General features: G+C 54.4%; 61 protein-coding genes, 3 tRNA genes and 1 pseudogene (1 of these 65 running past the window's edge). 32 read left to right on the top strand and 33 right to left on the bottom strand.

Going from position 1 to position 55,120, the window contains the following annotated elements; all coding sequences use genetic code 11:
* Positions 1 to 83 precede the first annotated feature (83 nt).
* Entirely contained in the window at positions 84 to 1,784 is a 1,701-nt protein-coding gene (gene dgcQ, locus SK47_RS13585) for a cellulose biosynthesis regulator diguanylate cyclase DgcQ (protein WP_045617695.1), read from the top strand.
* Here the strand turns inward: dgcQ and SK47_RS13580 are convergent.
* Both SK47_RS13580 and yodD read right to left on the bottom strand, forming a co-directional pair.
* Complete coding sequence (locus SK47_RS13580) at positions 1,769 to 2,569, bottom strand: mannosyl-3-phosphoglycerate phosphatase-related protein (protein ID WP_045337583.1); 801 nt, start codon at positions 2,567 to 2,569, stop codon at positions 1,769 to 1,771. The genes dgcQ and SK47_RS13580 overlap by 16 nt on opposite strands.
* A gap of 295 nt (positions 2,570 to 2,864) precedes the next feature.
* Positions 2,865 to 3,092, bottom strand: coding sequence for a YodD family peroxide/acid resistance protein (yodD, locus tag SK47_RS13575; RefSeq protein ID WP_017383339.1), 228 nt, complete (start codon positions 3,090 to 3,092; stop codon positions 2,865 to 2,867).
* 128 nt (positions 3,093 to 3,220) lie between these two features.
* On the opposite strand from yodD, the gene dsrB reads away from it, so the two are divergent.
* The gene (dsrB, locus tag SK47_RS13570; protein WP_003859583.1) at positions 3,221 to 3,409 is read left to right on the top strand and encodes a protein DsrB; all 189 of its coding nucleotides are present in this window, start codon (positions 3,221 to 3,223) and stop codon (positions 3,407 to 3,409) included.
* Between the two features lie 99 nt (positions 3,410 to 3,508).
* Here dsrB and rcsA read toward each other — a convergent pair whose 3' ends face one another.
* The 14 genes and pseudogenes from rcsA to fliF form a co-directional block, all read right to left on the bottom strand.
* The gene (gene rcsA, locus SK47_RS13565) at positions 3,509 to 4,132 is read right to left on the bottom strand and encodes a transcriptional regulator RcsA (RefSeq protein WP_048244485.1); all 624 of its coding nucleotides are present in this window, start codon (positions 4,130 to 4,132) and stop codon (positions 3,509 to 3,511) included.
* Between the two features lie 290 nt (positions 4,133 to 4,422).
* Positions 4,423 to 5,215, bottom strand: a pseudogene (gene fliR / locus SK47_RS13560) (flagellar biosynthetic protein FliR); the annotation flags it as partial.
* A 6-nt stretch (positions 5,216 to 5,221) separates the two neighbouring features.
* Positions 5,222 to 5,491, bottom strand: a complete 270-nt coding sequence (fliQ, locus tag SK47_RS13555; protein ID WP_003859587.1) for a flagellar biosynthesis protein FliQ — start codon at positions 5,489 to 5,491, stop codon at positions 5,222 to 5,224.
* A gap of 10 nt (positions 5,492 to 5,501) precedes the next feature.
* The gene (gene fliP, locus SK47_RS13550) at positions 5,502 to 6,239 is read right to left on the bottom strand and encodes a flagellar type III secretion system pore protein FliP (RefSeq protein WP_003859589.1); all 738 of its coding nucleotides are present in this window, start codon (positions 6,237 to 6,239) and stop codon (positions 5,502 to 5,504) included.
* The gene (fliO, locus tag SK47_RS13545; protein ID WP_003859591.1) at positions 6,239 to 6,613 is read right to left on the bottom strand and encodes a flagellar biosynthetic protein FliO; all 375 of its coding nucleotides are present in this window, start codon (positions 6,611 to 6,613) and stop codon (positions 6,239 to 6,241) included. The genes fliP and fliO overlap by 1 nt, the downstream gene beginning before the upstream one ends.
* 2 nt (positions 6,614 to 6,615) lie before the next feature.
* Positions 6,616 to 7,029, bottom strand: coding sequence for a flagellar motor switch protein FliN (gene fliN, locus SK47_RS13540; RefSeq protein ID WP_003859592.1), 414 nt, complete (start codon positions 7,027 to 7,029; stop codon positions 6,616 to 6,618).
* Positions 7,026 to 8,030 carry a flagellar motor switch protein FliM gene (gene fliM / locus SK47_RS13535; RefSeq protein WP_003859594.1) on the bottom strand — a complete coding sequence of 335 codons (1,005 nt, stop codon included), beginning with the start codon at positions 8,028 to 8,030 and terminating at the stop codon, positions 7,026 to 7,028. The genes fliN and fliM overlap by 4 nt, the downstream gene beginning before the upstream one ends.
* 4 nt (positions 8,031 to 8,034) lie before the next feature.
* Complete coding sequence (gene fliL, locus SK47_RS13530; protein ID WP_003859598.1) at positions 8,035 to 8,505, bottom strand: flagellar basal body-associated protein FliL; 471 nt, start codon at positions 8,503 to 8,505, stop codon at positions 8,035 to 8,037.
* 106 nt (positions 8,506 to 8,611) lie between these two features.
* Positions 8,612 to 9,826: a flagellar hook length control protein FliK gene (fliK, locus tag SK47_RS13525; RefSeq protein WP_032609585.1), complete on the bottom strand. Its 1,215-nt coding sequence runs from the start codon at positions 9,824 to 9,826 to the stop codon at positions 8,612 to 8,614.
* The gene (gene fliJ / locus SK47_RS13520; RefSeq protein WP_006811155.1) at positions 9,823 to 10,266 is read right to left on the bottom strand and encodes a flagellar export protein FliJ; all 444 of its coding nucleotides are present in this window, start codon (positions 10,264 to 10,266) and stop codon (positions 9,823 to 9,825) included. Before fliJ ends, fliK begins: the two co-directional genes overlap by 4 nt.
* A gap of 21 nt (positions 10,267 to 10,287) precedes the next feature.
* Positions 10,288 to 11,658, bottom strand: coding sequence for a flagellar protein export ATPase FliI (gene fliI / locus SK47_RS13515; protein ID WP_045330340.1), 1,371 nt, complete (start codon positions 11,656 to 11,658; stop codon positions 10,288 to 10,290).
* The gene (gene fliH, locus SK47_RS13510; protein WP_045330338.1) at positions 11,658 to 12,365 is read right to left on the bottom strand and encodes a flagellar assembly protein FliH; all 708 of its coding nucleotides are present in this window, start codon (positions 12,363 to 12,365) and stop codon (positions 11,658 to 11,660) included. The genes fliI and fliH overlap by 1 nt, the downstream gene beginning before the upstream one ends.
* Positions 12,358 to 13,356: a flagellar motor switch protein FliG gene (gene fliG / locus SK47_RS13505; RefSeq protein ID WP_003859608.1), complete on the bottom strand. Its 999-nt coding sequence runs from the start codon at positions 13,354 to 13,356 to the stop codon at positions 12,358 to 12,360. The genes fliH and fliG overlap by 8 nt, the downstream gene beginning before the upstream one ends.
* Entirely contained in the window at positions 13,349 to 15,031 is a 1,683-nt protein-coding gene (gene fliF / locus SK47_RS13500; protein ID WP_048244484.1) for a flagellar basal-body MS-ring/collar protein FliF, read from the bottom strand. The genes fliG and fliF overlap by 8 nt, the downstream gene beginning before the upstream one ends.
* Before the next feature lie 228 nt (positions 15,032 to 15,259).
* On the opposite strand from fliF, the gene fliE reads away from it, so the two are divergent.
* The gene (gene fliE, locus SK47_RS13495; protein ID WP_048244482.1) at positions 15,260 to 15,574 is read left to right on the top strand and encodes a flagellar hook-basal body complex protein FliE; all 315 of its coding nucleotides are present in this window, start codon (positions 15,260 to 15,262) and stop codon (positions 15,572 to 15,574) included.
* Positions 15,575 to 15,648: 74 nt separating this feature from the next.
* Positions 15,649 to 16,062 (top strand): lipoprotein YedD, encoded by a 414-nt coding sequence (gene yedD, locus SK47_RS13490; protein WP_022648547.1) that lies wholly within the window; start codon positions 15,649 to 15,651, stop codon positions 16,060 to 16,062.
* 445 nt (positions 16,063 to 16,507) lie between these two features.
* On the opposite strand, the gene amyA is transcribed toward yedD, so the two are convergent.
* The 4 genes from amyA to fliD all read right to left on the bottom strand — a co-directional run bounded on the left by amyA (position 16,508) and on the right by fliD (position 20,318).
* Positions 16,508 to 17,995, bottom strand: a complete 1,488-nt coding sequence (amyA, locus tag SK47_RS13485) for an alpha-amylase (protein WP_048244480.1) — start codon at positions 17,993 to 17,995, stop codon at positions 16,508 to 16,510.
* 98 nt (positions 17,996 to 18,093) lie between these two features.
* The gene (gene fliT, locus SK47_RS13480) at positions 18,094 to 18,465 is read right to left on the bottom strand and encodes a flagella biosynthesis regulatory protein FliT (protein WP_003859615.1); all 372 of its coding nucleotides are present in this window, start codon (positions 18,463 to 18,465) and stop codon (positions 18,094 to 18,096) included.
* Complete coding sequence (gene fliS / locus SK47_RS13475) at positions 18,465 to 18,875, bottom strand: flagellar export chaperone FliS (RefSeq protein ID WP_048244478.1); 411 nt, start codon at positions 18,873 to 18,875, stop codon at positions 18,465 to 18,467. The genes fliT and fliS overlap by 1 nt, the downstream gene beginning before the upstream one ends.
* A 30-nt stretch (positions 18,876 to 18,905) precedes the next feature.
* The gene (gene fliD / locus SK47_RS13470) at positions 18,906 to 20,318 is read right to left on the bottom strand and encodes a flagellar filament capping protein FliD (RefSeq protein WP_048244476.1); all 1,413 of its coding nucleotides are present in this window, start codon (positions 20,316 to 20,318) and stop codon (positions 18,906 to 18,908) included.
* 269 nt (positions 20,319 to 20,587) lie between these two features.
* Here fliD and SK47_RS13465 point away from each other — a divergent pair, with 269 nt between their 5' ends.
* The 8 genes from SK47_RS13465 to sdiA all read left to right on the top strand — a co-directional run bounded on the left by SK47_RS13465 (position 20,588) and on the right by sdiA (position 27,533).
* Positions 20,588 to 21,682: a FliC/FljB family flagellin gene (locus tag SK47_RS13465; protein WP_048244475.1), complete on the top strand. Its 1,095-nt coding sequence runs from the start codon at positions 20,588 to 20,590 to the stop codon at positions 21,680 to 21,682.
* Positions 21,683 to 21,845: 163 nt separating this feature from the next.
* Entirely contained in the window at positions 21,846 to 22,565 is a 720-nt protein-coding gene (locus tag SK47_RS13460; RefSeq protein ID WP_003859623.1) for an RNA polymerase sigma factor FliA, read from the top strand.
* Between the two features lie 54 nt (positions 22,566 to 22,619).
* A complete protein-coding gene (gene fliZ, locus SK47_RS13455; RefSeq protein WP_015570235.1) occupies positions 22,620 to 23,171 on the top strand; it encodes a flagella biosynthesis regulatory protein FliZ in 552 nt (183 codons plus the stop codon).
* Positions 23,172 to 23,257: 86 nt separating this feature from the next.
* Positions 23,258 to 24,058: a cystine ABC transporter substrate-binding protein gene (gene tcyJ, locus SK47_RS13450; RefSeq protein ID WP_032665904.1), complete on the top strand. Its 801-nt coding sequence runs from the start codon at positions 23,258 to 23,260 to the stop codon at positions 24,056 to 24,058.
* A gap of 103 nt (positions 24,059 to 24,161) precedes the next feature.
* Complete coding sequence (gene dcyD, locus SK47_RS13445; RefSeq protein ID WP_003859630.1) at positions 24,162 to 25,148, top strand: D-cysteine desulfhydrase; 987 nt, start codon at positions 24,162 to 24,164, stop codon at positions 25,146 to 25,148.
* A gap of 21 nt (positions 25,149 to 25,169) precedes the next feature.
* Positions 25,170 to 25,838, top strand: coding sequence for a cystine ABC transporter permease (gene tcyL / locus SK47_RS13440; protein WP_048244473.1), 669 nt, complete (start codon positions 25,170 to 25,172; stop codon positions 25,836 to 25,838).
* Complete coding sequence (gene tcyN, locus SK47_RS13435; RefSeq protein ID WP_003859634.1) at positions 25,835 to 26,587, top strand: L-cystine ABC transporter ATP-binding protein TcyN; 753 nt, start codon at positions 25,835 to 25,837, stop codon at positions 26,585 to 26,587. The genes tcyL and tcyN overlap by 4 nt, the downstream gene beginning before the upstream one ends.
* Positions 26,588 to 26,810: 223 nt before the next feature.
* Positions 26,811 to 27,533: a transcriptional regulator SdiA gene (gene sdiA, locus SK47_RS13430; protein ID WP_003859639.1), complete on the top strand. Its 723-nt coding sequence runs from the start codon at positions 26,811 to 26,813 to the stop codon at positions 27,531 to 27,533.
* A gap of 64 nt (positions 27,534 to 27,597) precedes the next feature.
* Here the strand turns inward: sdiA and SK47_RS13425 are convergent, their stop codons facing one another.
* The gene (locus SK47_RS13425; RefSeq protein ID WP_003859644.1) at positions 27,598 to 27,822 is read right to left on the bottom strand and encodes a DUF2594 family protein; all 225 of its coding nucleotides are present in this window, start codon (positions 27,820 to 27,822) and stop codon (positions 27,598 to 27,600) included.
* Positions 27,823 to 28,286: 464 nt separating this feature from the next.
* On the opposite strand from SK47_RS13425, the gene uvrY reads away from it, so the two are divergent.
* The 9 genes from uvrY to SK47_RS13385 all read left to right on the top strand — a co-directional run bounded on the left by uvrY (position 28,287) and on the right by SK47_RS13385 (position 33,565).
* On the top strand, positions 28,287 to 28,943 hold the full coding sequence (gene uvrY / locus SK47_RS13420; protein WP_003859647.1) for a UvrY/SirA/GacA family response regulator transcription factor: 657 nt from the start codon (positions 28,287 to 28,289) through the stop codon (positions 28,941 to 28,943).
* Positions 28,940 to 30,772 (top strand): excinuclease ABC subunit UvrC, encoded by a 1,833-nt coding sequence (gene uvrC / locus SK47_RS13415; RefSeq protein WP_045337574.1) that lies wholly within the window; start codon positions 28,940 to 28,942, stop codon positions 30,770 to 30,772. The genes uvrY and uvrC overlap by 4 nt, the downstream gene beginning before the upstream one ends.
* Before the next feature lie 56 nt (positions 30,773 to 30,828).
* Positions 30,829 to 31,377, top strand: a complete 549-nt coding sequence (gene pgsA / locus SK47_RS13410; RefSeq protein ID WP_003859652.1) for a CDP-diacylglycerol--glycerol-3-phosphate 3-phosphatidyltransferase — start codon at positions 30,829 to 30,831, stop codon at positions 31,375 to 31,377.
* 163 nt (positions 31,378 to 31,540) lie between these two features.
* A tRNA-Gly gene (locus SK47_RS13405) sits at positions 31,541 to 31,616 on the top strand.
* A 51-nt stretch (positions 31,617 to 31,667) separates the two neighbouring features.
* Positions 31,668 to 31,741 (top strand) — tRNA-Cys (locus SK47_RS13400).
* 11 nt (positions 31,742 to 31,752) lie between these two features.
* Positions 31,753 to 31,839, top strand: a tRNA-Leu gene (locus SK47_RS13395).
* A gap of 291 nt (positions 31,840 to 32,130) precedes the next feature.
* Positions 32,131 to 32,283: a hypothetical protein gene (locus tag SK47_RS23970; RefSeq protein WP_156172560.1), complete on the top strand. Its 153-nt coding sequence runs from the start codon at positions 32,131 to 32,133 to the stop codon at positions 32,281 to 32,283.
* Positions 32,284 to 32,285: 2 nt separating this feature from the next.
* The gene (locus tag SK47_RS13390; RefSeq protein WP_003859653.1) at positions 32,286 to 32,609 is read left to right on the top strand and encodes a hypothetical protein; all 324 of its coding nucleotides are present in this window, start codon (positions 32,286 to 32,288) and stop codon (positions 32,607 to 32,609) included.
* A 29-nt stretch (positions 32,610 to 32,638) separates the two neighbouring features.
* Entirely contained in the window at positions 32,639 to 33,565 is a 927-nt protein-coding gene (locus SK47_RS13385) for a LysR substrate-binding domain-containing protein (protein WP_022651459.1), read from the top strand.
* Between the two features lie 5 nt (positions 33,566 to 33,570).
* Here SK47_RS13385 and SK47_RS13380 read toward each other — a convergent pair whose 3' ends face one another.
* The 6 genes from SK47_RS13380 to SK47_RS13355 form a co-directional block, all read right to left on the bottom strand.
* Positions 33,571 to 34,041, bottom strand: a complete 471-nt coding sequence (locus tag SK47_RS13380) for a hypothetical protein (RefSeq protein WP_032659207.1) — start codon at positions 34,039 to 34,041, stop codon at positions 33,571 to 33,573.
* A 163-nt stretch (positions 34,042 to 34,204) separates the two neighbouring features.
* Entirely contained in the window at positions 34,205 to 34,921 is a 717-nt protein-coding gene (locus SK47_RS13375) for an ABC transporter ATP-binding protein (protein WP_003859661.1), read from the bottom strand.
* Complete coding sequence (locus SK47_RS13370) at positions 34,918 to 35,793, bottom strand: ATP-binding cassette domain-containing protein (RefSeq protein WP_003859662.1); 876 nt, start codon at positions 35,791 to 35,793, stop codon at positions 34,918 to 34,920. Before SK47_RS13370 ends, SK47_RS13375 begins: the two co-directional genes overlap by 4 nt.
* Positions 35,790 to 37,064 (bottom strand): high-affinity branched-chain amino acid ABC transporter permease LivM, encoded by a 1,275-nt coding sequence (gene livM / locus SK47_RS13365; protein ID WP_003859664.1) that lies wholly within the window; start codon positions 37,062 to 37,064, stop codon positions 35,790 to 35,792. The genes SK47_RS13370 and livM overlap by 4 nt, the downstream gene beginning before the upstream one ends.
* An 11-nt stretch (positions 37,065 to 37,075) precedes the next feature.
* Entirely contained in the window at positions 37,076 to 37,990 is a 915-nt protein-coding gene (locus SK47_RS13360) for an ABC transporter permease subunit (RefSeq protein WP_003859667.1), read from the bottom strand.
* A gap of 67 nt (positions 37,991 to 38,057) precedes the next feature.
* Positions 38,058 to 39,179 (bottom strand): branched-chain amino acid ABC transporter substrate-binding protein, encoded by a 1,122-nt coding sequence (locus tag SK47_RS13355; RefSeq protein WP_048244471.1) that lies wholly within the window; start codon positions 39,177 to 39,179, stop codon positions 38,058 to 38,060.
* A gap of 411 nt (positions 39,180 to 39,590) precedes the next feature.
* Between SK47_RS13355 and SK47_RS13350 the strand changes: the two genes are divergently transcribed.
* Positions 39,591 to 40,259, top strand: a complete 669-nt coding sequence (locus SK47_RS13350) for a YecA/YgfB family protein (RefSeq protein ID WP_048244469.1) — start codon at positions 39,591 to 39,593, stop codon at positions 40,257 to 40,259.
* Positions 40,260 to 40,575: 316 nt separating this feature from the next.
* Here the strand turns inward: SK47_RS13350 and tyrP are convergent, their stop codons facing one another.
* Positions 40,576 to 41,787 (bottom strand): tyrosine transporter TyrP, encoded by a 1,212-nt coding sequence (gene tyrP / locus SK47_RS13345; RefSeq protein WP_045329921.1) that lies wholly within the window; start codon positions 41,785 to 41,787, stop codon positions 40,576 to 40,578.
* A gap of 191 nt (positions 41,788 to 41,978) precedes the next feature.
* On the opposite strand from tyrP, the gene SK47_RS13340 reads away from it, so the two are divergent.
* Complete coding sequence (locus tag SK47_RS13340) at positions 41,979 to 42,215, top strand: YecH family metal-binding protein (protein ID WP_003859673.1); 237 nt, start codon at positions 41,979 to 41,981, stop codon at positions 42,213 to 42,215.
* Positions 42,216 to 42,251: 36 nt separating this feature from the next.
* On the opposite strand, the gene ftnA is transcribed toward SK47_RS13340, so the two are convergent.
* Positions 42,252 to 42,749 (bottom strand): non-heme ferritin, encoded by a 498-nt coding sequence (gene ftnA, locus SK47_RS13335; RefSeq protein ID WP_048244467.1) that lies wholly within the window; start codon positions 42,747 to 42,749, stop codon positions 42,252 to 42,254.
* Between the two features lie 200 nt (positions 42,750 to 42,949).
* A complete protein-coding gene (yecR, locus tag SK47_RS13330) occupies positions 42,950 to 43,288 on the bottom strand; it encodes a YecR family lipoprotein (protein WP_045329919.1) in 339 nt (112 codons plus the stop codon).
* A 245-nt stretch (positions 43,289 to 43,533) separates the two neighbouring features.
* Between yecR and SK47_RS13325 the strand changes: the two genes are divergently transcribed.
* A complete protein-coding gene (locus SK47_RS13325; protein WP_003859680.1) occupies positions 43,534 to 44,172 on the top strand; it encodes an RpiB/LacA/LacB family sugar-phosphate isomerase in 639 nt (212 codons plus the stop codon).
* A gap of 43 nt (positions 44,173 to 44,215) precedes the next feature.
* Here the strand turns inward: SK47_RS13325 and SK47_RS13320 are convergent, their stop codons facing one another.
* A complete protein-coding gene (locus SK47_RS13320) occupies positions 44,216 to 45,634 on the bottom strand; it encodes an MFS transporter (RefSeq protein ID WP_003859681.1) in 1,419 nt (472 codons plus the stop codon).
* A 214-nt stretch (positions 45,635 to 45,848) separates the two neighbouring features.
* Between SK47_RS13320 and azuC the strand changes: the two genes are divergently transcribed.
* Together azuC and SK47_RS13315 are read left to right on the top strand one after the other, a co-directional pair.
* Positions 45,849 to 45,932, top strand: coding sequence for a stress response protein AzuC (gene azuC / locus SK47_RS23965; protein ID WP_003859682.1), 84 nt, complete (start codon positions 45,849 to 45,851; stop codon positions 45,930 to 45,932).
* Between the two features lie 106 nt (positions 45,933 to 46,038).
* Entirely contained in the window at positions 46,039 to 46,290 is a 252-nt protein-coding gene (locus SK47_RS13315; RefSeq protein ID WP_003859683.1) for a DUF2766 family protein, read from the top strand.
* Positions 46,291 to 46,370: 80 nt separating this feature from the next.
* Here SK47_RS13315 and SK47_RS13310 read toward each other — a convergent pair whose 3' ends face one another.
* A complete protein-coding gene (locus tag SK47_RS13310; RefSeq protein ID WP_045896088.1) occupies positions 46,371 to 47,714 on the bottom strand; it encodes an anaerobic C4-dicarboxylate transporter in 1,344 nt (447 codons plus the stop codon).
* 141 nt (positions 47,715 to 47,855) lie between these two features.
* Entirely contained in the window at positions 47,856 to 48,359 is a 504-nt protein-coding gene (locus SK47_RS13305; protein WP_003859685.1) for a non-heme ferritin-like protein, read from the bottom strand.
* A 502-nt stretch (positions 48,360 to 48,861) separates the two neighbouring features.
* Here SK47_RS13305 and SK47_RS13300 point away from each other — a divergent pair.
* The 6 genes from SK47_RS13300 to otsA form a co-directional block, all read left to right on the top strand.
* Entirely contained in the window at positions 48,862 to 49,419 is a 558-nt protein-coding gene (locus SK47_RS13300) for a DJ-1/PfpI family protein (protein ID WP_048244465.1), read from the top strand.
* Positions 49,420 to 49,735: 316 nt separating this feature from the next.
* Entirely contained in the window at positions 49,736 to 50,725 is a 990-nt protein-coding gene (araF, locus tag SK47_RS13295) for an arabinose ABC transporter substrate-binding protein AraF (protein WP_003859687.1), read from the top strand.
* Between the two features lie 71 nt (positions 50,726 to 50,796).
* Positions 50,797 to 52,311 carry an L-arabinose ABC transporter ATP-binding protein AraG gene (araG, locus tag SK47_RS13290; protein WP_003859688.1) on the top strand — a complete coding sequence of 505 codons (1,515 nt, stop codon included), beginning with the start codon at positions 50,797 to 50,799 and terminating at the stop codon, positions 52,309 to 52,311.
* Positions 52,312 to 52,325: 14 nt separating this feature from the next.
* Positions 52,326 to 53,306 (top strand): arabinose ABC transporter permease AraH, encoded by a 981-nt coding sequence (araH, locus tag SK47_RS13285; protein WP_003859689.1) that lies wholly within the window; start codon positions 52,326 to 52,328, stop codon positions 53,304 to 53,306.
* Between the two features lie 153 nt (positions 53,307 to 53,459).
* On the top strand, positions 53,460 to 54,263 hold the full coding sequence (gene otsB, locus SK47_RS13280; RefSeq protein WP_048244464.1) for a trehalose-phosphatase: 804 nt from the start codon (positions 53,460 to 53,462) through the stop codon (positions 54,261 to 54,263).
* Positions 54,238 to 55,120 carry the 5' portion of an alpha,alpha-trehalose-phosphate synthase gene (gene otsA / locus SK47_RS13275; protein WP_003859691.1) on the top strand. It continues 542 nt past the right edge of the window, so only the first 883 of its 1,425 coding nucleotides appear in the window; its start codon is at positions 54,238 to 54,240; the stop codon falls past the right edge of the window. The genes otsB and otsA overlap by 26 nt, the downstream gene beginning before the upstream one ends.

The raw sequence follows: 55,120 nt of genomic DNA, 5'->3' as shown, positions 1-55,120 counted from the left end.
CACACAACGCCCGGCCTTGCCGGGCGTTTTTACTGGCAGAAGACTTATCATATCGGATGGTGAGCGACAATCAGGGAGTGTGTGTGCAGCACGATACCTTTGTTGTAAAACAATCTTTTTTGCAGTGGCTGCATAAGCGTAGCAATCCCCGTTTGATTGTTAACCTCTGTTTTATCGTTGTCCTGATTTTTTCCACTCTCCTGACCTGGCGCGAAGTTGTGGTACTGGAAGATGCTTATATCTCCAGCCAGCGTAACCATCTGGAAACGGTTGCCAGTGCGCTGGACAGACAGCTTCAGTTCAGCGTCGATAAAATGCTGTTTTTTCGCCACAGCATGCATGATGCGCTGGAAACGCCGCTGGCGTTTGGCGCGCTGCATGATGCGGTAAAGCGTTTTGCGCATTTGCGCACGTCTCCCACCTGGCAAATTGCGGTTGATAAACGGCGCACATTACCGATCAACGGTGTTTCGGATGCCTTCGTTGAAAAGACCACTCTTCTGAACCGTGATGATGAGTACCTTGATAATGAATTGTCCGCGGCGCTTGAAGTGGGGTATTTACTGCGTCTGGCATCCAGCCCTTCCCGCAACGAAGAGCGCGTGATTTATGTCTCTCGCGCCGGATTCTTTCTGGAAACGGATACGCCGGGAAATTCCAGCGATATCGTGCAGCGCTATTATCATCTGGTCACTCAGCCCTGGTTTACCCAACAGTCCGAGCGTGAAAACCGTGCGCGTGCCGTGCGCTGGTTTATCTCGCCGCCTTCCTCTTTTGTGGGCAAAAAGCCGCTGATTACCGCCAGCGTGCCGGTTTATTACCATCACGTCTGGTATGGCGTGGTGGCGATGGATTTCACCTTTGCCACCCTGCGTCGCCTGCTGGTGGAAGCCGTGGGCGATAACCCGGAAGGGGAATACCAGCTGTATGACAGCCGGCTTACCCTGCTTGCGACATCAGAGTCACCTGCTGTGGACGTTAATCATTTTGACGCGCGCGAATTAGCCCAGATAGCGCACGCGATAGAATCGGATTCCGAAGGCGGCATTCGTCTGGGGAGTCGTTTTGTCAGCTGGGAGCGTCTTGACCATTTTGATGGCGTCATCCTGCGCGTGCACACCCTGGATGAAGGGGTGCGCGGCGATTTCGGTAGCATCAGCATTGTGCTGGCATTGCTTTGGGCGCTGTTCACCGCGATGCTGCTCATCTCATGGCTGGTGATCCGGCGCATGGTCAGTAATATGTATTCGATGCAGAACTCGCTGCAATGGCAGGCCTGGCATGACCCTCTGACCCGGCTGAATAATCGTGGATCGCTGTTTGATCAGGCGAAAATACTGGCGAAGCAGTGTGAACAGCAGTCGCTGCCTTTCTCGGTCATTCAGATCGATCTTGACTGCTTCAAGAGTATCAATGATCGGTTCGGGCATCAGGCGGGTGATAAGGTGTTGTCCCATGCCGCGGGGCTGATTGCCAGCACCCTTCGTGATAAAGATATTGCCGGACGCGTCGGGGGGGAAGAGTTCTGTGTGGTGCTGCCCGGCATGACGCTTGAAGAGGCGGCGGAAGTCGCAGAGCAGATCCGCGAGCGTATCGACAGCAAAGAGATCCTGATTAAGAAAAGTACCACCCTGCGCGTGAGTGCGTCGTTTGGCGTCTCTGGTGCGCAGGAGAAGGGCAATTATCACTTCGAAAATCTGCAATCCACCGCCGATGCGCGTCTGTATGAGGCGAAACAGCGCGGGCGTAACCGGGTCATCTGGCAAGATCACCTCAAAAAGTAATCAAGTCCCTCGCACCAGCCGGTCGGCCCGGTGTGCTGAGTGTGATAAACCCGGGCTGGATCGTTGTTTATAAGGCTGATGCCCTCCCGGTTGAAGCCTTTCACCACCACGGCGAAGCCTACGCTGTCCAGCAGCGGGGCATCATTGGGGCCGTCGCCCAGGCCCAGCGTCGTCGGTTCGTAGCCCTCGTGCAGGCGATACTGGTCCACAAGCCAGTGAACCGCCACGTCTTTGCCGCAGCAGGTGTCCAGAATATGCCAGAAGCGTGCACCCTGGACGATCTTCAGCCGCTGCCGGGCGAGTTCGGCGGCAAAGTATCTCATTTGTTCATCACTGTCACGCCAGATCAGCGTCACGGAAGCCTCGTGCTTGCGCGCAAGCACCGAACGGGGACGACTCAGCCCGGTCCATTCGGCGACTACGTGCTCGTCCACATCATCGAAGGTGGTGAATTTCAGATGCATCTCCTGGCGTACCCGGGCAATACACTGCCGGATCTCGTCATGCTTCTTTTCTGAGATGAACCGTGCGGCGTTTTCCCACCGTACGTCAGGCTGGATCACCGCGCCGTTTTCCGCAATGTAGGGCAGCCCGCCAAGCCCCAGTTCCTGCTGGATGTCATCCATCTCGGACGCGGTTTTGCTGCTGCACAGAATGACCGGTATCTGTTCATCCATTAATTTTTCCAGCCACGGGGCCGCAGGCTGCCAGTCAAGGGTGTGAAAATCCAACAGCGTGCCGTCGAGGTCGGTAAAGACAAGAAGAGTCTCCTCAAGCGAAGGCATAATGTCTCCCGGATGATGATTTTTCCTAAGAAAAATCTTAAAAAAAATAGGCATTGAAGCGCCGTTTAAGTGGAAACGATCCCGACAAACCCACACGCGGCGCAGGTTTATACTCATAACCAAAATTCACATGTATAAAATATAATATTCGCTAAGAGAATATATGCTTGTAAGACAATTCTGTTGGGGATAATGTCTTACCTGCATCAGATTTCCTGGTGTAACGAATTTACAAGTGCTTCTTGCATAAGCAAGTTTGATCCCGGTCATCCCCTTGACCGGGATTTTTTTCGTCTTAGCGGTTCGTCTCCGAGACGCTAAAGTCATGGATATCCAGCTCGAATGCTTCAGCCAGTTCACGGTAGGTATGGTAATCCCGACCATTGACCACGACACGGTCTGAATTATCCTCCGCGCGATGAACTTCGGACTCACTAATTTCATTGATGGCGGCAAGCAGGGCATCGACATCCACTTCAACCTCACGCTTAATGGTGTCGCTGTACTCTTTGTCAGTCTTCATGGCGGGCTCCTCATTTAACCGTCTCAACAGCTAAGTATAGACCGCACACAAAAACGCCATTCGCGCCAGGCGGCGATGCCAGGCAATGTAATTTGTTCTACACTGGCTCAAAACCACAGGAGGAATGTATGAAGGTCAACGATCGGGTAACCGTCAAAACGGACGGTGGGCCGCGCCGCCCGGGCGTGGTTCTGGCAATAGAAGAGTTTAATGAAGGCACAATGTATCTGGTGTCGCTGGAAGATTACCCGCTCGGCATCTGGTTCTTCAACGAACTGGGGCACCCGGATGGGATCTTTGTGGAAACGGCGGAATAGGGCGGCGTCGGGGGCGTCTTCTCCCCGGCTCCGGCTGCTTAAAAGCAAAATCTCTGGCCAGGCCAGAGATCAAGGTAGGGTACAACATGGCCGTGCAAATTAGCGCATATTAACGAAAATCCCATTCGTCACATTATCTGTCAGGCGTACGACATGGTATATCACTTGCTTATTATGCGTTTTAATTTTCCTTTTAATATTTCCTTTGTGTGACGATACTGTTTTTGCCTTGATATTCATCTGGTCTGAGATCTGAATTGTCCCTTGTCCAGCCATCCACATTCTTAGCATACTTGATTCAGTTCTGCTTAATGATAGGGTGGGTAAGTTAATCGCCCCTACATTCTTAACTTCTTTATTCAAATAATCGCCCAGAATGTCATCAAGTGACTCTGGTTTAATCGATTTCGAGCTGATTAATAAGTTTTTACGCACCAACAAATACTCATCGAAATGAATATTGGCGATCGCCATAAAAACAATAAACAGGGTCTTAGGATGCTGATTAATGATCTGCTTAATGTGCTGACTGTTAGCGGGGTCGTGAATGAAACAGTCCTCATTAATAAACACCACGCCGGGCTTGTGGGAGTCACAAGCGGCTGCGAGTTCTTCAACGGTGTGTGCATCGTTGATGTCTCTCTTTCTAACCCCTCTGCTTGCTAAGTACCCGGTTAACCCTAGCCGGGTGTAGCTGCATAAATCCATAATGATCGTTGACATGGCATACCCTCACTCAATGCGTAACGATAATTCACCACCTGCCTGAGAGCTCATAAACAGCCATACGGGATGGAAAAAATCTAATAAAACCTGTGAGCATGACAAAGACTTTCAGGCGAACTCACTATCCCGTAAAGTTACGTATAATTTGCCAGGAATCATCTTAAAGTAAAGTAAATATTAAGTATTGTGAGGTGGTTAGAAACATTTAAACCGCGTCAGATATATCCTGGTAGATGTTTTTCGAGATTATTTTTAGGAATATCCTCAGAAAGACATTGCAAACACTGCGGGTTATTATTTGCGTGGTAGTTCGCTAACAATATCCGCTAACAGATTGAATATCTCACTGAATAAATGTTCGCAGAAGGGGGCGATAAGTGGCATCAATAATGACATTAATAAAAGGCCAACCGTCAACGTCACCGGAAAGCCGATGACGAATACCGACAGCTGCGGAGCCATTCGGTTGAGTAAACCTAATGCGAGGTTAACGGTGAGCAGCAGGGTAATGATCGGCAGCGCCAGCATCAGCCCGTTGAGGAAGATCAGCCCGGCAGCCCTCACCAGCGCCAGAAACGCGTTGCTGTTGACCGGGTTGTCGCCAATCGGCAGCGTGTGGAAGGTGTCCACCAGCATCGAGATGAGCCACAGGTGGCCGTTGAACGAGAGAAACAACAGCATCGCCAGCAGGTCGATAATACGTGCCAGCACGGGCATATTCAGGTGGCTGCCCGGGTCAACGAACGTCGCGAAAGACAGGCCCATTTGCAAACCGATAAGTTCACCCGCCGTTCGTACCGCGGCGAAGGCGAGCTGCATCGTGAACCCGACCGCCACGCCAATCATCACCTGTTGCAGGGCAATCCAGACGGCGTTCGGGGAAAAAATCGGAATATCCACCGCCGGCAGGGAAGGGGCAACGATAATCGTGATAACCATGCCCAGCCCAATTTTGACGCGTTTAGGCACCGACTTTTCACTGAGTATGGGGGCGGTGGAGATCAGCGCCATGATGCGCAGCATCGGCCAGAAATAGATCCCGAGCCACTGAACAAACTGATCGCTGGTGAAATGCAGCATCGTCCGTCAGCCGATGATGTAAGGCAGATTGGTGAACAGGTTGCGCATATAGTCCAGCAGCAAATTGAGCATCCATGGCCCGGCAACGATAATCGCCACGAAGACGGCAATGATCTTCGGGATGAACGACAGGGTCATTTCGTTAATCTGCGTGGCGGCCTGGAGAATACTGATAATCAGACCGGTGACTAGCGCAACCAGCAGCAGGGGCGCGGCGACGGCAATCGCGACTTTCATCGCCTCCGTGCCCATCATCATGACCGACTCAGGCGTCATTGCGCGCTCCTCAACTGTAGAAACTTTGCGCCAGCGAGCTGACCAGCAGCTGCCAGCCGTCGACCAGCACGAACAGCATGATCTTAAAGGGCAGGGCAATGGTCGCGGGCGGAACCATCATCATCCCGAGCGCCATCAGGACGCTGGCGATCACCAGGTCAATAATCAGGAACGGAATGAAAATGGTGAAGCCAATCTGGAACGCGGTTTTCAGCTCGCTGGTGACATACGCTGGCAGCAGGATGCGCATCGGCACCGCTTCCGGTCCCTGTAACTCGCCCGTGTTAGCGAGACGGGCAAACAGGGCCAAATCCGCTTCACGCGTCTGGCGAAGCATAAATTCACGTAATGGCTGAGCCCCCTTTTCCAGGGCAACCTGCATGGAAATTTTATCTTCGCTGAACGGCTGGTACGCCTCGGTGTAAATCTTGTCGATAACCGGCGACATAATGAAAAAGGTCAGGAACAGGGCTAAACCCAGCAGCACCTGATTGGGCGGTGCGGACGGTGTGCCGAGCGCATTTCGCAGCAGACCAAACACAATGATGATGCGGGTGAAGCTGGTCATCATCAGCAGGATCGCCGGGATAAAGGTCAGCGAGGTGATGAACACCAGCGTCTGCACGGACAGGGACCAGCTTTGTCCCCCGTTCGCCAGCGGCGTGGAAACCAGCCCCGGCAGTTGCGCATACACAGAGGGCGCGAACAGGCCCAGGCCTGCCAGCGTAAGGAATAACAAACGGCGCATCAGGATCTCCCGGGACGCTTGAGCAAACTCTTCATAACGGACTGGAAATCCGCAGGGGCCTGGGCGTTAGCCTCCACCGTGGCAGGCGCAGGGGGCAGCGTGTGAAGAACGTTAATGCTGGAGGCGGTCACGCCCAGCACCAGTCGCGCATCTTCCACCTCCACAATGACCACGCGTTCGCGCGGTCCTAGCGGGGTGCTGGCGCTGACCTTCAACCCGCGGGTACCGGCCGTTTTCCCCGCCAGACCGAAACGCTTTGCCAGCCAGGCGGCGATAAGGATAAAGGCAATAATACCGAACAGCGCGCCGCTCACCTGGAGCAGAGGTGAGCCGGGTACGGCGGAGGGCGCGGACAGTGTTGCCTGGGTTTTCATACTTAACGGCTCAGACGACGCATACGTTCGGAAGGGGTAATGATGTCGGTGATACGTACGCCGTATTTATCGGCCACCACCACCACTTCGCCTTGTGCAATCAGGTAGCCGTTGATCAGAATATCCAGCGGCTCACCCGCTAAACCGTCAAGCGCCACCACGGAACCCTGCGTCAGGCGCAGCAGCTCTTTAATGGTCATGCGGGTGCGACCCAGCTCAACGGTGAGCTTGACCGGAATGTCCATAATCAGGTCGATGTCCTGCAACGTGCCGCTGACGTCGCCGCCGCCTAACTGCTGAAAGACCGCGTCTGCCGCGCTTTTCGTCGGCGTTGTTTTCTGCTCGTTTAACGCGTCAGCCCACAGATCGTCCAGTGCTCCGCTGTTTTCATCGGACGGATTGTTCATGTCACTCATTTGGGCTGTTCCTCATTCAGCGAATTCAAAATCGGGTTGATCAAGTGCTCAACGCGTAACGCATACTGGCCGTTAATCGTGCCGTACTGGCTTGTCAGCACGGGTACGCCATCCACATGGGCAATAATGCGGTCGGGTTTATCTATCGGCAAAACGTCGCCGGGTTGTAATTTCAGGATCTGCGATAACCGCATGGAGATGTCGGCAAAGTTGGCTACCAGCTCCAGCTGCGAGTGCTGCACCTGACGCACCAGGTTCTCACGCCAGTTCTGATCTTCGTGACGTGAGTTCTCCAGCGGCGGGTTCACCAGCAGTTCGCGCAGCGGTTCAATCATGCTGAACGGCAGGCAGATGTTGAACTCGCCCGTCAGGTTGCCGATCTCGACGTGGAACGGGGTATTCACGACGATGTCATTCGGTGAGGTGGTGATGTTGGTAAATTTCACCTGCATCTCGGAACGCACGTACTCCACTTCCAGCGGGTTAATCGCTTTCCACGCGTCGCTGTAGGATTCCAGCGCCAGCTTCAGCATGCGGTTAATCACGCGCTGTTCGGTATGGGTAAACTCGCGGCCTTCCACTTTGGTCGGGAAACGACCATCGCCACCGAACAGGTTGTCCACTGCGATGAACACCAGGCTTGGCGAAAACACCACCAGGCCGGTACCGCGCAGCGGTTTCAGATGGATCAGGTTAAGGTTGGTTGGCACCGGCAGGTTGCGGGCAAACTCATGATACGGCTGAATGCGGATGGCACCGACGGTGATATCCGGGCTACGACGCAGCAGGTTAAACAGCCCCATACGGAACTGACGTGCGAAACGTTCGTTGATGATCTCCAGCGCCTGTAAACGCTCGCGCACCACGCGACGCTGGGTATTGGGATCGTAGGGACGAATATTATCGTCGCCGGTCAGACCCGGTTTCGGTTCGTCACTCTTATCGCTGTCGCCGTTGAGCAGCGCATCGATTTCTGCCTGAGAAAGAATACTGTCGCCCATGTCGTTACCGCAGAATGAAGGCTGTATACAGAACGTCAGTGACTTCCTGCTTAGGTTGGCCGTTTACCAGCGGGGTCGCCAGCGTCTGTTTGATGGCATCGACCAGCTTTTGCTTGCCCACATCGGTGGCGAGCGCGGAGGCATCCTGACGAGAAAACAGCAGCAGCAGACGGCTACGCACTTCTGGCAGGTAGTCGTTCAGACGTGCACGGGTCGCTTCATCTTTCAGACGCAGCGTAATACCCACGTAAAGCACGCGATCCGCATCGCCCAGGTTCACGGTGAACGTATCCAGCGGGTAGAAGACCGGCGCCGGTGGAGGCGGCGCTTCAGCTTTGGCGGCCGCGCTGGAGGGTTCCTGCTGCATACGCCAGTAACTGTAGCCTGCGGTGGCGCAGGCCGCGAGGGTAATCAACACCAGCAGCGGGATCCAGATGGAACGCTTGCTTTTTTTGGTGATAGCGGAGTCTGTCATCTGATACGAGCTTCCTGTTTCGGTACAGCTTAATACGGTGATTATCCCGTGTCCGGCTTAGGTCAAAGCGTGGAAAAGACGGGGATAATCACGTTACCTCTGGCGTTTAGGCAAAGATGTCTACGGCACGGCTGCCGCGCGCGGCGGATTGCAGGGCGGCAGGGGCAGGCAATAACTCTTCACTCTCATCGTTAAACCCGCCATGCTGGCCGGAACGCGAAGCGTGCTGTTGCTGCCCGGATGAGGACTGCTGCTGCCCGGCAAAGCCCTCGCTGCTGACGCTGCTTTGAGAAAGCTGAATGCCGTTTTCCGCAAGCTGCGTGCGCAGGATCGGCAGGGCCGCTTCCAGCGCCGCGCGAACGTGGCTGTGGGGCGAAACCATCTGCAACTGTGCCTGGTTGTCATCCAGCTTAAGCGAAATTTGCACCTGACCCAGATCTTCCGGGTGCAGACGCAGCTCTGCGGTCTGCTGTCCCTGTCTGGTGAACAGGGTGATGTGCTGGCTCAGATTCTGCTGCCATTCGTGCGTGCCCAGCGGCTGGCTTAACACCGGCGCTGTCGCAACGGTAGCGGCAGGCTGTGAAGGCGCCAGGTGACTGACGATCGGGGCAAGCGTCGCGGTTGGGCTGGCGGCAGGCGACGCCGCGCTCGCTACGTCCTGCTTCTCCGCGACGGCGGCGACGGCTGGCGTAACGGCTGCCGTGGCGGGCAGCGAGGTGTCGCTGTCCTGAACCGGCATTTTTTCCTGACCCGTTAACGCATGGCTAAGCGGCTGATGCTGGCCGTTATCCGTCTGGGCTAGCGCAGAGGGGAGGGCGGCACGGGGGGCGATCTCCCCGGTGCTCGCAGGCTGCGTCGCTACCGGGGTGGTGGTCTGCTGGTGCGGTAACATCGCCATCAGCGCGCTTAACCCGGCCAGCTCCTCTTCTTCAGTCGTGGTCTCGCTGTTTGTTTTCGCCTCCGGCTGGGTTAGCGCCTTCAGCGCATCCGTATTCGCGGCGGGTTTCAGGCCGGAGACGAGGCTTTGCAGGGAGACGGCGGTATCTTCACCGGTCAGCGTCTCCTGGCGGGAGAGCAGCTCGGCGATTTTGGCCTGGAGCGTGGTATCACCGTTTTTTTCCTGTGCCGCTGTCGACAGCTTGCTTCCCGCCGCTTTTAGATCGGCCAGCGTCAGCGGAGCATCTTTGCCTTTGCCAGTGGTCTCGGTCAGCGCGCCCGCCAGCAGAGAGAGAAAATCTTGCGCGCCCTCAGCGCCTTTCCCGGCAAGCGTGCCGCCGGACGGGTCGCTGTCGGTCATCAGCAGTTGTTGCAGTGTGATCATTCAGGTTTCCTCATTGATGCGCGCTGGGCAAACTCATCCATTTTTTTCTGATCCAGACGGTTTTCCGCCAGGGTCGAGGCTGCAATCTGCCGGTCCTGTAGGGTTTGCCAGGCCTGCAACCGCTGTTTTTTCTCGCGCCAGAAATTCAGCGCGGTATCGACTTTTTGCGTCCACTGGTTAAGCTGCTGGCGATGCTGCTCAATCGCCTTTTCCAGCGTCTGGATAAACTGCTGATAGTTAATCCAGCGCTGGCTACCAATGCCCTGCGTCATGTCGGTGTTAAGGTTGGTGCGATATTCATGCTGATAGTCGATTAACATCTTCAACTGTTCTTCAGCCTGCTGGCACCCGCGTCGCATTGCGCCAAGCTGCAATGCGGCATCATCAACTTCTTTTTCAGCCAGATCTTTCAGCGTTGATAACGCGCTGTTCTGCGCCATGACCTTCGCCCTCCACCTGTGTTACACCTGCGGGAAAATCAGCTCCAGTGCCTGGAGGGAATCTTCCCAGTCGGCGCGTTCAAAAATACCCTGTTGCAGAAATGCCTCCAGCTGCGGCCAGAGGGCAATCGCTTTATCGAGCATCGGGTCGCTGCCTTTGGCGTACGCCCCGACGCTTACCAGATCGCGGTTGCGCTGGAAGCTGGAGAGCAGTTGTTTGAAGTTACGCACGCGGGCGTAGTGTTGCTCGGTGATCAAGGCCGTCATCGCACGGCTGATCGACGCTTCAATATCAATCGCCGGGTAGTGCCCGGCTTCGGCCAGACGGCGCGACAGCACGATATGGCCGTCGAGGATCGCGCGCGCGGAGTCGGCAATCGGGTCCTGCTGGTCATCACCTTCGGTCAGTACCGTATAGAACGCGGTGATGGAGCCGCCGCCGCTGATGCCGTTCCCCGCGCGCTCAACCAACGCCGGGAGCTTGGCGAAGACCGACGGCGGGTAGCCTTTGGTCGCGGGCGGCTCGCCGATGGCCAGCGCAATCTCACGCTGCGCCATCGCGTAGCGGGTCAGGGAGTCCATAATCAGCAGCACGTGCTGGCCCCGGTCGCGGAAATCTTCCGCAATACGCGTGGCGTAGGCGGCACCCTGCATACGCAGCAGCGGCGACACGTCCGCAGGCGCGGCGATCACCACCGAGCGGGCGCGGCCCTCCGTACCCAGAATGTTTTCGATGAAATCTTTGACTTCGCGACCACGCTCACCAATCAGGCCAACGACGATCACGTCAGCCTGGGTATAACGCGCCATCATGCCGAGCAGGACCGATTTACCCACGCCGGAACCGGCAAACAGCCCCATACGCTGGCCGCGTCCCACGGTGAGCAGGGCGTTAATCGGCCGCACGCCGGTATCCAGTACGTGCTCGATTGGCGTGCGTTGCAGCGGGTTGAAGGGTTGGGTGATCAGCGCGCCGGTTTCGGTGGTATCAGGGGAGGGCAGGCCATCGAGCGGTTTGCCGCTTCCGTCCAGGACGCGGCCCAGCAGCGCCGGACCGAGCGGGAGCTGTTTGCCGCTTTGCAGGCCGTCACCGCTAATGTTTTTCGCGTAGACGCGGGCGCCGGGCAAAATCCCTTCCACTTCTTCAAGGGGCATCAGAAACAGGCGCTGACCGTTGAACCCGACCACTTCGCTTTCCACTTCACGCGTCTCCCCCCCGTCCTGCCGCTCAATCACGCAGGTGGCGCCGAGCGGAAGTTGCAGCCCCGTGGCTTCCAGAACCAGACCGGTGGCGCGCGTCAGGCGTCCATAACGACGAACGGATGGCAGCTGCGCCATCTTCGTTTCAAAATTATCAAGCGTGTTAAGCCAGCGCGTAAGGCGAGCGGTCATCAGACGACTCCCGGTGCCGCCAGGCGGCACAGTTCCTGCCAGCGGGTCGCGACGCTGGCATCCAGATCGCCCTCATCCGCCGAGACCTTACAGCCTCCATGATGAAGTGACGGATCGCCGCGCAGCCGCCAGCCGTGCAGGCTCAGCGTCGCGCCGAGGCTCTCTTCCACGCGCTGCAAATCATCAGGATGAACGCGCAGCTGCGGTTTGCCGCTGAACAGCGGCTCCTGCTGGAGCAGCCCTTGGATCTGCTTAATCAGCGCGGCGTTATCCACAACCGGCGTCTGGCCGATTACCTGACGGGCCGCCTCCAGCGCCATCTGCATCAGGCGCGAGGCAATCACGCTGTCGAGCGCATCCAGCGTATGCTGAAACTCGCTCACCAGCTGCTGCATGCGAGCATGTAGCGGCGCCTGCTGCTGGCGCGCCTGCTCGATGCCCTGCTCTAAACCTTTCGCCAGCCCTTCCTGATAACCCTGTGCGTGCCCGGTCTGACGGCCTTCGTTCATCCCTGCATTGAAGCCCTGTTCGTGCGCCTGCATTTGCATCTGGGCCAGCAACTGGGCGCGCTGTTCCTCTTCACTCAGCTCGGGTTCGCCCGCCCCGGCGTCGCCCTCGTCGGACGACACAACGGCAGGGGTGAACTCTGCGCTGGGAGGGGAGAGGTCGTCAGGCGTCCAGCGCTTCCACGACAGTTCATCAGACATAGGTGTCGTCTCCGCTGCCAATCACCATCTCGCCGGTTTCGGCCAGTCGACGAACAATAAGCAGGATCGCTTTCTGTTCGTTTTCCACCTGAGACAGACGTACCGGGCCACGGTTGGCCAGGTCGTCGCGCAGGATATCGGCCGCACGCTGGGACATGTTGCGCAGGAACTTCTCGCGCAGCGGCTGCTCGGCGCCTTTGAGGGCGATAAGCAGCGATTCGGAGTCCACCTCCTGGAGCAGGCGCTGGATGCTGCGGTCGTCCACTTCGACCAGGTTTTCGAACAGGAACATCTCGTCGATAATTTTCTGCGCCAGCTCGCCGTCGAACTCGCGTACCGCCGTAATAACCGCCTCTTCCTGCTGCGTTTTCATCAGGTTGATGATTTCCGCTGCCGTTCTCACGCCGCCCATTTTGCTGCGCTTGAGGTTCTGGCCGTCGAGCAGGTTGTTCAGCACTTCGGTCAGCTCCGCCAGCGCGGCTGGCTGGACGCCGCCGAAGGTGGCGATACGCAGCATCACGTCGTGGCGCAGGCGCTCGTCGAACAGCGCCAGAATATCGGCCGCCTGGCCCCGTTTGAGGTGGACCAGAATGGTGGCGATAATCTGCGGGTGCTCGTCGCGAATAAGATCGGCGGCGCTTTGCGGCTCCATAAAGTTGAGCGTTTCGATCCCACTGGCGGTGTCGCGCGTTTCGAGAATATCTTCCAGCAGGCTGGCGGCGCGCTCTTCGCCCAACGCCTTAACCAGCACGGAGCGCAGGTATTCGTTGGCGTTGACGTTGAGTGCCGCAAACTGTTCTGCTTCCTGCTCAAACTCCGCCAGCACTTCGGTCAGCTGCTTGTTAGAGATCTGGCGCACGTTGGCCATCGCCGCACTGAGGATCTGCACTTCTCTCTGGGAGAGATGTTTAAACACCTCCGCCGCGCGGTCTTCGCCAATGGTCATCAGCAGGATGACGCTCTTATCGGTGCCTGTAAGCGTATTACTCATGTTCGTTACCCATCCAACCGCGGATGACCAGCGCGACGACGCGCGGATCGTTATCTGACATTTCGCGAATGCGCTGGCTCATCACCTCTGCGCCCATGCGCTGGTTAGCACGACGCTGCTGCATCTGTTCATCTTTGCTGAGACGAACTTCAACCGCTTCTTCCTCGTCCGGACGCGCGTTCTTCTGTTCCAGCGCGGCTTTCTCGGCTTCAGCACGACGCTGTAGCTGAGGACGAACGCCCTTACGCCACAGCAGCCACGCGACAATCAGCACCAGCAGCCAGCGGCCTGCGGACATCAGCTGATCGAAGAACGCCTGCTGTTGCCAGAACGGCAGTTCGCCACCGGTCTCATCCACCGGGTTGAACGGTGAGTTCACAACGTTGAGGGTATCGCCACGTTTTTCAGAGAAGCCCATCGCTTCGCGGGTCAAATCTTCGATCTGCTTCATCTGCTCCGCCGTGAGCGGCAGCGGTTTACCATCCGGCAGCGTTTTGTAGTTCACCACCACGGCAACAGAGAGACGCTGAATATCGCCCGTGTTCAGTTTGGTATGGCGGATGGTCCGGTCGACTTCGTAGTTGGTCGTTTCGTTACGGCTGCTGTTACGCGGGCCGGTACTGTTCGCGGTCGAGGTCGTCTGCTGATTCGTTTGCTGACCGTTCTGCGGGTTTGCCGGCGGGGTGGAGATTGGCGCGGCGTTGGCAGGCGCAGGCTGGTTAGAGAGCGCGCCCGGCACACCGCCAGGATACTGGCCGCCGACCTGTTCCGACTCATTGATCTGACGCGAGCGTAACACGGCGCGGGAGGCATCCCCGTTCGGAGCGTACTGCTCTTCGGTCTGTTCTTTATTCGAGAAATCAATCTGCGCGGTGACCTGCGCGTGCACATTGCTGCTGCCGACCACCGGGCCCAGAATCGCTTCGATGCGACGCTGAAGACGGCCTTCCACGTCGGCGGCGTATTTCAGCTGGGCGTCGTTGAGATCGCGCCCGGCGGTGTTGGACTGCGTCAGCAGATGACCAATCTGATCCACCAGCGTGACGTTACCCGGCGGCAGACCGGCCACCGCGCTGGAGACCAGGTGCGTGACGGCGCTGATCTGCCCTTCATCCAGCGCACGGCCAGGTTCGAGGTTAACCGTCACAGAGGCAGAAGGGGACTTTTGTTCGCGGACAAACAGGGACGGCTTAGGCATCGCCAGGTGCACACGGGCACTTTTCACCGGGCCTAAGGTTTCAATCGTACGGGCCAGCTCACCTTCCAGCGCGCGCTGGTAGTTAACCTGCTCGCTGAACTGACTGATGCCGAATTTTTCCTGATCCAGCAGCTCAAACCCAACCGCGCCGCCTTTCGGCAGCCCCTGCTGGGCGAGACGCAGGCGAAGCTCGTGCACTTTATCTGCCGGTACTTCAAGTGCACCGCCGTTATCGGCAAAGCGATACGGGATGTTCATCTGGGTCAACTGGGTGACGATGGCACCGCCATCCTGGTCGGAAAGGTTGCTGTAGAGCGTGCGGTAATCGGGGCTTTTTGCCCATAAGACCATCGCGACAACGATCGCAATGGCGGCAGCGCCTGCCACAATCAACGGGATCTTAGGGTTGGCGCGAAGGCGGTTCATCCACTCGAGTGATTTATTCTGTGGCGCTGTCGATGCTGCTGTCGCACTCATTGCGCACCTCTTAAATCCTGGTGGTTTACGTTATTCGTGTAGAGAAACAAAACTGACTCCCGGGTCGGCAAACACGACAAAAGTTCCATACTGATGGCCCTGCCATTATTTGATGATTCGGGATTTTCTATGCGTCAAATAACCTGGTTTTTTAACGCTATTTACCGCCATTATCTTATTGACAAGCTGTTAGTCTTGACCTCGTAAAAAACCATCCAGGGGAGAGTCATGGCTATACAGGGCATTGAAGGGGTACTCAGTCAGTTACAGGCAACGGCGATGACCGCCCGTAATCAGAGCGTGGCTGACCAGCTGCCGGGCGTCAGTTTCGCCGGTCAACTGCATGCGGCGCTGGACAGGATCAGCGACAAGCAAAACGCGGCCCGTACCCAGGCTGAGAGATTTACCCTTGGCGAACCCGGCGTGGCGCTCAACGATGTGATGGCCGATCTGCAAAAAGCGTCGGTGTCATTGCAGATGGGGTTGCAGGTGCGTAACAAGCTGGTGTCGGCATACCAGGACGTGATGGGGATGCAGGTGTAAACCTTCCAATCTTACGCTGGCAGCCTGATGGCTTTAATGCCACAATATTTTTTTCTTCGCATGCAGGAAAGATGATGAAAAAAGTAGCAATTGTGGCTGCAATGCTGACGTTAGCGGGATGCGTTCAGGTCGAAAACTATCAGGAAGTGGTTAAGCATCCGGCACCTTCGCATCTGGCAGGTTACTGGCAGTCGAAAGGGCCGCAGAGCGCGATGGTGAGCCCGGAGGCGATTGCCACGCTGGTGGTGACGCCAGAGGGTGATACCCTGGATTGCCGTCAGTGGCAGCGCGTTATCGCGGTGCCGGGTAAGATCATGCTGCGTTCAGATGATTATTATAACGTGACCGAAAAACGAGACGTCTATCCGCTCGATCGTGATGGGGCGGCGCTGGAGTATGACGGCATGGAACTGTACAAGGTTGACCGCCCAACGGTGGAATGCGCAGATTACCTGAGCAAGAATCCGCTGGAGAGTAAGCTTCCGTAACTTTTAACCCGAAGCAAAAAACTTGTTTGAGAACGACTGAAGGCTTTCAGCGATGCTCTGGTCCGGCTGTAAATCGCTGAGGCGTTTCCTGTAGGCCGGGGCGAGGCGCAGGGATGCGCCGAGAGGGCGGGCTTTACAGGGATGTTACCTCCGCCCGTCCCCGATAAGCCGGAAGGAATAAGCCGAAGGCACCGCGAAGCGGCGATTTTCCGCCGGAAGCCCGGGTCGCCAGGGTGGTGGCGACTGAGCCACCCTGGCACGTTCACCGGCCATGTCGTGACAGAGTAGCAAGGAACATAACGTGAACGGAATGACCACCAGAGCCGTATGTTCCCCCTCACCCCAGCCCTCTCCCTCAAGGGAGAGGGGGCCGTCTGTGCAGACATTATTTTGTGAGGATGGCGTACGCTTCGGGAGCGGGTCCGCAGACCGCACTGTTCCAGCACTACAGCGCGTCCTCAATCACCCAGACGCTGACGCTTCCCCCGTTACAGAAGAACGTCCCTTCGCCATCCGCCGCCGTGGTCACGGTTTCCTCGCGGTTGCCTAAAAAATCACGCCAGGTCTTATTGCCGTAATTTTCCCCGAGACAGATCGTCTTCTCGCCGTCATCACCATTCGACAGCACCACCACACAGCCCGGGTGCTCCTCAGTCCCGCTGCGGCTGAACGCAATACAGTTTGGATGATCGAAAAACAGCGTCTGCACGCCGTGGGCAAAACGCTGCCGGGCGAGGATAAGCTCGTGGAGTTGTTCAATCACCGGCATATCGATGTGATACGTCTCGCCATCCCCGCCGGTGTCGTCATAGCTGGCACCAAATATATCCGGGTAGAACACGCTCGGCACGCCGTTTTCACGCAGCAGGATGAGCGCGTAGGCCAGCGGTTTGAACCAGGCTTCAACTGGGGCTTCCAGCGCCTGCAAGGGTTGGGTGTCGTGGTTGGCAACCAGCGTCACGGCATGGAACGGATCGGCTTCCACCAGCGTACCGGTGAAAATCTGGCTCATATCGTAGTCGCGTCCCTGGCGTGAGGCTTCGTGAAATTTCATTTGCAGTGGCGCATCAAACAGCATGGTTTTGCCGTCCACCTGATTGATGTAGTGCTGCAATTTATCCACTTCGTGTGACCAGTATTCCGCCACGATAAACAGCGGCTGCGGGGCCACCTCCTGGACGTGCTCAATCCACTCTTTATAGAACCAGGCCGGGATGTGTTTTACCGCGTCAAGGCGGAAGCCGTCGCAGTGGGTTTGCTCCATCACCCAGCGCGCCCAGTATTTGATCTCCTCCGTCACCGCATGGTTGCGAAAATCAATATTTTCACCCATGAGGTAATCGAAATTGCCCATCTCATCGTCGACCTGATCGTTCCAGCCTTCGCCGGTGTAGTCGTTGACGATTTTGAAGATACCGTCCTCATTGGGGTTTTCAATGTGGTCGATACCGCTAAAGCATTTGTAATCCCAAATGAACTGCGAATACTGGCCGGCCCGAGCGGGGAAGGTGTAGCGCGTCCAGGCTTCGCATTCGATGATCTCATCGCTGATTTGGGTGCGATCCTGCGCATCCACGCGCTGCACGCGGACGGGTTCCTTCTCATCGGCCCCCATTTTGTGGTTGACCACCACGTCCAGAAGTACCGCAATCTGGTTGCTTTTTAAGGCGTTGATGGCCTCCAGCAACTGGGCTTTATCGCCGTATTTGGTGGCGACGCTGCCTTTCTGGTCAAACTCACCGAGGTCGAAAAGGTCATAAGAGTCATACCCGACGGAATAGCCGCCGGATGCCCCTTTGTAGGCCGGCGGTAACCAGACCATATTGATGCCGATTTCGTTCAGATTGGGGGCTAATGCCGTGACTTCTCGCCACAGTTCACCGCCGGTGGGGTAGTACCAGTGAAAACATTGTAAAAGTGTTGGGTTGCGCATGCACCATCTCCATGAGGTCGCGAAACTCAAGTATGGAGCAGGTTTGGCAGAAATGCCTGGCGAACGAAACGGTTAACGTTTGCCCGCCAGTTAAATGGCTAATTGATATCGCTATTACTTTGCGGAACCAGGACATGACCGCCCTGGTTACCGTAGGTGGAGAGAACGGTTTTCTGGATGGAGGATTGACCAACCAGCTTCGCCAGCTCATCCATTCTGGCTTGCAGCAACGTTTTTACCTGGCCTTCGTTGTCCAGGATCACCCGCAGCGTCGGGCGAAGCTGCTCCTGAATCTGCGTCGAAGGTTCACTTTCCTGAGTGAGACGAGCCAGTGAGTGCACCGCATTAACATAGTCGGTTTCACAGATGATCAGATCATCCCATAGTCCTTGCCGGGCCAGTCGCAACATCAACTGGCTCTGCTCAAGGAGTTGCTGATAAAGGGCATAAAGTTGCGGTGCGTTACTCATTAGACGGCGTCCTGCATCAGTTGTGGCGTACCGGCAACCTCCTTCCACCCGTCAGCGATATTGCGCAGCAGGTTTTCCACCTCTTCGATGGCGCTGGCGTCGTTATTCACGTTGGCGTGCAGGAGGCGACGTACCATATAGGCATAAAGGGCAATCAGGTTTTGCGTAAGCTCATCCCCGTTATTTTCCACCAGGCCAACCTTCAGCCCGTTTTCGATAATGTTGATGGCTTTTGAGAGCGCCAGCCCTTTTGCCGGGATATTACCGTCTGCCAGGAACAGACGCGCGCGTACCAGCGCGCTGAGGGCTCCATCAAATAGAATGATAACCAGCTGCTGCTGGCTGGCGCTCATCACCGCGCTTTCAACTTCTATCTTTGCGTAGGCTTGCGTGCCTTTTGCGCCGTACATGTTATCCCCCTCGGGTCTGATTAGCGTTTACTACTTGTTGCTGGACGTATTTTCGAACTGCTGCGTCAGGTAGCTGCTGGTGTTGTTCAGCGAGGTCATCAGTACGTCCAGCTGGGTAAACTGGGCTTTGTACTGCGCCACTCTTGCGTCAATACGTTCGCTTACTGAGTTATATTGATCCGTTAATTTGTTCAGCGTTTTGCTGACGCCATCTTTGGCTGCCTGGATAATGCCTTTACTGGAAAGCCAGTCAGTCAGATGGGTGGCCATGGTGGTGGTGATCCCGGTGGTTTTACCGTCACCCACAACCAGATCTTTTACGGCAGACGGGTTCTCCGTCAGCGCTTTTTTCAGCTTGTCGCTGTCCAGCTCCAGCTTACCCGTACTTGGATCTGAAGTAATAACGACCTGAGACAGCGTTTTATAGGCGGTTCCGCCGACGGAGTTGCCCAGCATGGTTTTCAGCTGCGTCTGGATAGTACGCAGCGTACTGTCTCCGAGCAGGGCGCCGTTGCTGGAGTCCTGCGCATCTGTACCCGCATCAACAGCCGTATATTTGGTTAACGATGCAAAGCTGTCCTGAAGGGTGTTGTAGGCATCCACCCAGGCTTTCATCGCCGTTTCCGCTTTCGACGTATCTTTAGCGATCGTCAGCGTCTGGTTACCGGTGGTGACATCGTTCAGGTTCAGGGTGATATCTTCCAGCGCATCGCTGATGGTGTTGCTGCTGTTTTCGATATCGACGTTATTCACCTTCAGCTTCGCGTTCTGCGCGGTGACGCTTTCCGTCATGCCGTTGCTGGCATCGGTGCTGGTGCCGTTGTAACCCATAAAGGATTGCAGGGCGCTGTCGCCGCTCACGCTGATGCTGACCGCGTTGTCCGCCCCGGTTTCGGTGGAGGTGATGGACAGACGATACTGACCATTACCGACGTTAATAATACTGGCGGTCACGCCGGCGTCAGCTTTGTTAATCGCATCGCGAATGCCGGTCAGCGAGGAGTTTGCCGCGCTGATATCGACGGTCACCGGATCTTTACCGTTACCGGCGGTAAAGGTGATCTTGCTGTCAGCCGTGGCAATGGCCGTTTTGGTATCCGGCTGCGCATTTTTGGTCGTCAGGGTTTGCGCCTGCGCCAGCTGCGACACGCTGATGGTGTATTTACCGGCAATCGCGCTGCCGGTAGTGGTGGCGCTGAATGCTGTGGAGCTGCTCGACGTGCTGGTCGCCGTAAACAGGTCGGCTTTATTCAGCGCGGTGTTGGCAGTCTGAAAGGCTTCCAGTGAACTCTTCAACGTGCCGTAAGCGCTCAGCTTGGCGGTATAAGATGACTGTTGTTTGGAAATCGGCGTCAGCTGCTCTTTTTCGGCCTTGGTCAGACTATCCAGAATGTCTGCTAACTTAAGACCCGATCCAATCCCCAATGATGAAATACTTGCCATATTTATTCCTTAATCTATCGACACGTAGAACGAATAGTGGGGTTATCGGCTTTTATGGGGGAAAGTTTACGGTTAATTTCTTTTTTTTAATGGCGGGAATAACGGTAATAGAGAAGAGCTTTTCCGTGGCTAAAAAAATTAACGCGATCCTGAAAAAAAATCTAAAGGTTGGTTTGGACCAGACGATAACACCTTTGACGGCGATGAAGCCGAAGGGTGGAAACCCAAATCTAACCAAACAGATTTGATGAACAACAGGAATCGAAATCATGGCACAAGTCATTAATACCAACAGCCTCTCGCTGATCACTCAGAACAACATCAACAAGAACCAGTCCGCTCTGTCTTCTTCTATCGAGCGTCTGTCTTCTGGTCTGCGTATCAACAGCGCGAAAGATGACGCTGCGGGCCAGGCAATCTCTAACCGCTTCACCTCTAACATCAAAGGTCTGACTCAGGCTGCACGTAACGCTAACGACGGTATCTCTCTGGCGCAGACCACTGAAGGCGCACTGTCTGAAATCAACAACAACCTTCAGCGTGTTCGTGAACTGACCGTTCAGGCAACGACCGGTACTAACTCTGATTCTGACCTGTCTTCAATCCAGGATGAAATTAAATCCCGCCTGGAAGAGATCGACCGTGTTTCCAAGCAGACTCAGTTCAACGGCGTGAATGTGCTGTCTAAAACCGGGGAAATGAAAATTCAGGTTGGTGCGAATGATGGCGAGACTATCTCAATTAACTTAAGAGAAATCAATTCAACTAAACTGGGCCTCAATGACTTCAACGTAACCAGTGGTTTCACAGCGGTTGGAGCAACTTTAACAGGTAAAGATGCTAGTGATGCAGAAGTAAAAGTTGCTAGTGCAGATGTGAAGGATACTGCCGGCAAAGCTGTTGACTTGTATACCTATGAAGATACAAACGGTGATACTCAGTACGCAACTAAGGATGCAGATGGTAACTACACCAAGGCAACCGTTGCATTCACTAAAGGTGATGCCGCTGCTACCCCACCAACTGTAGACACAGCTGTAGTAACTACCACTACTAATGCTGTGAATGATAATTCTGTCACCAAAACAGCTAGCCCTCTGGCAGCATTGGACTCAGCAATCGCGTCAGTAGATGAATTCCGTTCTTCTCTGGGTGCGGTACAGAACCGTCTGAGCTCTGCGGTGACCAACCTGAACAACACCACCACCAACCTGTCTGAAGCGCAGTCCCGTATTCAGGACGCCGACTATGCGACCGAAGTGTCCAACATGTCTAAAGCGCAGATCATCCAGCAGGCCGGTAACTCCGTGCTGTCCAAAGCTAACCAGGTTCCTCCGCAGGTTCTGTCTCTGCTGCAAGGCTAATCACCTGATTAAGCTAAAACCCCGCTTCGGCGGGGTTTTTTCTATCCACGCACAAGCGTAACCCCCCAAATAACCCCTCATTTCACCCACTATTCACCCGATTAAAACCCCTCCAGAATCGGATAATCATGCCGATAACTCAACTAACGCAGGGCTGTTTATCGTGAATTCACTCTATACCGCTGAAGGTGTAATGGATAAACACTCGCTGTGGCAGCGTTATGTTCCGCTGGTGCGTCACGAAGCATTGCGCCTCCAGGTGCGTTTGCCGGCGAGCGTGGAACTGGACGATCTGCTACAGGCGGGCGGTATCGGGTTATTGAATGCAGTTGACCGGTACGACGCTCTGCAAGGAACGGCATTTACGACTTACGCAGTGCAGCGTATTCGTGGTGCGATGCTGGACGAGCTGCGCAGCCGCGACTGGGTGCCGCGCAGCGTTCGCCGCAACGCCCGCGAAGTGGCGCATGCGATGGGGCAGCTGGAACAGGAACTGGGGCGCAACGCGACGGAAACCGAAGTGGCGGAACGTCTGGGCATTCCTGTTGAAGAATATCGTCAGATGTTGCTCGATACCAATAACAGCCAACTCTTCTCTTATGATGAGTGGCGCGAAGAGCATGGCGATAGCATCGAACTGGTGACGGATGAACATCAGCAAGAAAACCCGTTACACCACTTACTGGAAGGGAATTTACGCCAGCGCGTGATGGAAGCGATTGAAGCTTTACCGGAACGTGAGCAACTGGTGTTAACCCTCTATTACCAGGAAGAGCTCAATCTCAAAGAGATTGGCGCCGTGCTGGAGGTGGGCGAGTCACGGGTGAGCCAGCTGCACAGTCAGGCCATTAAACGCCTGCGCACAAAACTGGGTAAGTTATAGGTGAGTCATTCGCCTTGGAAATGCCGCACAACGTATTGACAACCAGGAGTTATCATGACGGTGCAGCAATCTAAAAGACGGCCTTTAAGCCGCTACCTGAAAGACTTTAAACACAGCCAGACGCATTGCGCCCACTGTAAAAAATTACTCGACCGCATCACGCTGGTTCGTCGCGGTGAAATCGTGAATAAGATTGCGATTTCCCGCCTCGATACGCTGATGGATGAAGCCGCCTGGCTTGAAGAGCAAAAAGAGTGGGTAGCGCTTTGCCGTTTCTGTGGCGATCTCCATTGCAAAGAGCAAAGCGACTTCTTCGATATTATCGGCTTCAAGCAGTTCCTGTTTGAACAAACCGAGATGAGTCACGGCACCGTGCGTGAATACGTGGTTCGCCTGCGCCGCCTGGGTCAGCATTTGACCATGCAAAATATCTCCCGCGATCTGCTGACGACCGGATACCTGGATGAAAACCTGGAGCCCTGGCTGCCCGCCACCAGTACCAACAATTACCGCATCGCGCTGCGAAAGTATGCACAATATAAAGTCCAGATGCCGGGCGTCATAAAGCAGAAAGTCCGCGCCGGAACAACTTCTGATATATATTAAAAAAGAATAAGATGTAGCGCAGCCGCCTTTGACGTTGCAGGCGATTTCTCTACACTACTCAAAAATTCCACTGTATCGGAGTACTTATGAAATTAGCACTTCTGGGTCGTCAGGCGCTGATGGGGATGATGGCCGTTGCGCTGGTCGCGGGGATGAGCGTGAAAACGTTCGCGGCAGAGAATCTGCTCAACAAAGTTAAAGAGCGCGGCACGCTGCTGGTTGGGCTGGAAGGAACCTATCCTCCGTTCAGCTTCCAGGGTGACGACGGTAAACTGACCGGTTTTGAAGTGGAGTTTGCGCAGGAGCTGGCAAAACACCTCGGCGTTAAAGCCTCCCTGAAACCCACCAAATGGGATGGGATGCTGGCGTCACTGGATTCCAAACGTATTGACGTGGTGATTAACCAGGTAACCATTTCTGACGAACGTAAGAAGAAGTATGACTTCTCCACGCCGTACACCGTGTCCGGTATTCAGGCGCTGGTGAAGAAAGGTAACGAAGGCAGCATCAAGTCCGCAGCGGATCTGAAAGGTAAGAAAGTCGGCGTCGGTCTGGGCACCAACTACGAAGAGTGGCTGCGCCAGAACGTGCAGGGCGTGGACATCCGTACCTACGATGATGACCCGACGAAATACCAGGATCTGCGCGTAGGCCGTATCGACGCCATTCTGGTTGACCGCCTGGCAGCGCTGGATCTGGTGAAGAAAACCAACAATTCCCTGGCTGTCGCGGGTGATGCGTTCTCCCGTCAGGAGTCCGGCGTGGCGGTGCGTAAGGGTAACGAGGATCTGCTGAAAGCCATCGATGGCGCCATTGCTGAGATGCAGAAAGACGGTAGCCTGAAGGCGCTTTCTGAGAAGTGGTTCGGCGCAGACGTGACGAAATAAGTCTCTGACTGACAAAAAAAGGCGCTTTTAAAAGCGCCTTTTTTATTTCTCGCGCGTCTGCGTGCATAATGAAATAACAATTGTTTGCGTGACCGGAGGAACCATGTCACTACAGAATTTAACGCGCTTTCCCCGTCTGGAATTTATCGGCGCACCCACGCCGCTGGAGTTTCTCCCGAGATTTTCTGACTATCTGGGGCGCGATATTTTCATTAAGCGTGACGATGTGACGCCCATGGCGATGGGCGGGAATAAGCTGCGCAAGCTGGAATTTCTCGCCGCCGATGCCCTGCGCGAGGGGGCGGATACGCTGATCACCGCCGGGGCAATTCAGTCTAACCACGTTCGCCAGACGGCGGCAGTGGCGGCGAAGCTGGGGCTCCACTGCGTAGCCCTGCTGGAGAACCCGATCGGGACGCAGGCAGAGAATTACCTGACTAACGGTAACCGTCTGCTGCTGGATCTGTTCAACGTGCAGGTTGAAATGGTCGACGCGTTGACCGACCCGGCAGCACAGCTCGACGAGCTGGCGACGCGTCTGGAAGCGCAGGGTTTTCGTCCGTACGTGATCCCGGTTGGCGGCTCGAATGCGCTGGGTGCCCTCGGCTATGTTGAGAGCGCGCTGGAAATCGCTCAGCAGTGCGAAGGCGCGGTAAGTTTATCCTCGGTGGTGGTGGCGTCCGGCAGTGCGGGGACCCATGCCGGTTTAGCGGTCGGGCTTGAGCAGCTGATGCCGGAGGTCGAGCTGATTGGCGTGACGGTTTCCAGAAGCGTTGCGGACCAAAAGCCGAAAGTCGTCACCCTGCAACAGGCGGTGGCTGAACAGCTTGCGCTTCAGGCGAAGGCGGAAATATTGCTGTGGGATGACTATTTCGCGCCGGGCTATGGCACCCCCAATGATGAAGGGATGGAGGCCGTTAAGCTGCTGGCCCGTCTCGAAGGTATTCTGCTTGACCCGGTCTATACCGGTAAGGCAATGGCGGGCCTGATCGACGGCATCGCCCGGAAGCGCTTTAAGGATGAAGGACCTATTTTGTTTGTTCATACTGGCGGAGCGCCTGCGCTGTTTGCCTATCATCCTCATGTCTAAAAATCAGGTAGAAAAATAATAATGCAAGAAAGTATTCAACTGGTTATTGATTCGCTGCCGTTCTTGCTTAAAGGCGCGGTGTTTACTTTACAGCTCAGTATCGGCGGGATGTTCTTCGGGCTGGTGCTCGGGTTTGTGCTGGCACTGATGCGCATGTCCAACATCTGGCCGGTGCGGTGGCTGGCGCGGTTTTACATCTCCGTGTTCCGCGGAACGCCGCTTATCGCTCAGCTGTTTATGATTTACTACGGGCTGCCACAGTTCGGTATCGAGCTGGATCCGATCCCGGCGGCGATGATTGGCCTGTCGCTGAATACGGCGGCGTACACCTCTGAAACGCTGCGTGCGGCGATCTCCTCCATCGATGAAGGGCAGTGGGAAGCGGCGGCCAGTATCGGGATGACCCCGTGGCAGACGCTGCGCCGGGCGATCCTGCCCCAGGCGGCGCGCGTGGCGCTGCCGCCGCTGAGCAACAGCTTTATCAGCCTGGTGAAAGACACCTCCCTTGCGGCGACCATTCAGGTGCCGGAGCTGTTCCGTCAGGCGCAGCTGATCACCTCGCGTACGCTGGAAGTGTTTACTATGTATCTGGCGGCCTCGCTGATTTACTGGGTGATGGCGACGGTGCTGTCCGCTCTGCAAAACTATTTTGAAAACCAGCTTAACCGCCAGGAGCGTGATCCAAAATGAGTGCAATTGACGTCAAAAACCTGGTGAAAAAATTCCACGGGCAAACGGTGCTGCATGGCATTGATCTTGAGGTTGAGCAGGGCGAAGTGGTGGCAATTATCGGCCCGAGCGGGTCAGGCAAAACCACGCTGCTGCGCAGCATCAATTTACTGGAGCAGCCCGAAGGCGGGACGATCCGCGTGGGTGATATCACCATTGATACCGGGAAACCTATCAGCCAGCAAAAAGGGCTGATTCGCCGCCTGCGCCAGCATGTCGGCTTCGTGTTCCAGAGCTTTAATCTCTTCCCGCACCGCACGGTGCTGGAAAACATTATTGAAGGGCCGGTCATCGTCAAGGGGGAACCTAAGGAAGACGCCACGGTCCGCGCCCGCGAGCTGCTGGCGAAGGTTGGCCTGGCAGGGAAGGAGACGAGCTATCCGCGTCGCTTATCTGGCGGGCAGCAGCAGCGTGTCGCTATTGCACGCGCGCTGGCGATGCGCCCTGATGTGATCCTGTTTGACGAACCCACATCCGCGCTCGATCCTGAGCTGGTCGGGGAAGTGCTGAACACCATCCGACAGCTGGCGCAGGAGAAACGCACGATGGTGATTGTGACGCATGAAATGAGCTTCGCCCGCGACGTTGCCGATCGGGCTATTTTCATGGATCAGGGGAGAATAGTTGAGCAGGGGCCAGCTAAAGCGCTGTTTGCCAATCCGCAGCAGCCCCGTACCCGTCAGTTCCTTGAAAAATTCTTGATGCAGTAGCATTTTAGCGTTCAATTTGCTCCAGATGCCGCTTCTGGAGCAAATAATCCTCCCTTAAACTCCGTTCTGTTGCTTTTTTATTCCGCCTGAAGTGGATAAGCCATCGCCAAATTAAAGATAATCTGCCTGTGGCCGATATTTTATATAAATAATCATGCTAAATGTGTTAGGTTATATTCACCATAATAATGATTATCTTTATCAGAGGCTTCATTCGGCGAGTATGAGGGATATAGACTTTTTCACCTGGCGACGGGAATGCGTCCTCCGGTTTCAGCAAATGACCTGTGCTGACGAGGTATATCAGGAACTTCAGCGACAAACGCAGGCGCTTGAATTCGATTATTATGCGCTTTGTGTTCGACACCCTGTGCCATTTACCCGCCCGCGAACATCCGTCCATTCCAGTTATCCGCAACAATGGATGGCGCAATATCAATCCGAGAATTATTTCGCCATTGACCCGGTACTGAAGCCGGAGAATTTCATTCAGGGACATTTGCCCTGGACGGATGAATTATTCACGGATGCCCAGCAATTATGGGACGGCGCGCGGGACCACGGTTTACGCAAGGGAATAACGCAGTGTCTGATGATGCCAAATCATGCGCTCGGTTTCCTTTCCGTGTCATGTACCAGCTTACAGGCACACTCGATATCCAGTGAAGAAGTTGAGCTGCGTTTACAAATGCTGGTCCAGATGGCGCTCACTACGCTGTTGCGCTTTGAACATGAGACGGTGATGCCGCCTGAAATGAAATTCAGCAAGCGTGAACGGGAAATTCTGAAGTGGACCGCAGAAGGGAAGACGTCGGCAGAAATCGCCATCATTCTTTCCATCTCGGAAAATACCGTCAATTTCCACCAGAAGAATATGCAGAAGAAATTCAACGCACCGAATAAGATCCAGATAGCGTGTTATGCCGCGGCGACGGGACTTATCTGACTGATATCATGTTCTGCGTGTCAGACGAGAAAACGGCTGAATGCTTTGCATCCAGCCGTTTTTGTTACTGGCGGTAGGCTTGTTTAATTTGCTTAACCGTATTGGCAAAAACAGCGGATTCCGCCTGGTCTTCCATCTGCGCGATCTGTTTTTCCATTTTAATGATCACACGACCAGCATCAGCCTGGCCCATCGCCTGTAGCATAAGCGTCAGCAGCGACTTCAGGCAGTTTACTTCCTGTGCCAGTTCCTGGTTATTCTCGGCAGTGGCAAATTCAGGTGTGCTCATTTATTTTCCTCATTATAAAACAGCGCATGAGCGCGACGATGAAAGTTAAGGCGGCGGAGTATACCACAAGCTATGGCAAAAAATGCAGTGGTTGTTTTTTATACTTGTCGCGCCGCGATTATTGGTCGACGCGGATTATGAAGGTACTCTGTCCAATATGTTAGCGGCAATTAAATGTTTATCCCCGGTTCGTCATTCGTTAATTGTTGTTACAAAAAATCGCGCGCTCTTTTTCGTTTGAGTTAACAACTGTTTTAGTAACTTTTTGAATATCGATGCTAGAAAATAGCGGTAAAAGCCCAGCGGACAAGGGTTTTCTTTCCACTTGCTGTACAGCCTAATTTCCAAAAACGAGACCAGAATCGTATAGCCGATTTTTTAGCGTTTTAATCTTGCATGGAAAACCGTTAATATAAACCCAATTAGCAGTCAGTAGCGTTATCCCTATTCTGGAGACATTTCCTTTGATCAACGTCCTTCTTGTTGATGACCACGAACTGGTGCGCGCAGGGATACGACGCATTCTTGAAGATATAAAGGGTATTAAAGTTGCCGGCGAGGCGTGCTGTGGCGAAGATGCCGTCAAATGGTGTCGCGCTAACTCCGCAGACGTGGTGCTGATGGATATGAACATGCCCGGTATTGGCGGGCTTGAAGCCACGCGCAAAATCGCGCGCATGTTCGTTGATACCAAAGTTATCATGCTGACCGTCCATACCGAAAATCCGCTGCCTGCCAGGGTTATGCAGGCGGGTGCTGCCGGGTATCTCAGTAAAGGCGCCGCGCCGCAGGAAGTTGTCAATGCGATCCGCACCGTATACGCCGGGCAGCGTTACATCGCTTCTGATATTGCTCAACAGATGGCTCTGAGTCAGATTGAACCGGAAAAAACGGAATCTCCGTTTGCCAGTTTGTCTGAGCGCGAATTGCAGATTATGCTGATGATCACTAAAGGTCAGAAGGTGAATGAGATCTCAGAGCAGTTGAATCTCAGCCCGAAAACGGTCAACAGCTATCGCTATCGGATGTTCAGTAAATTGAACATTCACGGTGATGTCGAACTGACTCACCTGGCCATTCGCCATGGTTTGTGCAATGCGGAGTCGTTAATAAGTCAGTGAGTGAAGCGTTCGATTCAAAAGCATTTCTAAAAACCGTCACCAGCCAGCCGGGCGTCTACCGAATGTACGACGCTGGCGGTACGGTTATCTATGTCGGTAAGGCAAAAGATCTGAAAAAACGCCTTTCCAGCTATTTCCGCAGCAATCTTGCCTCTCGTAAAACCGAAGCACTGGTCGCACTCATCCACAACATTGATGTCACCGTGACGCACACGGAAACGGAAGCGCTGCTGCTTGAGCACAACTATATCAAGCTGTATCAGCCGCGCTACAACGTCCTGCTGCGCGATGATAAGTCCTACCCGTTTATCTTCCTGAGCGGTGATACCCATCCTCGCCTGGCGATGCATCGTGGCGCTAAGCATGCGAAGGGTGAATACTTTGGCCCTTTCCCGAACGGTTATGCCGTACGCGAAACGCTGGCGCTGTTGCAAAAAATCTTCCCCGTTCGCCAGTGTGAAAACAGCGTCTACCGCAACCGTTCCCGGCCGTGCCTGCAATATCAGATTGGCCGCTGCCTGGGGCCGTGCGTTGAAGGGCTGGTAAGCGAAGAAGAGTACGCGCAGCAGGTGGAATATGTCCGCCTGTTTTTAGCCGGGAAAGACGATCAGGTGCTGACGCAACTGATTACTCGTATGGAAAAAGCCAGCGCGGCGCTGGAATTTGAAGAGGCCGCACGCATCCGCGACCAGATCCAGGCGGTGCGCAGGGTGACCGAGAAGCAGTTTGTTTCTAATACGGGCGACGACCTCGATGTTATCGGCGTTGCCTTTGACGCCGGTCTGGCCTGTGTTCACGTGCTGTTTATTCGTCAGGGCAAAGTGCTCGGCAGCCGCAGCTACTTCCCGAAGGTGCCGGGCGGCACTGAGCTGGGTGAAGTGGTGGAGACTTTTGTCGGCCAGTTTTATTTGCAGGGCAGCCAGATGCGTACGCTGCCCTCGGAGATCCTTCTAGACTTCACGCTCGACGATAAAACCCTGCTGGCAGATTCGCTTTCAGAGCTGGCAGGCCGCCGGGTGAATGTCCAGACGAAACCGCGGGGCGATCGCGCACGTTATCTGAAGCTGGCGCGAACCAATGCCGCCACGGCGCTGACCACCAAACTGTCCCAGCAGTCGACCGTCAGCCAGCGTTTAACCGCCCTTGCTACGCTGCTCAAACTGCCGGAAGTGAAACGCATGGAATGCTTCGACATCAGCCATACGATGGGTGAGCAGACCGTGGCGTCGTGTGTGGTCTTTGATGCGAATGGCCCCCTGCGGGCAGAGTATCGTCGCTATAACATCACCGGCATTACGCCCGGTGACGATTATGCCGCCATGAACCAGGTGCTGCGCCGTCGCTATGGTAAAGCGATTGAAGAGAGCAAAATCCCGGACGTTATCCTTATCGACGGCGGGAAAGGGCAGTTGGGGCAGGCGAAGGCGGTATTCGAATCGCTCGACGTAGAGTGGGACAAGAACCATCCGCTGCTGCTAGGGGTAGCGAAGGGGGCAGATCGTAAGGCTGGCCTGGAAACGCTGTTCTTTGAGCCGGAAGGCGAGGGCTTTAGCCTGCCGCCGGATTCCCCTGCGCTGCACGTGATCCAGCATATTCGCGATGAGTCGCACGATCATGCCATCAGCGGGCACCGTAAAAAACGGGCGAAAGTGAAAAATACCAGTACCCTTGAGACGATTGAAGGCGTCGGGCCAAAACGTCGCCAGATGCTGTTGAAGTATATGGGCGGATTGCAAGGATTACTCAACGCCAGTATGGAAGAAATTGCAAAAGTGCCGGGTATTTCGCAAGGGCTGGCAGAAAAGATCTACTACTCGTTGAAACATTGAGGGCTCTGTAGCAACATAGAGCTAAATTTTACTGACAACAGACAGTTACCGTCATCATGCGATTTAATATCCCTACGTTGCTCACTCTCTTTCGCGTTGTGCTCATTCCGTTCTTCGTCCTGGCATTTTACCTGCCGGTCGTCTGGGCGCCTTTTGCCTGTGCGCTTATTTTCCTGATCGCTGCCGTGACGGACTGGTTTGACGGTTATCTGGCGCGTCGCTGGAACCAGAGCACCCGCTTTGGCGCGTTCCTCGATCCGGTTGCGGATAAGGTGATGGTAGCAATCGCGATGGTGCTGGTGGCGGAACATTATCATACCTGGTGGGTGACGCTGCCTGCCGCGACCATGATTGGACGTGAGATTATTATCTCTGCCCTGCGCGAGTGGATGGCGGAGCTGGGTAAACGCAGCAGCGTGGCGGTGTCCTGGATCGGTAAAGTTAAAACCACTGCGCAGATGGCGGCGCTGGTGTGGATGCTGTGGCGTCCGAATGCCTGGGTAGAGTGGGCTGGCATTGGTCTGCTGTGGGTTGCGGCGGTGCTGACGCTGTGGTCAATGCTGCAATATTTGAACGCTGCGCGCGGTGATTTGCTTGAACAGTGATCGTTTCGGCTTAATTTTCAGCAAACGATCCTGAGATGCAAAAAATAACGTTGACTCATAACGTCATATCAGTAGAATGCAACGCATCGAACGGCGGCACAGTTAGCCGGACGATAATGAAATCAAGTGGTTAGGAAGTCGTTAAATAGTTACTTGATGACATGCGGGAATAGCTCAGTTGGTAGAGCACGACCTTGCCAAGGTCGGGGTCGCGAGTTCGAGTCTCGTTTCCCGCTCCAGATTAAAGCATCGGCAGTTTGCGGGTGCAGGTCGAAAGACAACAGATTTAAGGCGCGTTAGCAAAGCGGTTATGTAGCGGATTGCAAATCCGTCTAGTCCGGTTCGACTCCGGAACGCGCCTCCACTTTCTTCCCTGGCCGGATGGTGGAATCGGTAGACACAAGGGATTTAAAATCCCTCGGCGTTCGCGCTGTGTGGGTTCAAGTCCCACTCCGGCTACCATGGGAAAAGCAGAATAATCAAAGCAATAAGCAGTGTCGTGAAACCACCGAAAGGTGGTTTTTTTGTGCCTGCAATTCCCCCTTCCTGACAACAAATCTTATTTTTCGTGCCTGACCCATGCACAACCATAATTTTTCGATCATTATGCGTCGAGGGCGTTTCCTTATCGCGTAAATTCTTATATCTCCGTTTCATCGATTGCCCTGCGGCAGCTTCGCAGATAACTTCATTTGGATTTTCCTTAGAAAAAGTGGAAGAGCTTGCAAATAGGCTGGGCAAGGGTATCAACAAATGATCAAAACATTGTTCTCCGGCGACAAGCTCTCGAACGTACAGGATATGAACTACGGCTGGCAAGAGGCATCTAAAACCGCAATGGCGCTGGATTTGACCACTGGGAGCATTACGGGATGGCAGATGTACCAGATATCTAATGAGAATTGATTATGTCACAAGAATTAGAATTTTCGCTTCATCCACCCGTTTGGCCTGCCATCGTCTATTTTGTTGTATCTGTTGCAATTTTTTTCTTGCTTTATCTCGGGAAACTAAAAGTTAACAGGCTGCATAAATACCCGCTATTTATCGCATATATGGTGTTTGTAATCGCTGTTGCAGCCGTTCAGATAAACATCTTTGCTAATGGCTACGAGTTTGTCCGCAGCTTTTTGCATATCGATTTTGACCCCTATCGATATGACTCGGTATATTGGGGATCATTGTTTTTCTCCATAATTTATTTGCTGGCGTTGCCCCGGAACAAGTTTTAGCATAATGAAATTTTCATTTAAGGGACGTTATGTCTTTACCGCCATTGTATGCACTGCGTGCGTTTGAAGTTGCTGCGCGGTTGAACTCCTTCAGTAAAGCCGCTGAAACGCTTAATATTACGCCGGGTGCGGTCAGCAGACATGTTCGTACCCTTGAACTGTGGTTCGACTGCGAGCTTTTCAAAAGGCAAGGTCCTCGCGTGGAGGTCACTGAAGCCGGGCGAGTGCTTGCCGGACAGCTGAACGAGAGCTTCACGAGCATTGAATGGGCCTGCCGGGCATTTCGCAGTGAAAACCACCTGCTGCGGTTAAAAGCACCCAGCACCCTGACCATGAGATGGCTTCTCGACGTGCTGCGATCTTTTCGCAACAACCATGCAAAACCACAGGTTGAGATTGCCAGCGTCTGGATGGACATTGATACCGTTGATTTCAATCTTGAGCCCTACGACTGCGCCATCCTTCTTGGTAATGGCCGTTTTGGTGACACAACGGAGAGTCAGCTGCTTTTTCATGAATGGCTTATCCCGGTTTGTACCCCATCACTTATCGAACCGGCCCGGCAACGGCTTCCGCAATGCGATTTGATCCATCCTTCACCGGACAGACGTGACTGGCGGCGCTGGCTGCGAAGAACAGGATTGTTCCCGGGGCTCGATATGAGCAGCGGTATGGTGTTCGATACCCTTGAACAGGGAAGTATTGCCGCGATGAACGGGCACGGCATCGCTATCGCCGACCTGCATCTCACGCTTGATGCCCTGAAAAGCGGCCTGCTGGGCCTGCCGTTCAGGGAAGCTATTGCGACAGGGGATGGCTACTACCTCGTCTGGCCAAAAAATTCACTCAAAAGAGAGAGCATTCAGCATCTTCTGGCCTGGCTGCAAAACCATACCCCGGTCGTTCCGGCGCTGGATATCGATTATCTGGAATACGATGACAGTCGGGTTTATTAATACCGTTATGAATAAGATATGTTTGCCATCTTTTTATAACGTTCTGGCAAAGCGCTGTTCAGGCTGAGTACCTTATCCAGAATATAAAATGCTGGCGTGTTTTTCTGTTGCTCAGCGTCAATGATTGCCGCGCGTAATAGCGTGGCGGCAGACGAAATCTTGTGAAAATAGTCCTCAGACTCGGGCGTCTGTAATTCACCTGAAGTGGCGTAACGCACGTCCGGCCAGCCGGAGAAGTCGAGCAGCGGAAGGGGCTTTCCTGCTTCAGGATGACAGGCTGAAATCAGCGCAGCCGCTTGCTTAGGGTCGCGATGGGCAACGGATAGCATGTATACGCGCTGCGCAAACGGTGACAGAGCCTCAGAGTGATGTTTCGTCGCCATAAGCATGGCCATAAAATCCTGTAAATCATCGGCTGAATCGGTGTCAGGTGGTAATACAGTTTTCAATAACTGATATAACGCATCAAGTGTCATATTTGCCCCGGATCCTCTTATCATTATTATTCAGTTTGCGGCTGAACGTTTTATCGACCCGCGCAAAGGCGGGTCGTGAAGATGATATTTGAATGCGGTCGCATCAGAAAAACGATTAATAATGGCAATCACTGTGAGTTTTTCTCACTATAGCCTTTTCGTTTCACACTCCACCCAGGTACGCCTTCCTCACCTCCGGATCCTTCAGCAACGCCTCGCCGCTGCCGCTTAACCGAATCTGGCCATTAACCATCACATAGCCGCGGTCGGACAACTTCAGCGCGTGGTGCGCATTCTGCTCGACCAGAAAAATCGTCATTCCGTTACGGGCCAGTTCGCGCAGCGTCTGGAAGATCTGTTTAACCACGATTGGCGCGAGGCCGAGGCTGGGTTCATCCAGCAGCAGAAGTTTAGGACGGCTCATCAGCGCGCGGGCGATAGCCAGCATTTGCTGTTCACCGCCTGAAAGCGTCATCGCCCGCTGGTTACGGCGCTCTTTGAGGCGAGGGAAGAGGTCGAACATGCTTTGCATATCTTCCGCTGCATGCTGATTGCCGACGGGGATTGTCCCCATCAGCAGGTTCTCTTCTACAGACATATCCGGGAAAATGCGTCGTCCCTCAGGTGCCTGCGCGATGCCGCCGGTGGCAACATAGTGGGTAGATTTGTGGCTGATATCCTCGCCGCAGAAGAGGATCTGCCCGTTGCGGATCCGGGGCTGACCAAAGACAGACATCAGTAATGTTGACTTCCCCGCGCCGTTAGCGCCAATCAGGGCAACGGTTTCCCCTTCGTTAACCTCAAGCGAAACCTGCTTCAACGCCTGGATCACCCCGTAGAAAACATCCACATCCTGAAACTGAAGCATCGGTTCGCTCACAGATTTACCTCGCTTTCGTCGGTGCCCAGATACGCGGCAATCACTTTTTCATTGTGCTGAATCTCAGCCGGTTTACCTCTGGCAATCACATCGCCGTGATCGAGCACAATGATGTCATCTGAAATGCCCATCACCATCCCCATATCATGCTCGATCAGCAAAACCGTGATGTCATGGTGGTCGCGCAGGAACCGGATGATCTCACTCAGCTTGTGCGTCTCCACCGGGTTCAGGCCGGCAGCAGGTTCATCGAGACAAATCATCTCCGGGCCGGTACACATGGCGCGGGCGATTTCGAGGCGTCGTTGCTGACCATAGGACATTTCCCCGGCCAGACGGTTCGCGCAATCCACCAGATCCACCACCTCCAGCCAGTAAAACGCCCGGTCCAGCGCATCGTTTTCTGCCCGACGATACGCAGGGGTATTCAGCACACCCGCCAGCAGATTGCGGTTGACGCGCATGTGCTGTGCCACCAGCAGGTTTTCCACAACAGACATCTCGCGGAACAGGCGGATGTTCTGAAACGTGCGCGCAAGACCCGCGCGGTTCACCAGATGCGTGCCGCCAAACATTTTATAGAACAGGCGTTGACCAAGCTGCGCCGGGTTGAGCCAGTCGCCCGGCTGGAATTTCTGGCCGAGCACCTGAATGACATTGGTGGTTTTATTTCGTGCATTGAACAGAATGTTGCCGCCGGAGGCCCGGTAGAAACCGGTCAGGCAGTTAAAGACGGTCGTTTTTCCCGCGCCGTTAGGCCCAATGAGTGCGGTAATGGAGCCGCGCTGCACCTCAAGATTGACGTCGTTTAAGGCCTTGATCCCGCCGAAGTGCATCATCAGATGTTCTACACGTAAAATCGTTGCGTTCATGGCGCCACTCCTTTACGCACGGTAAATCCGCTGCGGTTGATGCGGATCAGACCGCGAGGACGCCAGATCATCATCACCACCATCAGCATGCCAAACAGCAGCACCCGGTATTCCGCAAAGCTGCGCAGCAGTTCCGGCGTGACGGTCAGCACAAAGGCGGCCAGTACGACGCCGACGGTGGAGCCCATCCCGCCCAGGACCACAATGGCGAGGATCAGGGCCGATTCAAAAAAGGTGAAAGAGGTCGGGTTAACAAACCCCTGGTAGGTGGCAAAAAACACCCCGGCGATACCTGCCGTCGATGCGCCCAGGGTGAAGGCCGAGAGTTTGACCAGAACGTGATTCAGCCCCATGGAACGGCAGGCAATCTCATCCTCACGGAGCGCTTCCCACGCCCGTCCAATGGGCATTCGGGTCAGCCGGTGTTTAATGTAGAGCACCAGCATGACTACCAGGAAAAGTACCGCATAGATGAAAATAAACTTCATGTTGGGGTTATAGGTCAGGCCGAAGAACTCGTGGAAGGGGACGCCGCCTTCTTTGGCGCGTCGGCCAAACTCAAGGCCAAAAAAGGTTGGGGCAGGGGCTGAAACGCCGTTTGGCCCGCCGGTGAAGGTGAGCCAGTTGTTCAGCACCAGGCGGATGATCTCGCCAAACCCAAGCGTGACGATGGCGAGATAATCCCCGTGCATGCGCAGCACCGGAAAGCCGAGCAGGGCGCCTGCGCCCGCGGCCATTAGCGCCGCCAGCGGCAGCATGCTCCAGAACCCAAGCCCCAGATACTGATACCCGAGCGCCAGCCCGTAAGCGCCGATGGCATAGAAGGCGACATAACCCAGATCCAGCAGCCCTGCCAGGCCAACAACAATGTTCAGCCCAAGACCGAGCAGGACGTAGATCAGTCCGAGAATGGCAACCGTCAGAAGGTATTTCGTTGCTACAAACGGGAAGCAGATCGCCAGCGTGACAATCAGCGGAATGATCCAGCGCATGCGGCTTTTATACGCCGGCGGCCGGACATACACGCCCGCATTGTCGGATTCAAACCGCGTCTGTAAACGTCTTCCGGCCGCCGTAGCTGAAAAGGCGCTCAGCAAAAAACGTCCCACCATCACCGTGCCAACAATCCACGCCAGCCGCTGGCCGTCAAAGGTAAAGCTGTAACCATCCAGTATCACACCCGCAATCGGGCCGAAAATAATCAGGGCGATCATTCCGGAAAAAATTGCGTCCAGAATGCAGCGCTTCAGGGAAAAACCGTCAGAGGTCATCGCGTTGTTCCTTACACTTTAGCCACGACAGGGCGGCCCAGCAGCCCCTGAGGACGGAAGATCAGAATTAAGACCAGCAATCCAAACGAGAACACGTCTTTATAATCCGAGTTCACCATCCCGGAGAATTGCGCTTCTGCGACGCCCAGAATCAGCCCGCCAAGCATCGCACCGGGCAAAGAGCCGATGCCGCCCAGCACCGCCGCCGTAAAGGCCTTGATGCCGATAACAAACCCGACGTAAAAATCAAAGGTGCCGTAATTCATGGTGATCAGCACGCCCGCCAGCCCGGCCATGGCTGCGCCGATAACAAACACCAGCGAAATTATTCTGTCAGTGTTGATACCCAGGATGGAGGCCATCTTACGATCCTGCTGTACCGCACGGCACATGCGTCCTAAGCGGGTACGGTTGATAATCCAGGTCAGCACCAGCATGCCCGCGAACGAGGCGATGAGGATAAAGACTTTGGTATAGGTTATCTGGACAAACCCTTCGCCAAGGTGAAAACGCAGCACGCCATCAAGCATGGTGGGCACGCCCTGCTGGCGCGGGCCCTGGCTGAGCTGGACGTAGTTTTGCAGTATCAACGACATCCCGATGGCCGAAATCAGCGGCGCCAGACGCGTCGAGTTGCGTAGCGGCTTATAGGCGATGCGCTCAATCGTCCAGCCATAAACGCCAGTGACCACGATGGTGAAAACCAGCGTCCCCAGGATCAGCAGCGGAAAGGAGTGGAGTCCAAAAAACGCCAGCAGGGCCAGGCCAATGGCCGAGAGATAGGCGGAGATCATATACACTTCGCCGTGGGCGAAATTGATCATACCGATGATGCCGTACACCATGGTGTAGCCGATGGCGATAAGACCGTAGACCGACCCCAGCGTTAAGCCATTAATTAATTGTTGCAGAAAGAATGTACTCATGGTCGCGCACCTGAATAAGGGTTACGCCGACAGTCAGACCTGCCGGCGCTGAGCAGATTCCGTCCCGTTATGGCACTTCTTTATATTTGCCTTTGTCATCCCACTGGTAGACCACGTAGTCAGAGACTTTGAGGTCACCTTTGCTGTCCCAGGCTTTTTTACCCATCACCGTGTCGACAGGGTTGGCCTTCAGCCACTCGCTGGCTTTTGCGGAATCCGTCCCTTTCGTGGCCTTGAATGCCGCCGCGATAGCCTGCACAGACGCGTAGGCGTAGAGGGTGTACCCTTCAGGTTCAAATTTACCGGTGCGGAATTTCTCGATGACGGCTTTTCCGTCCGGGATCAGGCGCGGATCTTTACCGAAGGTCATGTAAATACCGTTGGTGTACTGTGCCCCACCGGCGGCGGTGACCATCTCTTCATTGACGATACAGTCTCCCGAGAAGAACTTCGCCTGCACGCCCTGTTCACGCATCTGGCGAACCAGCGGGCCCGCTTCCGGGTGACAGCCCCCGAAGAACACCACGTCCGGTTTTTGTGCGCCGATTTTGGTCACCAGCGCGTTAAAGTCTTTCTCCCCGCGGGACAACCCTTCGTACATCACCTCCTTAACGCCGCGTTTCGCCAGCGCCGCTTTAGTGGCATCCGCCAGCCCCTGACCGTAGGTGTCTTTATCGTGGATGATGACCACCCGTTTGGCTTTCAGCTTATCAAGAATAAAATCGCTGGCGACCTGGCCCTGCTGGTCGTCACGTCCGCACATGCGAAATATGTCGCTCATGCCACGTTCGGTAATCAGTGGGTTCGTTGAGCCGGGAGTGATGGAGAGGATCCCGGCATCGCTATAGACCTCGGAGGCGGGCATGGTCGACGAAGAGCAGAAGTGGCCGACGACCGCTTTCACCTTATCCTGATCGACTAAGCGGTTGGCAACGGCGACGGCCTGTTTGGGCTCGCAGGCGTCGTCGCCCTGAACCAGTTTGATTTTCTCACCGTTGATCCCGCCGGCGGCGTTAATGTCTTCCGCCGCCTGCGTAGCGCCATGCCAGTATTGATCGCCGTAGGTTGCGTTCGGGCCTGTGAACGGCCCGGCCACGCCGATGACGATATCGGCCTGCGCGGAAAAGGGCGTCACCAGACAACCGGCCAGCACCAGGGAGAGGGGAGTTTTGGTAAATTTCAGCGACATTATTATGTTCCTTAGCAAAGAGGTTTTTGCACCAGGTATAAACCCGAACGCCTGATGGCATCGTAAATCCAAAAACAAGAGCGAGAACAAAATGCACTTTAGAAGCAATCTCATGCTTAATACGGCGAGGATCCCACGCACCGCGAAGCGCGCAGAACATTAAGCAAAAAGGTTGCCAGAATGGTTAATCCCTTGACCGGGTCACAACACGTTGAGTATAGAGCGCCGTTTTATGCGCCTTTGCGGGATGATATGAATTTACAGCGGAGATCACATCTCCTTAACAACAAAGCCCATAAGTTGTGCAACGGTCACGATTTGCACGTTTTTGCAGCAATAAAGACCTAAACTTCAGATAGGCACGCGCGGCGATATATGTCAGGATCGTTTTTTTTATCAGGAGTATCAGCAATGGCTGAAGGCCCATTAAATGAAAGCGAGATGGCGTGGCTGGAAGAGACATTAATCTCTTACGGTCACGACGATGCATCCGTGATTGACGTGTCCGAACTGGACGGCATGCTTACCGCAGTACTTTCCGGTCCCGTCGTGGTGGAGCCCGACACCTGGCTGGTGGCGGTCTGGGGTGGTGAGAAATATATTCCTCGCTGGAAAAACGATCGTGAGATGAACCGTTTTATCGATCTCTGCTTTAAGCACATGAACGATATTGCCGAGCGTTTGAGCGAATACCCGGATCAGTTTGAACCGCTGTTTGGCTATAACGACGTTGACGGTCAGAGTTATACCGTGGTGGAAGAGTGGTGCTATGGCTACATGCGCGGCATGGCGCTGACGGACTGGTCATCCCTGCCGGAAGCGCTGGAAGCGGACCTGGCGGTGATTGCCCTGCACGGGACGGAAGAGAACAGCGAGAAGCTGGATGCGCTGACCGAAGAGGAGTATATGGCCAGCATCGAGAGCATTCAGCCTGCGGCGCTGCGCTTGTATAACTACTGGGTGGCTAACCCGCAGCAGCCGGAAGCGAAAAAGCCGATCGTGAACGGGTCGAAGGTGGGGCGTAACGACCCGTGCCCGTGCGGGAGTGGGAAGAAGTTTAAAAGCTGCTGCCTGCATTAAATCATTAATTACTGTGGCCTGAATGGGGCACGGGTGTTTAGTCCCCGCTAAAATCGGCGAACCGGAGACCAGATGACAAGGGCTGGACGCCATGGATGGCGGCCAGAGGCGAATCGAGACAGGATGTCGAGTTGAGCCGACCGTAGGCAGATGGTCGGGAGGTGAGCGCAGTGCGAAGCACCGATTTTCCGCGGGGCCGCGGGGATTGATAAGGGGGCCGCGGCGGCCCCCTTATCCCGTTCACATGCTGTGAAAAAATTATATTCTGTTGATCTTAAGGTGAACGGAACAGTACCTCTGGACCTGTATAAATAAGTTATCCCACTTCCGGCAGCATCCCCGCTGCAATCAAAATCTGCACCAGAATAATCGCCACGCCGCACCCAAACACCACGCACAGCATTGGCGTACCGCCCGCCACGCGATACCCCTGCTGCGGATGTTGCTGGCGGCTCTTCCACGCCAGCAGGGAAGGCAGCAGCAGGGCCAGTACCGATAACGCCACGCCAGCATACCCCAGCGCCATCACAAACCCGCGCGGGTAAAAGAGCGCGAAGGCCAGCGGCGGCAGGAAGGTCATCGCCCCCGTCTGTAAGCGTCCCGCAACGGTATTGCGCCGCTGGAACAGATCCGCCATATAGTCAAACAGGCCAAGCGCCACGCCGAGGAAGGAAGTTGCCAGGGCCAGGTCAGCAAACAGATGTACCGCCAGCTCCACGTGTGAAGAGGCCACCACGTTACGCAGGGCAACCAGGAATCCATTCAGACCAGAATGCTCTGCCATCAGGCCGATAAAGGTATTGGAATCAATACTGCCCAGCGTCACCAGCTGCCAGAACAGGTAAGCAATCAACGGAATGGCGCTGCCGATAACAAAGACGCGGCGTAGCTTGCGAATATCACCGTTCATATAGCTCACGATGCTCGGTACGCTGCCGTGAAAACCGAAGGAGGTGAAAATAACCGGGATGGCCGAAAGCGCCAGACCTTTCTCCAGCGGGAGGGAGAGCAGGTTAATCTTGTGAACATGCGGTGCCAGCAGCACCAGCATCACAACAAGGAAAAGAATTTTGGCGCTGAACAAAAAACGGTTAAACAGATCGACCAGCGATGTGCCCGCGCAAACCACGCCGCCACCAATCAGCGTAAAGACAATGGCGCCTGTTTCCGGTGAAAGCGACGCACCGAAGCCGTCATTGATACTTGACGCAATCAGCTCCCCGGCGCCGCTGATGTAAGCGGCAGTCAGGGCGTACATCAGGAACATCATGCTGAAACCGGCGATCCACTGCCCGTAGCGTCCAAGATAGCGTGCAGCCAGGGAGCCTAAGCCAGTATCGGCAGGGACATGCTGATAAACCTCCAGCAATAATAGCGCGGTGTAACACATCAGGGCCCACAGACCGCCCAGCAGCACTACGGTAATCCCAAACCCGACGCCAGCGGCAGCCAACGGCATGGCCAACATTCCTGCGCCAATTGTCGTTCCGGCGACGATAAAAATACTTCCCAGAGTTCTGTTCTTCACGCTTTCCTCTACAACGCTTCCATACCGCGACTCATTCTGCGGCGCAGAGTAAGGGAAAAGCCCCGTCTCGTCAAATCACCGTTACATAGTGTGTAATGATTAATTTACAAAAAGAAAAGGGTAACCTGAGCCAGCGCAAAGCGTGCCGTGGAGGGAGCGTTTAGTCTGCTTTTTATTTACGAGAGGTAACCATGTCAATTCACGGACACGACGTGCTGAATATGATGATTGAGTCAGGTGAGCGGTATACTGAGGAGAGTCTGGTTGAGGCGATACATGCCCGCTTTGGCGAAGCGGCGCGTTTCCATACCTGTTCAGCTTCAGAGATGACGGCCGCGGAGCTGGTGGCGTTTCTGGCGGCGCGCGGAAAATTCATTCCGGCAGCAGACGGATTTTCCACTCACGAAAGTAAAATTTGCCGTCATTAAATAAAGCGGTGCTGAAAACTCAGCACCGCTTTTCTGTTAATTCTGCGTGTCGAGCGTCGACAGCTCTTTATCAATGAAGTACAGACCTTCCCCGGATTTACCTGCCAGAGATAATTTATCCAGTACGGATTTAAATAGCTTCTCTTCTTCGTGCTGTTCAGCCACATACCACTGAAGGAAAATAAAGGTTGGATAATCCTGGCTGGTCATGGCGGCATGAGCCAGTTCATTAATTTTCTGGGTGATCAGCTGTTCGTGCTCATAGGTGGCGCGGAACAGTTCATCAAGAGAGCCGTATTCGGCAAAAGGGGATGCCACGTTATCAATACGCGGCAGGCTGCCGGTGTCCGTCAGGTAATCAAACAGACGCTGCATGTGCGTCATCTCTTCCTGGGCATGACGACGCAGGAAGGCGGCCGCTCCTTCAAAGCTGTGATAGCTGCACCAGGCGCTCATCTGCTGATAAAGCAGGGAAGAAAAAAGCTCAAGATTCATTTGCGCATTGAGCTTGTCGATCATTTCAGTTTTTAACATGGTGCAGCTCCGGTTTATTAATTCTGGTTCACGATGAGCGACACTATAATTTGTTATTTAATTATTTGCAAAAAGTAAAATAAATATTTCTTTATTAAAAATACGAATGGGAATAAAACGCATTGCCGCTATTTATATTTATTAATGAGAATTGTTTTAGTTCTTATTAAATAAACTGCCAGCGTGACTGGCAGTAGCGGTTAATACCACGGATTCTGGCTGGAAGAGGTAACAGCATATCCCTGACATTTATACTGAATGGTCACACTTTCGTTCAGACAGAGTGAACCGCTGATCAGGGTGCAGGTTTTAATTGGCTGCCCGTAGGCTGACGCGGTGGCGTAGCCCATATGTTGACAGGCTTTGGTTGCCGTACCGTTATTAACATACTCATCAGACCAGGCGTTTTGCAGCATGGCCTGGCCATAGTCGAGGCGCACAATTCCGTTTGGGGCATCCGTACTGCTGATTTCTGCCTGACGGTTGATACTGCACCCGGCGAGCAACAGGATCGTTCCGGCTATGATTACACGTTTCATGGTTCACTCTGCGTGACGGGAAATACGCCATTGTAACCAACGCGATGTGACGCAATGGCCGGAATAGCCGGAGGATCTGCCCTCTCACTGTGCAACGAGCCGGGCCACCGCGCGAAATTGTGAGCGCATCTTTGTTTTTTAAAACAAGTTTTCACTTAATTTGAAAGTGTGTTTGTTTGATAGTAAGGTTAAGTGGAAAAAGTATCCACAGCGGGATCGCCCGCCATGCATTCAGGAGAGACAAGATGAAAATTGCACTGATGATGGAAAACAGCCAGGCCGCTAAAAATCCCATCATCCTTAATGAGCTGAAAGCCGTTGCTGATGAGAAAGGTTTCCCGGTCTATAACGTCGGTATGAGTGATGAGAACGATCATCATCTCACCTATATTCACCTGGGCATCATGGCGAGCATTCTGCTTAACGCTAAAGCTGTCGATTTTGTTGTCACCGGCTGCGGTACCGGGCAGGGCGCGTTGATGTCCCTGAACATCCATCCGGGTGTGATTTGCGGTTACTGCATCGATCCTGCGGATGCCTTCCTGTTTGCGCAAATCAACAACGGTAACGCGCTTTCTCTGCCTTTTGCGAAGGGCTTCGGCTGGGGGGCAGAACTGAACGTACGCTTTATCTTTGAGAAAGCGTTTACCGGACGCAATGGCGAAGGTTATCCACCAGAGCGTAAAGAGCCGCAGGTGCGTAACGCCGGGATCCTGAACCAGGTGAAAGCGGCGGTGGTGAAAGAAAACTATCTGGATACCCTGCGAGCAATCGATCCTGAGCTGGTTAAAACCGCCGTCTCAGGCCAGCGCTTCCAGCAGTGCTTCTTCGAGAACTGCCAGGACAAAGAGATCGAAGCCTTCGTGCGCGGTATTGTTGGCTGATTCCGTTTTGCCGGGCGGTGCGTTGCCTGCCCGGCAGATAGCGTTACTTTTTCGATGAGACCGCGCTGCCTGCATCTTTGGTCAGACGCAGCGTGTCAACCATTCCCACCAGGCAGATTAGTGCGATCGCCACAAATGCCAGCCGGAAGCTCATTCCCGGCATGCCGGCAATCCCCATCGCCTCACTGACTTTTTCCCCGATACGAATACCAATCGCCCCGAGCGTGATCCCAAGCCCCACGGCAAGCTGCGTTGCGGTTGAAAACAGAGTATTGGCATAGCTCATCTGCACCGATGGCACATCCGCAAAAGCCAGCGTACTGATGGCTGTAAACTGAATCGAACGGAAAACGCCGCCCAGATAGAGGATCAGCATGACGAGCCACGCGGGCGTCTGCGGCGTCAGAAACGCGCAGGCCAGCAACGCCAGGACATTCAACGCACCGTTAATCAGCAACAGCCGCTTAAACCCCAGGCTGCGGATAAGCGGCGTCGTCGCCGGTTTAATGGTGAGATTGCCAACGAAAACCGCCAGCACCAGCAGGCCCGAATGGAACGCGTCCATGCCAAAGCCGACCTGGAACATCAGCGGTAACAGGAACGGAACCGCGCTGATGGAGGCGCGAAACAGCGATCCGCCATACAGGGTGACGCGAAACGTCGGCACCTGCATCGCATCGAGTCTGATCATCGGCCAGGTTGTCCGCTTAAAGTGACGCAGTGCCAGACTTAACGCGACGATACCGACGATAAACAGCGTGGCGGTTAATCCTGTTCGCAGAGGCTCTGCGCCCATCAACTCCATCGCATAAACCAGGCTCACCATGGCAAGGGTGGTGACAACAAAACCCGGTAAATCAAACGGTCGGCGCGTATCTTCATGCAGGTCTGGAATGATGCGCAGTGCCAGCAAAATGGCGATTATCCCCAGCGGCACGTTAATAAAGAAGATCCAGCGCCAGTCGGCATAGCTGGTAATGAACCCACCCAGCGGCGGGCCGATGATCGGCGCGACCAGCGCAGGCCACGTCAGGGTGGCGATTGCCGTGATGAGCTGATGTTTTGGCGTGGTGCGTAGCACGGCCAGGCGACCCACGGGCACCATCAGCGCGCCACCCATGCCCTGAAGGACGCGCATCGCGACGAACTGATCGAGCGTGGTGGACAGGCCGCAAAATACCGAGGCCAGCGTGAAGATTGCCAGCGCGAGGGCAAACACTTTTCGCGCGCCGAAGCGGTCGGCGATCCAGCCGCTGGCGGGGATCAGCACGGCCAGGGTGATCAGGTAGGCGCTGATGCCGATATTCAGATCCACGGCCTGTACACCGAAGCTTTTTGCCATGTCCGGCAGCGCGGTGGCAATCACCGTCCCGTCCAGAAACTCCATAAAGAAAGCACCGGCCACCAGCAGCGCCGCAGGCGATAATCCACGGCTCTCTTTGCCGGATACGTTTTCACTCATTCTCTTCCTGCCCGCTCAAAAAATTTTATAAACATTTACTGGAATTTATAAGACTGTAACGTGCAGATTTATCATGGCTTTTTTTAACAAACCAGCAGCACTGAGGGTTTAATAACCGTGATGCAGGTCACAAAATGGTTGATTTTTGTGATGGTGGTCATATTATAAGCGTATTGACAATAACACCTGCATAACACGTTACTGGAGCAACATAATGAAACTGCGCAAAATCCTGAAAAGCATGTGGGCAAACTACTGCACAACGTTTAAAGACGTCCCACCGGGTGCGATGTTCTGATAAAAAAACCTGCTTCGGCAGGTTTTTTTATGTCTGCGGACGACGAGAGGGAGATGGAAGGGCGTCTGTTTTGCTACTATGGCGGCCTTTGAATAAGGAGAACCCCATGTCACAAAACCTGAGCGCCGATCAGGAACTGGTATCTGACGTCGTCGCCTGCCAGCTGGTTATCAAACAAATCCTTGATGTGATTGACGTTATCGCGCCGGTTGAGGTACGCGAAAAGATGTCGACCCAACTGAAAAACATCGATTTCACCAACCATCCTGCTGCGGCGGACCCGGTTACGCTCCGCGCGATCCAGAAAGCGATTGCGCTGATTGAACTCCGCTTCACACCGCAGGGTGAGTCACACTAAAATAAACCGATGTTTTAAAATTAGAAACCCTTTTCTGCTTTTACGTCGAAGGGCGACAAAGCCTGTCGCCCGCAGAAGGATCAGAAGAACGTCTGCACCAGCAGATAGCTCACCACGCAGGCACAGCTTACGCCAATCAGCCCCGGCAGAATAAAGCTGTGGTTGATGATGAATTTACCGATGCGGGTGGTACCGGAGCGATCGAATCCGATACAGGCCAGATCGCTCGGATAGGTCGGCAGCACAAAGTAGCCGTAGGATGCCGGGAAGAAGGCCACCAGCATTTTCGGCTCGATGCCCAGCATCAACCCCATCGGGGCGACCGCGGTCAAGGCCGCAGCCTGGCTGTTGACCAGTTTTGATACCAGGAACAGCACGATGGCATACGTCCAGGGATGACTCTTCACCACCCCCTCCAGCGCCATTTTCAGCTCGTCGAGATGCGCCTGAAAAAAGGTATCGCTCATCCACGCCACTCCAAACACCGAGAAAATCGCGACCATCCCCGCCTTAAATACCGCCCCGTTTGAAATGGCCGACGCATTTACCTTGCAGGTCATCAGCATGATGGCCCCGGCGATCAGCATCATCATTTGAATGACAAGGTTCATCGACAGGGCTGTCATTTTGCCTTTGATCTCAAACGCCGGACGCAGCTCGGGCAGCGCACCCAGCAGGACCACAACGGCAATCCCGGCGAAGAAGATCCACGTTGACCAGTAGGCCTGTTTCGGGAAACGCTGATCCATCAACGTCTCCGTTCCTCCATAGATAAACTCCCGCTGTTTCGGATCTTTCAGCTTTTCCTGAAATTCAGTATCGTCTGCGAGGTTTTTCCCCCGGCGCAGGCTCCACAGTGCCGCAATGGCAACGCCAGACAGTGAGGCCGGTACGGAAACGGCGAGGATTTCGAGGATCCCCCACGCGTGACCGATGCCGTGCTGCGCACCCAGAATCGAGACCAGCGAAACGACGGCCACGGAAACGGGGGAGGCGGTGATCGCCATCTGAGAGGCCACCGAGGCCACCGCCATCGGCCGTTCCGGGCGAATGCCTTTTTTCAGGGCGATATCCGCGATAATGGGAAACATGGTGTAGACGACGTGACCGGTCCCGCAGAGGAAGGTCAACATCCAGGTGGTAAACGGTGCGAGAAGGGTGATGTGTTGGGGATGTTTACGCAGCAGGCGCTCTGCAAACTGCATCATTACATTAAGGCCACCGGCGGTCTGTAGCGTGGCCGCACAGCCGATGACGGCGAGGATTGTGAGCATCACGTCAACGGGCGGTTTACCGGGTTGCAGACCAAAGACAAAACTTAAAATAAACAGGCCGATACCGCTTATCAGCCCCAGGCCCATCCCGCCGAAGCGGGTGCCTATCAGCAGGCAGAGGATAATGACAATAAACTCAATGGTGATCATGATGCTCCCTCGTCAATGAATGTAATTAAACAAATCATTACACGATGTGTGGTTATTCATTGGGAGCAAGATCTGATTTGTTAAATGTCAGCAAAAGCAGGGAGTTGGTACCCACCCCCTGACGGGAGCGGGTGAAGGGACTTAGTGGTGTTGCACGGTAGCTATGTCGAGAAGATGGCGGTCCGTCTGCTCCAGACAAATCCCCGCACGTTTCGCGTTGCGGATTTCATCTGCGAGCGTCTTCAGCAGCATGCCATCCTGCTGCTGCTCTCTGTCCATATCGCGTAAAAACGTGAGGGTAATGATGTCCTGTTGCGCTTTGGCTTCATCAGCCAGTTTGCTCAGCTTCGCACAGCGTTGCTCATACTCTTCGAGCGTTTTCTGGAACAGTTCTTCCAGTGAAGTGTAATTATCTTCAATCGTTTCAAGCTCTTTGACGGTAGGGTTTGCCCCGACAGCTTTCAAAAAGTTAAAGACACGCATCATGTGCGTGACGTTACTTTGCGCCTGAGTACGAAAGAAGGTGGCAGTGCCGTTGAGGCTTTTTCTGGAACACCACGCGCTCAAATGCAGATGCAGATTTGAAGCATAAAACTCCAGGTTCATCTGGGCATTCAGTTTTTGCATCATCGTTTGGGTAGTCATTCTCATATCCTTATTGACTGTGGGACTTGATGTCCGCTACTTAACCTGACCCGGCAGGTATTGACGATTGAATGGCAGAAATAGATTTCTGCAAGGTAAAAACTCGAAAATTCACTTCCTGTGTTCGATTTAAATAAGCATACGCTTCTCTTCGACTTAAGAAAACTCTTAATTAGGCTGTGTTTACCATAGATTACAAATTTAAATATAGCCCAGAATAGAAAGAAGGTTACAAGATTGATAATTATATAACATGTTGATTTAAAAGGGTGTAAAATTAATTTTGCTCATTTTTATCGTTTCAGGAAACGTTCTTTGGCGGGAAATTCTGTAAAAGTGATAAATCAGAAATAATTTTTGCAAATATATCCTGTCGTATCAAATTTGAGCTAAATCAATTTTCACTCAATATACGGTTCTGTGATCGCGGCGCAAGATTGTGATCTGATAACGCGAGAAAATGAAACGATGTTTTACATTGTTTCATTATTTGAGGTTTATGATGGCTAACGTTGCGGTGCTGCTGGCACCTGGTTTTGAAGAAGCAGAAGCGATTATCACTATTGATATTCTGCGGCGTTTACAGATTGAGGTGGAGACGCTGGCCTGCGCGGAGTCCCGTGCGGTAGTGAGTTACCATAATATCCCCATGGTGGCTGACAGTACGTTAACGGAGCGCATTAATAGGCTGTATGACGCGGTCGTGTTGCCCGGTGGGCCGCAGGGCAGCGTCAATCTTGCGGCTAACCAGGAGGTGATCCGCTTTGTTTCCGCCCATGACGAGCACGGCAAACTTATCTGCCCGATCTGCTCTGCGGCCGCGCGGGTGCTGGGCGGTAACGGGCTACTGAAGGGGCGCCGCTACGTCTGTTCCGGCGATCTGTGGCAGAGCGTTGATGATGGAGTATATGTAGATGCGCCGGTCGTGGAGGATAATAACCTCATCAGCGGCAAGGGGCTGGGGCACGCTTTTGACTTTGCGCTGACGCTCTCTGCTCGTTTGTTGGGTGACGACGCCCCCGTGCGCGATCATGCTGAACACATCTATTACCGCTGGTAAATTTTCTGCCGGACGCTAAGGCGTCCGGGTTACAGGGATTTCTTAGCTGACCTTATGGATAATCCTGCTTAACTCCTTTCCATTTGTAGGACAATTACGTCCTTTTTTATGTCATTTTCCGCTGAATTTATGTACGCAATTACTGTAATTCTGCGGTGTGATGTCGCTCTCTTATGGATGATTAATTTCCCGCTAAAACTATCTCCAGCACTAACGCTTATAACGAGGTAAGCGCTAATGCCTTGTTTTAAGTCCGATTAAATAAGTTGTTCGCCAATATTCCCTACAGATAAGAATGCTTAAGCTGGAGTTTACCATGCACAAATTTACTAAAGCGCTGGCGGCCATCGGCCTGGCTGCCGTTATGTCACAATCCGCTATCGCTGAAAATTTAAAGCTCGGTTTTCTGGTTAAACAGCCTGAAGAACCGTGGTTCCAGACCGAATGGAAATTTGCTGATAAAGCCGGAAAAGATTTGGGATTTGAGGTAATTAAAATCGCCGTACCTGACGGTGAGAAAACGCTGAACGCCATTGATAGCCTGGCGGCCAGCGGTGCGAAAGGTTTCGTTATCTGTACGCCGGATCCAAAACTGGGGTCAGCGATTGCCGCGAAAGCGCGCGGTTACGACATGAAAGTGATTGCGGTGGACGATCAGTTCGTGAATGCCAAAGGCAAACCGATGGATACCGTTCCGCTGGTAATGATGGCGGCCACTAAAATCGGTGAGCGTCAGGGCCAGGAGCTCTATAAAGAGATGCAAAAACGCGGCTGGGATGTCAAAGAGACCGCCGTGATGGCCATTACCGCTGACGAGCTGGACACCGCCCGTCGTCGTACCACCGGGTCCATGGACGCCCTGAAAGCGGCTGGCTTCCCGGAAAAACAGATCTACAAAGTCCCGACCAAATCCAACGATATTCCGGGCGCCTTTGATGCGGCGAACTCCATGCTCGTCCAGCATCCGGAAGTGAAGCACTGGCTGGTGGTGGGGATGAACGACAACACCGTACTGGGCGGCGTGCGTGCAACGGAAGGCCAGGGCTTTAAAGCACCGGACGTGATCGGGATCGGCATTAACGGCGTTGACGCCGTGAGCGAACTGTCTAAAGCGCAGGCGACCGGCTTCTATGGCTCACTGCTGCCAAGCCCGGATGTCCACGGCTATAAATCCAGCGAAATGCTCTACAACTGGGTGACCAAAGGGGCTGAACCGCCGAAATTCACTGAAGTGACCGATGTGGTGCTGATTACCCGCGATAACTTCAAAGAGGAGCTGGCGAAAAAAGGACTGGGCGGTAAGTAATACGCTGTGATTGCGCCCCTCCCTCACCGTGAGGGGCCAGACGTACACACTACAGGAATCACGGAGTCGTTATGCAACAGTCTGATCCGTATCTCTCTTTCCGCGGCATCGGTAAAACGTTCCCCGGTGTAAACGCGCTGACCGATATCAGCTTCGACTGCTATGCCGGCCAGGTTCACGCCCTGATGGGGGAGAATGGCGCGGGAAAATCCACGCTGCTAAAAATTCTCAGCGGCAACTACACGCCCACCACCGGCACGCTGGCTATTCGCGGCGAAGAGGTGGCCTTTGCCGACACCACGGCAGCGTTAAATGCGGGCGTCGCCATCATCTATCAGGAGCTGCATCTCATTCCTGAAATGACCGTGGCGGAGAACATCTATCTGGGCCAGCTTCCGCATAAAAGCGGCGTGGTCAACCGCTCGCTGCTCAATTATGAAGCGGGCTTGCAGCTCAAGCACCTTGGGCTGGATGTCGATCCGCAAACGCCCCTTAAGTATCTCTCCATCGGCCAGTGGCAGATGGTGGAAATTGCCAAAGCGCTGGCGCGTAACGCCAAAATTATCGCCTTCGATGAGCCAACCAGCTCGCTCTCGGCGCGTGAAATAGAAAATCTCTTTCGCGTGATCCGCGAGCTGCGCAAAGAGGGCCGCATCATTCTGTACGTTTCTCACCGTATGGAAGAGATTTTTGCCTTAAGCGATGCCATCACCGTGTTTAAAGATGGACGCTACGTGCGCACCTTCACCGATATGCAGCAGGTTAATCACGATCAGCTGGTGCAGGCGATGGTCGGACGCGATCTGGGTGACATTTACCACTGGAAACCGCGCGAGTATGGCCCGGAGCGTCTGCGTCTGGATAACGTCAAAGCCCCAGGCGTGCGCACGCCCATTTCACTCTCGGTGCGCAGCGGCGAAATCGTCGGGCTGTTTGGCCTTGTGGGGGCAGGGCGCAGCGAGCTGATGAAAGGGCTGTTTGGCGGGACGCGCATAACCCAGGGCCAGGTTTTCGTCGACGGGAAAAAGGTCGATATTCAGAAGCCTGCGCAGGCGATTAACGCGGGGATTATGCTCTGCCCGGAGGATCGAAAGGCAGAGGGCATTATTCCGGTGCACTCGGTGCGCGACAACATCAACATCTCTGCCCGGCGCAAGTTCATCCGCGCGGGATGTCTGATTAACGACGGCTGGGAGGCGAGCAACGCGGATCACCATATCCGTTCGCTGAACATTAAAACCCCCGGCGCTGAACAGCTGATCATGAACCTGTCCGGCGGTAACCAGCAAAAAGCCATTCTGGGGCGCTGGCTATCGGAAGATATGAAGGTCATTTTGCTGGATGAACCAACGCGCGGTATTGACGTGGGGGCGAAACACGAAATCTATAACGTCATCTATGAACTGGCAAAACGTGGTGTGGCGGTCCTGTTCGCCTCCAGCGATCTGCCCGAGGTGCTGGGCGTCGCCGACCGCATTGTAGTGATGCGTGAAGGCGAAATTGCCGGTGAATTGCTGCATGAACAGGCGAATGAACAACAGGCGTTGAGTCTCGCCATGCCTAAAGTTAGCCAGGCTGTCGCCTGAGTAAGGAGTCAATGATGTCCTCTGTTACTACATCCGGAGCGCCGAAGTCGGCTTTCAGTTTTGGCCGCATCTGGGACCAGTACGGCATGCTGGTGGTCTTTGCTGCCCTCTTCGTCGCCTGCGCGATTTTTGTGCCGAACTTCGCCACGTTCATCAATATGAAGGGGCTGGGGCTGGCTATCTCCATGTCCGGCATGGTGGCCTGCGGAATGCTGTTCTGCCTGGCCTCCGGTGATTTTGACCTGTCGGTCGCCTCGGTGATTGCCTGTGCAGGCGTCACCACTGCCGTGGTGATCAACATGACCGAAAGCCTGTGGATCGGCGTGCTGGCCGGGCTGCTGCTCGGCGTGTTGAGCGGCCTGGTGAACGGGTTTGTCATTGCGCGCCTGAAGATTAACGCCCTGATTACGACGCTGGCGACCATGCAAATCGTGCGCGGTCTGGCCTATATCATCTCCGACGGCAAAGCGGTCGGGATCGAAGACGAGCGTTTCTTCACTCTGGGCTATGCCAACTGGCTGGGGCTGCCTGCGCCAATCTGGCTGACGGTAGGCTGTTTGATCCTGTTCGGTTTCCTGCTCAACCGCACCACCTTTGGCCGAAATACCCTGGCGATTGGCGGCAATGAAGAGGCGGCGCGTCTGGCGGGTGTCCCGGTCGTACGGACCAAGATCATTATCTTCGTGCTTTCCGGGCTGGTATCGGCGGCGGCGGGGATTATTCTGGCGTCGCGCATGACCAGCGGCCAGCCTATGACCTCCATTGGTTATGAGCTGATCGTCATCTCAGCCTGCGTTTTGGGGGGCGTTTCCCTCAAGGGCGGCATCGGAAAAATCTCATATGTGGTGGCGGGGATCCTGATTCTGGGGACCGTAGAGAACGCCATGAACCTGCTCAATATTTCTCCGTTCTCTCAGTACGTCGTACGCGGCCTGATCCTGCTGGCAGCGGTGATCTTCGACCGTTACAAGCAAAAAGCGAAGCGTACCGTCTGATTTATTTTTAGTCACTAACCTGCTCAACTATTAACCATAGTTGACCCCCTGACCGGCCCGCCAGTTTTGTTGACGGGCCGGTTGCTAAATGGCGAGCACCGTCACACTGTCTATACTTACATGGCTGTTTTGTTCACTGTAAGGAGGATTAGGGTGGCTGACTTGTTAACCGCTCCGCCTGTACTGCCCGGAAAATTTGCTTTCTTTTTTGACCTCGACGGGACGCTCGCCGGGATTGAACCGCATCCGGATGACGTTGTTGTACCGGACACGGTGTTAGAGAATTTGCAGCAGCTCTCCCGACAGAACGAGGGGGCACTGGCATTGATTTCAGGGCGCTCAATGGCCGAGCTGGACGTGCTCGCCAGTCCTTATCACTTTCCGCTGGCCGGTGTGCACGGAGCGGAGCGCCGCGATATCCATGATCAACTGCATATACTTTCACTCCCCGACACGCTGATTCAGGCGCTGCATGCGCAACTCTCTTCGGCTCTGGAAATGCTTCCCGGTACGGAACTGGAAGCCAAAGGCATGGCTTTTGCGCTGCACTACCGTCAGGCGCCCCATCATGAGGCGGCGATATTTTCGATAGCAAGAAGCGTGGCCGAAGCCCATCCGGAGCTGGCGTTACAGCCGGGTAAATGTGTGGTCGAGATTAAACCGGCAGGAATTAACAAAGGCGCTGCCATTGCAGCGTTTATGGCGGAAGCGCCGTTCAAAGGGCGTACGCCAGTCTTTTTTGGGGATGACCTGACCGACGAGGCCGGGTTCAGGGTGGTAAACCAGGCCCAGGGCATGTCTGTCAAGGTTGGATCTGGTGAAACCATTGCCGGATGGCGGCTGGAAAATGTCGCCAGCGTCTGGCAGTGGATATCTGACGTCGCTAACCAGCAACAACAACAAATAGCGCAAAACAACGGGAGAAATCATTATGGGTCGCTTAGTCGTCGTCTCTAATCGCATCGCACCGCCGGATGATAAAAAAGCCAGTGCCGGTGGCCTGGCGGTCGGGGTATTAGGTGCCCTCAAAGCCGCGGGTGGTCTCTGGTTTGGCTGGAGCGGGGAAATCAGTAATGAAGAAAAACCGCTAAAAAAGGTGTCACGGGGCAATATCACGTGGGCCTCCTTCGCCCTTAGCGAGAAGGACTATGATGAATATTATTCCGAGTTCTCAAACGCCGTGCTGTGGCCAGCGTTTCACTATCGTCTGGATCTGGTGAAATTCCAGCGTGAATCCTATGAAGGCTACATGCGCGTCAACGCGCTGCTGGCAGATAAACTACTGCCGCTGATCGAAGAAGACGATATTTTATGGATCCACGATTATCATCTGCTGCCCTTCGCCAGGGAGTTGCGGAAACGGGGTGTGAATAACCGAATCGGTTTCTTCCTGCATATTCCGTTCCCGACCCCGGAGATCTTTACGGCGCTGCCGCAGCACGAGGAGATCCTGGAGGCGCTGTCAGATTACGACCTGCTCGGTTTCCAGACGGAAAATGACAGGCTGGCCTTCCTCGACAGCGTGTCGGGCAAAACCCGGCTGGTCACTCACGGCGGTAAATCTCATACTGCGTGGGGACGAAATTTCCATACCGAAGTCTACCCAATCGGTATTGAGCCAGACGAAATTGCCGAGCAGGCCTCCGGTCCGCTGCCGCCGAAGCTTGCCCAGCTCAAGGACGAACTCAAGCACGTTAAGAATATCTTTTCGGTTGAACGACTGGATTATTCCAAAGGGTTGCCGGAGCGATTCCTCGCCTATGAAACCCTGCTGGATAAATTCCCGCAGCATCATGGCAAGATCCGCTACACCC

Origin of the sequence: Enterobacter sp. BWH52 (genome assembly GCF_001037565.1) — a bacterium.
Classification (GTDB): domain Bacteria; phylum Pseudomonadota; class Gammaproteobacteria; order Enterobacterales; family Enterobacteriaceae; genus Enterobacter; species Enterobacter hormaechei_C.
This window is presented reverse-complemented; position numbering and strand designations above follow the sequence as displayed.

Excerpts from the sequence above, each read along its gene's own strand:
- SK47_RS13580 (WP_045337583.1), bottom strand. The coding sequence starts at position 2,569 with ATGCCTTCGCTTGAGGAGACTCTTCTTGTCTTTACCGACCTCGACGGC.
- yodD (WP_017383339.1), bottom strand. The coding sequence starts at position 3,092 with ATGAAGACTGACAAAGAGTACAGCGACACCATTAAGCGTGAGGTTGAA.
- dsrB (WP_003859583.1), top strand. The coding sequence starts at position 3,221 with ATGAAGGTCAACGATCGGGTAACCGTCAAAACGGACGGTGGGCCGCGC.
- rcsA (WP_048244485.1), bottom strand. The coding sequence starts at position 4,132 with ATGTCAACGATCATTATGGATTTATGCAGCTACACCCGGCTAGGGTTA.
- fliQ (WP_003859587.1), bottom strand. The coding sequence starts at position 5,491 with ATGACGCCTGAGTCGGTCATGATGATGGGCACGGAGGCGATGAAAGTC.
- fliP (WP_003859589.1), bottom strand. The coding sequence starts at position 6,239 with ATGCGCCGTTTGTTATTCCTTACGCTGGCAGGCCTGGGCCTGTTCGCG.
- fliO (WP_003859591.1), bottom strand. The coding sequence starts at position 6,613 with ATGAAAACCCAGGCAACACTGTCCGCGCCCTCCGCCGTACCCGGCTCA.
- fliN (WP_003859592.1), bottom strand. The coding sequence starts at position 7,029 with ATGAGTGACATGAACAATCCGTCCGATGAAAACAGCGGAGCACTGGAC.
- fliM (WP_003859594.1), bottom strand. The coding sequence starts at position 8,030 with ATGGGCGACAGTATTCTTTCTCAGGCAGAAATCGATGCGCTGCTCAAC.
- fliL (WP_003859598.1), bottom strand. The coding sequence starts at position 8,505 with ATGACAGACTCCGCTATCACCAAAAAAAGCAAGCGTTCCATCTGGATC.
- fliK (WP_032609585.1), bottom strand. The coding sequence starts at position 9,826 with ATGATCACACTGCAACAACTGCTGATGACCGACAGCGACCCGTCCGGC.
- fliJ (WP_006811155.1), bottom strand. The coding sequence starts at position 10,266 with ATGGCGCAGAACAGCGCGTTATCAACGCTGAAAGATCTGGCTGAAAAA.
- fliI (WP_045330340.1), bottom strand. The coding sequence starts at position 11,658 with ATGACCGCTCGCCTTACGCGCTGGCTTAACACGCTTGATAATTTTGAA.
- fliH (WP_045330338.1), bottom strand. The coding sequence starts at position 12,365 with ATGTCTGATGAACTGTCGTGGAAGCGCTGGACGCCTGACGACCTCTCC.
- fliG (WP_003859608.1), bottom strand. The coding sequence starts at position 13,356 with ATGAGTAATACGCTTACAGGCACCGATAAGAGCGTCATCCTGCTGATG.
- fliF (WP_048244484.1), bottom strand. The coding sequence starts at position 15,031 with ATGAGTGCGACAGCAGCATCGACAGCGCCACAGAATAAATCACTCGAG.
- fliE (WP_048244482.1), top strand. The coding sequence starts at position 15,260 with ATGGCTATACAGGGCATTGAAGGGGTACTCAGTCAGTTACAGGCAACG.
- yedD (WP_022648547.1), top strand. The coding sequence starts at position 15,649 with ATGAAAAAAGTAGCAATTGTGGCTGCAATGCTGACGTTAGCGGGATGC.
- amyA (WP_048244480.1), bottom strand. The coding sequence starts at position 17,995 with ATGCGCAACCCAACACTTTTACAATGTTTTCACTGGTACTACCCCACC.
- fliT (WP_003859615.1), bottom strand. The coding sequence starts at position 18,465 with ATGAGTAACGCACCGCAACTTTATGCCCTTTATCAGCAACTCCTTGAG.
- fliS (WP_048244478.1), bottom strand. The coding sequence starts at position 18,875 with ATGTACGGCGCAAAAGGCACGCAAGCCTACGCAAAGATAGAAGTTGAA.
- fliD (WP_048244476.1), bottom strand. The coding sequence starts at position 20,318 with ATGGCAAGTATTTCATCATTGGGGATTGGATCGGGTCTTAAGTTAGCA.
- SK47_RS13465 (WP_048244475.1), top strand. The coding sequence starts at position 20,588 with ATGGCACAAGTCATTAATACCAACAGCCTCTCGCTGATCACTCAGAAC.
- fliZ (WP_015570235.1), top strand. The coding sequence starts at position 22,620 with ATGACGGTGCAGCAATCTAAAAGACGGCCTTTAAGCCGCTACCTGAAA.
- tcyJ (WP_032665904.1), top strand. The coding sequence starts at position 23,258 with ATGAAATTAGCACTTCTGGGTCGTCAGGCGCTGATGGGGATGATGGCC.
- dcyD (WP_003859630.1), top strand. The coding sequence starts at position 24,162 with ATGTCACTACAGAATTTAACGCGCTTTCCCCGTCTGGAATTTATCGGC.
- tcyL (WP_048244473.1), top strand. The coding sequence starts at position 25,170 with ATGCAAGAAAGTATTCAACTGGTTATTGATTCGCTGCCGTTCTTGCTT.
- tcyN (WP_003859634.1), top strand. The coding sequence starts at position 25,835 with ATGAGTGCAATTGACGTCAAAAACCTGGTGAAAAAATTCCACGGGCAA.
- sdiA (WP_003859639.1), top strand. The coding sequence starts at position 26,811 with ATGAGGGATATAGACTTTTTCACCTGGCGACGGGAATGCGTCCTCCGG.
- SK47_RS13425 (WP_003859644.1), bottom strand. The coding sequence starts at position 27,822 with ATGAGCACACCTGAATTTGCCACTGCCGAGAATAACCAGGAACTGGCA.
- pgsA (WP_003859652.1), top strand. The coding sequence starts at position 30,829 with ATGCGATTTAATATCCCTACGTTGCTCACTCTCTTTCGCGTTGTGCTC.
- SK47_RS23970 (WP_156172560.1), top strand. The coding sequence starts at position 32,131 with ATGATCAAAACATTGTTCTCCGGCGACAAGCTCTCGAACGTACAGGAT.
- SK47_RS13390 (WP_003859653.1), top strand. The coding sequence starts at position 32,286 with ATGTCACAAGAATTAGAATTTTCGCTTCATCCACCCGTTTGGCCTGCC.
- SK47_RS13385 (WP_022651459.1), top strand. The coding sequence starts at position 32,639 with ATGTCTTTACCGCCATTGTATGCACTGCGTGCGTTTGAAGTTGCTGCG.
- SK47_RS13380 (WP_032659207.1), bottom strand. The coding sequence starts at position 34,041 with ATGACACTTGATGCGTTATATCAGTTATTGAAAACTGTATTACCACCT.
- SK47_RS13370 (WP_003859662.1), bottom strand. The coding sequence starts at position 35,793 with ATGAACGCAACGATTTTACGTGTAGAACATCTGATGATGCACTTCGGC.
- livM (WP_003859664.1), bottom strand. The coding sequence starts at position 37,064 with ATGACCTCTGACGGTTTTTCCCTGAAGCGCTGCATTCTGGACGCAATT.
- SK47_RS13360 (WP_003859667.1), bottom strand. The coding sequence starts at position 37,990 with ATGAGTACATTCTTTCTGCAACAATTAATTAATGGCTTAACGCTGGGG.
- SK47_RS13355 (WP_048244471.1), bottom strand. The coding sequence starts at position 39,179 with ATGTCGCTGAAATTTACCAAAACTCCCCTCTCCCTGGTGCTGGCCGGT.
- SK47_RS13350 (WP_048244469.1), top strand. The coding sequence starts at position 39,591 with ATGGCTGAAGGCCCATTAAATGAAAGCGAGATGGCGTGGCTGGAAGAG.
- SK47_RS13340 (WP_003859673.1), top strand. The coding sequence starts at position 41,979 with ATGTCAATTCACGGACACGACGTGCTGAATATGATGATTGAGTCAGGT.
- ftnA (WP_048244467.1), bottom strand. The coding sequence starts at position 42,749 with ATGTTAAAAACTGAAATGATCGACAAGCTCAATGCGCAAATGAATCTT.
- yecR (WP_045329919.1), bottom strand. The coding sequence starts at position 43,288 with ATGAAACGTGTAATCATAGCCGGAACGATCCTGTTGCTCGCCGGGTGC.
- SK47_RS13325 (WP_003859680.1), top strand. The coding sequence starts at position 43,534 with ATGAAAATTGCACTGATGATGGAAAACAGCCAGGCCGCTAAAAATCCC.
- SK47_RS13320 (WP_003859681.1), bottom strand. The coding sequence starts at position 45,634 with ATGAGTGAAAACGTATCCGGCAAAGAGAGCCGTGGATTATCGCCTGCG.
- azuC (WP_003859682.1), top strand. The coding sequence starts at position 45,849 with ATGAAACTGCGCAAAATCCTGAAAAGCATGTGGGCAAACTACTGCACA.
- SK47_RS13315 (WP_003859683.1), top strand. The coding sequence starts at position 46,039 with ATGTCACAAAACCTGAGCGCCGATCAGGAACTGGTATCTGACGTCGTC.
- SK47_RS13310 (WP_045896088.1), bottom strand. The coding sequence starts at position 47,714 with ATGATCACCATTGAGTTTATTGTCATTATCCTCTGCCTGCTGATAGGC.
- SK47_RS13305 (WP_003859685.1), bottom strand. The coding sequence starts at position 48,359 with ATGACTACCCAAACGATGATGCAAAAACTGAATGCCCAGATGAACCTG.
- SK47_RS13300 (WP_048244465.1), top strand. The coding sequence starts at position 48,862 with ATGGCTAACGTTGCGGTGCTGCTGGCACCTGGTTTTGAAGAAGCAGAA.
- araF (WP_003859687.1), top strand. The coding sequence starts at position 49,736 with ATGCACAAATTTACTAAAGCGCTGGCGGCCATCGGCCTGGCTGCCGTT.
- araG (WP_003859688.1), top strand. The coding sequence starts at position 50,797 with ATGCAACAGTCTGATCCGTATCTCTCTTTCCGCGGCATCGGTAAAACG.
- araH (WP_003859689.1), top strand. The coding sequence starts at position 52,326 with ATGTCCTCTGTTACTACATCCGGAGCGCCGAAGTCGGCTTTCAGTTTT.